This is a genomic window from Brucella tritici (assembly GCF_902825325.1).
In the GTDB taxonomy this organism is placed as follows: domain Bacteria; phylum Pseudomonadota; class Alphaproteobacteria; order Rhizobiales; family Rhizobiaceae; genus Brucella.
The window spans coordinates 1-57671 of sequence record NZ_CADEAR010000001.1; the positions used below are offsets into that span (position 1 = coordinate 1).

A 57671-nucleotide genomic window follows, 5' to 3' on the forward strand; every position below is an offset into this window, starting at 1 on the left:
TGGATGAACTCTTGCTGGCCTTCCTTGGTTGGGAATTTCACAATCGAGAAGTAACGGCCTTTATGATTTACGCAGCCGTGCAAGGGATAAGCGCCGAGCCGGTGTTCGTCCGCAATCACTTCCAAAAGCCTTATGCGCAGTTCATCAGTCAAGAACAGCACGACCTGAAACGGGTATTCTTTATTGATGAGCGTCTTCGGCGGTTCACCGCGTGATCTGCCGCTCATTTCACGAACACCGTCGGCTTCCAGCCACGTGCAAAGCCCATCGACATAGCCAGACTGGCGTACTCGATCTCTTTGACGAGAAAATCCCGATCTTTCAGAAGCGCTTCTATCGCAGCCCGCACATCGCCCTTGTGATAGGCGAGAACCAATTCAATCTCGTCGTCGTATTCATTTCCCTGCGCAACCGCATTCATTGTTCTGCTCCAGCGAAGCAGACACACACGCCACCAAGCATGTCTGTTAGGTTATCGGGCCGCCTTCCGATGTTCCTAAAATGTTCTCACCTGAAGTTAGAGTCAACAGAGAATCTTTGGGGAGTGAAATGATGTGGAAAAAGGGGGAAAATAAGGAACGAACTGCCACACCTACAAAAGTGTGGCGGAACACCGGGTGAACACATTGCCACACCATAAAAATAAGATGTGTCAATTCAATACGTTACCGATGATTATGGGATCAATTGGAGGCCTCGCCCGGAATCGAACCGGGGTGCAAGGATTTGCAGTCCTCTGCGTAACCACTCCGCCACGAGGCCTTCCGTAAAGCTATCGCCAAATCAGTTGGCAACGCCTTGGCCCGTTCCATTATTGATACAGATCGGCCTCGTCAAGCGGTTAGAGCCAAATGTAGAAAATTTCTACAGAGGTTTATTCGCATCCTTGTGATTCACGGCTGCTCGTCTCGATCTGGCGGCATCTGAGGGCGCGCCAGATTGCCTCTAGAGAAAGTGTAGCCTGTTTCGACAGCATTTACGCCAAACTTGTTACGCAGCTGGTCGACGGCATTTTCGGCGACGGCGCGTTTGGTTGCCTGCGTATCCACAAGATCAGGCGGGTCGGCGCGCTCACTTGAGGAAAGTTCGCTAACTCCAATCCCAAGCAGTCGAAACCGTGTTCCATCCAGCTCCCTTTCAAGGAGTTGTAATCCTTGACGGAATATTCTGTCTGCAAGCTGGGTCGGATCGGAAAGCTGCCGATTGCGCGTACGCGATTTGAAATCATGTGTCTTCAGCTTCAGAACTACAGTGCGCCCGGCTATTCCACCTGCTTTCAGCCGCCGCGAGACTTTTTCTGAAAGCGCGCGAAGAATCGGAACAAGATCGTTTGCTTCCGACAGGTCGTTATTAAATGTCGTCTCCGCTGAAACGCTTTTCATGTCGTGATCTGGCTCGACCCTGCGGCTGTCCAAGCCCCTGGATAAACGATAGAGACGCTGGCCCATAGTGCCATAGGCCTTCATAAGGGCTCCTTCTTCCATCGTCTGTAGTTGGCCAATAAATCGAATACCGTCGCTCTCCAGCTTGGCTGCAAAGGCTTTGCCAACGCCCCAGATGGCGTTGACCGGTCGGTCCCGCAGAAAAGTTAGCGCTTCTGCTTCGCCGATGACAGAAAATCCCCGCGGCTTTTCGATATCGGATGCGACCTTCGCCAAAAATTTGCAATAAGAGAGCCCTATGGATGCTGAGATTCCAACTTCGTCTTCTACTCGCTTGGCAAATCGGGCGAGAACGGTGGCAGGTGGCGCCTTATGCAGGCGTTCTGTACCACTCAGGTCAAGAAAAGCTTCGTCAATTGACAGAGGTTCGACGAGGGGCGTCAGGTCGCGCATCATCTGCCGTATTTCGCGGCCAACACGAACGTATTTCTCCATATTGGGCTTGATGACGACTGCGTCAGGACATGCTTCAAGCGCCTTGAACATAGGCATGGCAGATCGGACGCCGTGAATACGAGCGAGGTAGCAGGCGGTTGATACAACACCGCGTTTTCCGCCGCCAATTATGAGTGGTTTGTCCCGCAGCTCCGGATTGTCCCGCTTTTCAACGGACGCGTAAAAAGCGTCGCAATCAATATGTGCGAGAGAGAGCTTATAAAGCTCTTTATGGCGCAGAAGGCGAGGGCTACCACAAGCATGGCATCGCTTGCCTGTGTCCGATTTCTGCGGTGCAAGGCAATCGCGGCATACACCTTTTTCCGGATTGTTAGTTGCAATGGTGTCAACCATGAGGACGAACCGTCTGATGAACATAAAAGGAACATCCTTTTATAACATCGAAAGGTCGGAGTGCCACCGGGATATATGATGCGATTGGTCTTACACTTGACATTGCCGGGAATATCACCAAGTTTAGCATCATGAACAACCGTTTTGCATCCATACTCCATCGGGTCCATCCGATCACGGGATAGCTACCCTCGAGTTCTGCCTAGCGCAGGGGGACTCCGGGGGACGGTACGCCGCTTGTCCAACAGCGGATTTCAAATAAGCGCTTTCACCAAAATCAATCTGAACAGCTTCGTGCCCAAACAGCGCGGAGACTTATTACCTTTCAACAGCAGTGAGCACTCGCCATGAGCGGAAAGAATCGCAAGAAGCCCAATATCGTTGTCAGCGAAATCGACTATGAACGCCTGATGGGGCTGGCCACCAATGTTTCGGAACGTCTCGAGGAGATCGCCGAGGAATTGATGGTTGAACTCGACCGCGCGAAAGTCGTACCCGCGAAGCGCTTGCCGCAGAATGTTATTCAAATGGGTTCTACGGTCGAGTTTCGTTCCAATGACGGGCAAGAACGCCGGGTGACATTGGTGTATCCGGGCGAGGCAGATATTGCACAAGGCAAAATCTCAATTCTGACGCCGATTGGCACAGCCCTGATCGGCCTTGCACCTGGCCAGTCAATCTCCTGGACGGCACGCGACGGCAAGCAACATGAGCTGAACGTGTTGTCTGTTTCGAACGAAGCTAAGGAGGCTGTGGCACATCCTGCCGCTGAATAATCAATAAAAAGCCCGGGAACCCGGGCTTTTAGTATAATTGATCGGGGCGCGGAGCTAGAGATGCTGGTTTAGCCCCCCAGGCAAATACGCCAGAGCTTTTTCAATTGTTGTTGGGTCACGGCCTGCGTCTTCGCAGTAGCGCAGTAGTGTCGGCTCATGTGTCAGAAAAAACTGTAATACACCGGCTAGAAAGCCGGGTTCACGTGCTGCCTGCCTGATTGATGCGGCCTCAATGCCCGTTAGAGCGAGGAAGCGAGGCAGCAGATCCTTGTCTTGCGCCAGCCATGCCAACGCTTCGATAGCGATCGCTTCCGCATCCGCTTGGCTCACCAGCGTTTTCATGTGGTTTCTCCGTTTTTTCTGTTGCTTTGCCAAATGTGTAACTGCCGCTTAGTCGAGGAACAATGGAATTATTTGCCTTTCATCAATGAAATGAGGTTAAACTATCCGCAGTCTAAGAAGTGGGGACTTTCTGGCGGATAAGAAAATCGAGCAAATGCCGGGTTGCTGCAGGGAATAGGACCAAGGAATATTCGATGCCGAAAAGCGTGATGATTGTCGAAGACAACGAACTCAATATGAAGTTGTTTCGCGATCTTATCGAAGCCAGCGGATATGAGACCATTCGGACGCGAAACGGGCTCGAGGCGCTCGACCTTGCGCGCGAACATCGACCTGATTTGATTCTCATGGACATACAACTTCCCGAGGTGTCGGGGCTGGAAGTCACAAAATGGCTGAAGGATGATGACGAGTTACGACACATTCCGGTTATTGCGGTAACGGCATTTGCCATGAAGGGGGACGAGGAACGCATTCGGCAAGGTGGCTGCGAAGCCTATATATCCAAGCCGATATCGGTGCCTCGTTTTATCGAAACTATCAAATCCTATCTGGGCGACGCTTAGCGGAAATTAGGGCGAGGGGCATCATGACTGCACGAATTCTCGTCGTTGACGATGTGGATTCCAATGTAAAGCTCCTCGAGGCAAGGCTGCTCTCCGAATATTATGAGGTTGTGACGGCTTATAGCGGTCCTGAAGCCATCGAGCTTTGCCTGGGTGGGCAGATTGACGTTGTCCTCCTCGACATACTGATGCCGGAGATGGACGGCTTCGACGTATGTCGTCGCCTGAAGGACGATCCCCGGACATCCAATATTCCCGTTGTCATGGTGACGTCGCTCAATAGCGCCGAGGACAAGATTCGGGGCCTAGAAGCGGGTGCTGACGACTTTTTGTCGAAGCCGGTCAGCGATCTTCAGCTATTGTCACGTGTGAAGAGCCTGGCGCGGCTAAAACTGGTCTCTGACGAACTTTTTCAGCGGACGGGTACAGTTGCGGATGCGGAGGTGGAAACGCTGCTGGCAAGCAAGATAGGCGGGAATTATGCGGATAAAGATGAGGTGGCCCGCATTCTCGTTGTTGATGAAGATGAGCTCGCGGCGGCACGCCTTCGTCTCATTCTAGGGGAGACCTATCGTGTCGATGTAGCCAGCGATGCCAACACCGCTTTGATCCGGGCGATAGATACGGATTACGACAGTATCGTCGTTTCAGCTAATTTTACTTATTACGATCCGCTTCGTCTGTGTTCACAATTGCGGACCATAGAGCGCACAAGACTGGTGCCGATCATTCTCGTTGTACGGGAAGATGAGGGAGCGCTCGTGGTGCGTGCGCTGGAGCTTGGCGTAAATGACTATCTGATGCGCCCGCTTGAGAAGCTGGAGCTGTTTGCGCGCTTGCGAACCCAGATCAAACGGAAGTGCTACAACGACCTTTTGCGACAAAGCCTCAACCGCACCATCACCATGGCGGTTACGGATAGCCTCACAGGGCTGCATAACCGCCGTTATCTCGATACGCATATGTCTGTTCTGCTAACCCGCGCTATGGGGCGCGAGCGGCCATTGTCCGTCATCATGCTCGACTTCGATCATTTCAAACGGCTCAATGACCAATACGGGCATGATGCCGGTGACGATGTTCTTCGTGAGTTTGCGACGCGTCTGCGCAAGAATATCCGTGGGATGGATCTCATGTGTCGCTATGGCGGAGAGGAATTTGTCGTGGTGCTGCCAGACAGCGATGTAGAGGCCGCGAGGGCTGTTGCCGAGCGGATTCGGATTGCCGTATCGGACACGCCTTTCGCGGTCGCCAACGGCAAGCACAAGGTCAATCTGACCATCAGCATGGGGATCGCAGGGCTGAGACTGGTGGGGGATAGCGCTGACGCGCTTTTCTCCAGGACGGATGCCGCGCTTTATCAGGCGAAGAAAGCTGGCCGTAACCGTATCGTCTCGTCAGCCGCCTGAAGATTGAACCAAGGTTGGAAACAAAAAAGCCGTCTCATGAGAGACGGCTTTTTATTTCAATCGTCTTGTCGATGACGACCGGAAACGAATTACTTGATCTTCGTTTCCTTGAACTCGACGTGCTTGCGCGCAATCGGGTCGTACTTGGTCTTTGTCATCTTTTCCGTCATCGTGCGGCTGTTCTTCTTCGTTACGTAGAAGAAGCCGGTGTCAGCGGTCGACAAAAGCTTGATCTTGATCGTCGTAGCCTTGGCCATATCAAATTACCTGCTCTGTATCTTTGCCGGAGCATGATCTTGCCGAAAACCGGTTCCCAATCTTCGGGATCATGCTCAATGGATGGAAACCTCCAGCGATTCCGGTAATCTCATCCGGCAGCGGAAATTTGGCGCGACACTACGTATTGGCGGCGAAAAGTCAAGCCCGCTTCTTCCGTAAAAGCAGCCTTCCAGCCGCAAAGAGTGCATATGCGGCAAAAAACACGCCGAGAGTCATCGGGAATCCCTTCGGTCCCATCATGTCCATGCCGACGCCCACGGCCTGCGGTCCCGCAAGCATGCCGATGGCATAGCAGAACACAAAGGCAGCATTGGCGGATGCCAGTTCACGCCCTGTCAGTTCAGAACCGAGATGAGCAAGGCCGATTGTGTAGAGCCCAGCCACGACGCCACCCCAAAGGAACAGGATTGCCGCCATGAGATACCAGTGCTGCATGAGGTAGGGCAGGGCGATCATACCTATCAGGCCCGTTGTCGCGCAGAAGAGCAGAAGTTTGCGGCGATCCGAAATGCGATCGCTGACAAGGCCTAATGGAATCTGCATCAGCACGTTGCCAAGGCCTATCATTGTAAGCAGAAGAGCCGCATCAGCTTCCGGATAACCAATACGCGCACCGAAGACTGGAAAGAGGGCAAAGCCACCGGTTTCCACAGCACCAAAGACAAAGACGGCCATGGTCGCGGTTGGAACGGCAAAAATGAAGGGCAGGAAGGGGACGTGTTCGCCCTCCTCAAAATCGGGGCTATCCCGCCACGCAAATGCAACCGGTATGAGGGCGATCATGATAATGACGAAGCCGACATAGAATGGCAGTCCACCCGTGCTGCCGATCTTCGAGAACAGCCAAGGTCCGAGTGCGAAGCCCAGCGAAAGCGAAGTGGAATAGATTCCGAGCACCAGTCCACGCTTTTCAGGTGGCGCGGACGCGTTGATCCAGTATTCGGACAGAACGAAAAGCACGGTCAATGCGAAATGCAAAACGATGCGTAGCGCGAACCAAGCCCACAGCGGTTGAAAGAAGTGGAAACCGAGAAAGGCTCCGCTTCCGATAATCAACATAAGGAATATCGCCTTGACCACGCCCAACCGCGCGGCGATAGGAGCGGCCAGCGGAGCGGCAACGATGGATGCTAGGCCTGCGACGGCCGTATTGGCGCCGATCAGGCTTGCGGAGTGACCACGACTTTCCAGGAGAACGCTTAGAAGCGGGATACCCAAGCCGATTGCGGCGCCAACCGCGCTGATCGTGGCTATGGCTGCAGCAAGCGAGCGCCAGTGCATCTGGCCCTCTGCCGGCCCACCGCCTGGTTCTTGCGGGACAAGATCGGCGGGTTGGATTTCTTTATTCATAGGTTTCAGATCACTTCGCGAACAAAGCGGCCGTGCCGCTTGCAATATTGCACCACTGGCAAGGTGGAAGGCAGTTCATGTTTGGTATCCGACAGAAGCACGCGGGCTTCTTTCAGGATAGCCTGAGTTATATGAGCGACATCGAGTTTATCGATTTGATCGATGGAAACCCAGTCCAGATCCTCCAATTCGCCACTGGGAACGAGTGATTGCCCGTCCAGCTCCGGTATATGATCGCGAAATGCGATAAAAAAGCGGGTATCGAAACGGCGAACATTGTCCGGCGGCGTGACCGCACGGGCAAAATAGCGCAGGCTGTTCAAGGCTGGCATCACGCCGTTATCAAGGAAGGCTGACCAGTCGCGATGTGTGGGTAATGCAATCGGAGCCGAAGTAGCTTGCCCGATGCGAAGGCCAGTCTCTTCAAAGGTTTCGCGGATGGCGCATAGGCCGAGTGCACGGGCGCGGCGCAGCGATGCACGGGCCCCCATGCCTGCGAGCAGCTTGGCAACATCACTGTTATTGAGTTCAGCCGCAGCAGCGATAGCGCCATCGACAGGATCGGCGCGTCCGCCAGGAAAAACAAACTTGCCGGGCATGAACGCAAGGCTGGCGTGGCGTCTGCCCATGAGAACACGCGGCTTGCCGCCCGACCTGTCTACAAGCAATAGGGATGCTGCGTCACGCGGACGCAATGCTTTTGCGGCTTTGACTGAAGAGTGGGGGAGCTGAACCATGGCGTTTATGGTGACCTTCAGGTCACATCGCCATATTCACCTTCGCCTTTACCCCCGAAGCCATGCATGTAGAGCGCCCATTGCAGGCCGATGGTCGCGCCCTTCATAGGTTGAAGAAGCAGCAGCGACATAATCACGGTCAACGGTCCCCATATCGCCATATGAGCCCAGAGTGGCAGATTGGTGGTTGCTTCCACGCCCATGAAAGCGCCTACAACCACGTGCCCCACGATCAAAATGGTGAGGTACGCAGGAAGATCATCGGCACGTTGTTCTGTGTAGTCTTCGCCACATACGGAACATTGCGCTACTGGCTTCACAAACGAACGAAAAAGCTTTCCTTCACCGCAATGCGGGCAACGTCCGCGAAAACCGCGCCACATCGCTTCACCCAAAGGGCGTTTCGGGTGAGTGGCCTTGGGGTTTTCGCCACCGAAAACCTGCACATTTTGCGCGGAATTGGCCTCTAGCGTGCTCATCAGCGACCTCTTCTCTTCTGACGCGGAATACCCGCGGGTTTACCCCTTCGCCCACGCATCGTCCGGCTTGCCTTATGATGCGAGCGGGTCGCCATTGGCAGAGGATGCGGTTCCGAAACCATCTCAAAACGAAGCGCGCCCGCAACGGGGAGCGCTTCTACAAGCCGAACCGTCACTGTATCACCAAGCCGGAAGCCTTTACCGCTCCGTTCACCGGCAATCGCATGGTTCGCTTCGTCATATAAATAGTATTCATGACCTAAAGTTGAAATGGGTACCAGCCCATCCGCGCCATATGTCGCAAGGTTCACGAAAAGACCGGCCCGCGTTACGCCCGTAACGCGCCCCTCATATTCATCTCCAAGATGTGCGGCGAGAAAATGTGCAATGAGACGGTCGACGGTTTCACGCTCGGCCAGCATGGCGCGACGTTCGGTCGAGGAGATGAGCGCGGAGATTTCTTCGAGATGCGCTTCCTCCTCTGTCGTTAGTCCATCACTTCCAAGGTTCAGCGCTTTGATCAGAGCGCGGTGTACGATGAGGTCGGCATAACGGCGGATCGGCGAGGTGAAATGCGCATAGCGGCTCAGATGCAGACCAAAATGTCCGATGTTATCGGGGCTATATTCCGCCTGGCTTTGTGTGCGCAGCACGACCTGATTGACCAGTTCTTGATGATCCGAGCCTTCAACGGCTTCAAGAATCCGGTTGAACTGAGCGGGCTGCAGTTCCGCACCCTTGGCAAGGTTCAGATCAAGCGTGCGCAGGAACTCGCGTAGGGTTTCCTGCTTGGCAAGCGCCGGTGCATCATGAATGCGGAAAATCAACGGCTGGCGGCGCGCTTCCAATGTTTCTGCGGCAGCGACATTCGCCTGAATCATGAACTCTTCGATGAGCTTATGCGCATCGAGCCGTTCCGGAACGATGACCTTGTCCACCTTCCCATCAGGCGTGAGCAAAATTTTCTTTTCCGGCAGGTCGAGTTCCAGCGGTTCGCGGGAATCGCGCCCGCGCTTCAGCGCGGCATAGGCGTTCCATAACGGTTTCAATATCCCGTCGAGAATAGGCTGGGCCTTGTCATCCGGCGCGCCGTCAATGGCAGCCTGCGCTTGCGAATAGCTGAGTTTCGCCGCCGATTTCATCATGATGCGATGGAATTTGTGCGATTTCTTGCGACCGTCAGAAGCAAAAATCATACGAACGGCAAGAGCGGGGCGATCTTCAAGTTCACGAAGCGAACAGAGATTGTTTGAAATCCGTTCGGGCAACATCGGCACGACCCTGTCCGGGAAATAGACCGAGTTACCGCGCTTCTGTGCTTCGCGATCAAGCGCGGAATCTGGGTGAACATAGGCGGCGACGTCCGCTATAGCCACGATGACAATCTGACCGCCTGGATTCTCTGGGTCCTTGTCCGGCTCGGCGTAAACCGCATCATCATGATCCTTGGCATCAGCCGGATCGATGGTCAGGAGCGGAATGTCGCGCCAGTCTTCCCTGCCGTCCATCGTCGCAGGCTGGGCGGCTTCCGCCTCGTTCAGCGCTTCCGCCGGAAAAACATGCGGAATTTCATGCTCGTGAATGGCAATCATCGACAGGGCTTTTTCGCTGTCGATAGACCCGACCACTTGTCGAACCTTGCCGCGCGGCAATCCCTGACGACGCGAGGAGATCAGGTCGACTTCAACAAGATCGCCTGCTTCGGCATTTTCAAGCTGTGCCGGATCAAGCTGCACTTCCGGCTGCTTTCGGTTTACTGGGTCAAGGCGCCATTCACCATTGCCAAGCTTGCGCACAATGCCCAGCACCGCATTTGTGCGGTGTTCGAGGCGCTTCATCACGCGAGCGGTATAATCCGGTCCGTCACGATCTTCATTGCGGAATATTTTTGCCAGAACGCGGTCACCCACGCCAACAGCCGGACCGCCTTCGGAGGCCTTGTTCAGCCGGGTGCGGCGGATCAGGACGACGGGAGGCTTGCCATAACCGGCTTCATCCCACTCCGATGGACGTGCCAGTAAACCGCCATCCTCGTCGCGCCCAGTGATATCAAGCACGGTAACTGCAGGCAGCGCACCAGGACGAGACAATTTGCGGGCGCGTTTTTCGACCAGGCCCTCGTCGGAGAGCTCGCGCAGGAGGTCTTTCAGATAGACCCGAGCATCCCCCTTGATGTTGAATGCTTTCGCCAATTCGCGCTTGCCTGCGTGGTCGGGGTTCTCCTCAATATATTTGAGAACTTCCTCGCGGCTTGGCAGGAACGCATTGGGATCGCTCCTTCCATCGGCAGATTTTGCTTTGGCTGCACGCCGTTCGGTCCGTGCGGATCGACCGGTATCGGATTTGGAAAAACGGCGTGCCAATTGCTACTCCTCTACCGCCTCGGCCTTGGACTTGGCTTTCGGCTTGGCTGTCGACTTGGCCTTTGCTGGTGCCTTTTTGGCCGCGGGCTTCTTTGCAGAGGCTTTCTTTTCAGCGCTGGCCGAAGCTTTGCGGGCAGGGGCTTTCTTGCTCTTGGAAGAACCAGCCTTTTCCGTAATCAGCTGCAGTGCTTCTTCCAGCGTGACACTCGCCGGGTCCTTGCCCTTCGGCAAAGTGGCGTTGACCTTGCCCCAGTTGACATAAGGCCCGTAGCGACCGTCGCGAACGGTGATCGTACCGCCTTCCGGATGGTCGCCAAGCGTCGCCAATGCAGCCGGTGTGGAGCGGCCACGACCGCCGCCCTTCGACTGTTTGTCGGCCAGAACGGACACAGCGCGATTGAGGCCGACGGAAAAGACTTCTTCGGCATTCTCCAGATTGGCAAATGTCCCGTCATGGCTGACATAGGGCCCATAGCGACCGATGCCGGCGGAGATCATCTTGCCGGTTTCTGGATGCTGACCGATGTCACGCGGCAGAGACAGTAGCGCAACGGCTTTCTCGTGGTCGAGTGAATCGACGGTCCAGCCTTTCGGAAGGCTGGCGCGCTTTGCTTCTTTGCCCTCGCCGCGCTGGACATAGGGACCGAAACGACCAGTCCGTGCGGTGATTTCCTCCCCGGTGAAGGGGTCCTTACCGAGTGATTTTGGTTCGTCAGCAGCTGCAGATTCGCCATTGGCGTCACCGCCGAGCTGGCGCGTATATTTGCATTCCGGATAGTTGGAGCAGCCGACGAATGCGCCGTATTTGCCAAGCTTCAACGACAGCATTCCTGTGCCGCAGGTCGGGCACGAACGCGGATCACTGCCGTCTTCACGTGCAGGGAAGACCAGTGGCGCCAGTTCTTCGTTCAGCGCATCGAGAACATTGGTGACGCGCAATTCCTTGATGTCATCGACATTGCCGGAGAAGTCGCGCCAGAAGTCGCGCAGAACATCTTTCCAGGAAAGCTTGCCATCTGAAATAAGATCGAGCTTTTCCTCAAGGTCTGCCGTGAAATCATACTCGACATAACGCTCGAAGAAGCTTTCGAGGAAGGCGGTGACCAGACGCCCCTTTGGTTCTGGAATAAGCTTGCGCTTGTCTATCGTGATGTATTCGCGATCACGCAGCGTGGCCAGCGTCGCAGCATAGGTCGAAGGACGACCGATGCCGAGTTCTTCCATCTTCTTGATGAGCGAAGCTTCCGAATAGCGCGGTGGCGGTTCGGTCGAATGCTGGGTCGCATCGATCTTCTCGCGTGCCAGAGCTTCACCAGAACGAATTTCCGGCAGCTTTGCGCTATCCTCGTCGTCGTCCTCTTCCTCGCGATGATCCATATAGGCGGCGAGGAAGCCATCGAACTTCGTGACCGAGCCGTTGGCGCGCAGCATGGCTGAACGCGAGCCGTTGACAGCCTCGATATCGACGGTAGTGCGTTCGATATCGGCAGCCTGCATCTGGCTGGCAATGGCGCGTTTCCAGATCAACTCATAGAGCCGCGCCTGATCCTCATCGAGGTACCGACGCACATCCTTCGGGTGACGAGAAAAATCCGTCGGGCGGATGGCTTCGTGCGCTTCCTGTGCGTTCTTGGCCTTGCTGGAATAATAGCGCGGCTTTTCCGGCACATATTTTGCACCGAAGCTTTTGCCGATGGCGTCACGGGCTGCATTGATTGCTTCTGGAGCAATCTGCACACCGTCGGTACGCATATAGGTGATCAAACCGGCAGTTTCGCCGCCAATATCGACACCTTCATAAAGCCGCTGCGCCACCTGCATGGTGCGCGAGGCAGAAAAACCGAGTTGGCCAGACGCTGCCTGCTGTAGAGTCGAGGTGGTGAATGGCGGTCCCGGATTGCGTTTGGTCGGCTTTGCCTCGACGGAAAGAGCCTTGAAGCTTGCGCCTTCCAGCATGGTGCGAATGGCCGTTGCCTGTTCGCCATTCTTGATATCGAGTTTGCCGAGCTTCTTGCCGTCAATGGCAGTGAGGCGGGCAGTGAAACTGTCATCGCGTGGTGTCTTCAACAGCGCCGCGATGTTCCAGTATTCCTCACGGATGAAGCGTTCGATCTCGGATTCGCGATCGGCGACGAGACGCAGGGCCACTGACTGCACACGACCAGCCGAGCGCGCGCCCGGCAGTTTCCGCCACAGAACAGGTGAGAGTGTAAAACCGACAAGGTAGTCGAGCGCACGGCGCGCAAGATAAGCGTCGACCAGAGGTTCGTCGATGTCGCGTGGATTGGCGATAGCATCGAGAACAGCCTTTTTGGTGATGGCATTGAAAGCCACACGCTTGACCGTCTTGCCCTTGAGCGCCTTTTTCTGATTGAGCACTTCAAGCACATGCCACGAGATGGCTTCACCTTCGCGATCCGGGTCGGTTGCGAGAATGATGCCGTCGCTGTCTTTCAGCGCTTTGACAATATCGGCAAGACGTTTGGAGGAATTGCTATCCACCTCCCACGACATTGCAAAGTCTTCATCAGGGCGAACCGAGCCATCTTTAGCTGGCAGGTCTCGCACATGACCGAACGAGGCCAGAACCTTATAGTTCGAGCCCAGATACTTATTGATGGTTTTGGCCTTGGCAGGCGATTCGACAACGACGACGTTCATTTAAAGCAGCCCAGATTCGCGCCCCATGGAGACAAAATATCTCCTCTCCGCGAGAAATTCGTTGCCTTCACATGAACAGCAGGCAGCGTTTGGTCAAGAGCAGGACGACAAAAATAACGAAATACAACTTAAAATTGCTGTTAAGTTGAGTGAAACCAGTAGTAGCATAGAGTGCGGGGAAATCAGTTATCTCGCGAGGAGATAGGTATGAACGATACGGCGAGTTTTCCAGATACGGAAGACGGTGAGGGTGTGGAAACCGCGACTCGCTTCGAGACGGTAACATATATCGAGCAGATGCTCGAACAGCTTAGTATGATGGCGAAAAATACGAATTATGTGTTGCTGGCCTATATGATTGAGATGGCTCATGTAGAGGCTCGAGAAGCTCTTCAGAATGAGTCCGAGACCTAACCTCGTTATTCCTGAGGAACCAAAGCGACCTGATTGCCAGCATATCGATGTAGCCGTCCGGCCAGATCCAGTTCCAGCAAAATCAGATGAACGGCCCCGGTATCCATACCTGTATGACGAACGAGCGTGTCGACGTCTGTCGGCACAGGGCCGAGCGCATCGATGACGATGTCTCGTTGCTCTTCCGTTGCAATCGGTTGAAATGATTCCGGTTCTTCCATTGCTGGAGACAAAAGATCGGGCTGTGCCAGTGTATCTGTCTGACAGGTGATTGAGCCGGCCAGCGGCCTGAGTGCCTCGATGATGTCGTTCACTTCTGTAACCAGTGTCGCACCTTGTTTCAGAAGCAGGTTTGTACCGCGTGCACGGGGATCAAGCGGAGAGCCTGGAACGGCAAACACGGTGCGTCCCATGTCTCCTGCCATACGCGCGCTGATAAGCGAGCCAGAACGCTCGGCTGCTTCAACGACGATCAGTCCGAGCGACAAGCCAGCAATAATCCGATTGCGGCGCGGAAAATCACGTGAGCGCGGCTCCGCGCCCATCGGCATTTCACTTATAAGCGCGCCGCCCTGTTCCGGTATGGCCCGACAGAGGGGAAGGTTCTCCGGTGGATAGGGACGGTCAAGTCCGCCTGCAAGTACTGCTACTGTGCCTGTTTTCAGGCTTGCGCGGTGCGCAGCGGCATCAATACCGCGGGCAAGCCCGGAAATCACAGCAAATCCTGCCTCGCCAAGATCATGTGCCAGGCGCTCGGTAAAACGCGCGCCAATCACCGAAGCATTGCGCGAACCGACAATTGCAATGGGGGGCTTGCGGAAAACGGCTGCATTTCCCTTGATTGTTACCAAGGGCGGTGGGGCTTCACAGTTTCTGAGCTGTTGCGGATAATCAGGCTCGCCCATGCCGACAAGACGGGCACCGGCGCGTTCAATAGCTTCAAGCTCGCGTTCAGCGTCGTCCATGGACGCAACGCGGATCGGACGGGCACTGCCGCCTCTGATATTGAGATCAGGCAGCATTTCTATTGCGCTTGAAGCTGAGCCACAAAACAGAATCAGATCGCGAAACGTGACAGGACCGATATTGGCGGTTCGGATGAGGCGTAGCCAGTTGAGTCGCTGGCGATCAGAGAGGCGAATTCCAGTTTTCGAATTCGCGCTTTCCTTCATCCCTTGGCTCCGATCTTGCTCTCGGTACCGTTCAAGAGGCGCGTAATATTGGCCTTATGCTTGAAGATAACGATGACCGTCATGATCGCAAAGAGCACTGCGATTGCTGGATATCCCCGCGAATAGAGCGCAATGGGAACAACGATGCTGGCGATAAGTGCTGCAAGGGAAGAATAACGCGTCAGGAGTGCCGTCACGATCCAGACGGCAGCGAAGACGAGCGCACCGGGCCATGCAAGACCGATAAGAACGCCCAGATAGGTGGCGACGCCCTTGCCGCCCTTGAAGCCGATCCATACCGGAAAGAGATGGCCAATGAAGGCACCGAAGCCAGCGCCAATGGCGGCATCCGGCCCGTAGCGTGAAGCGACGAGAACGGCGACGGTGCCTTTGAGCATGTCAAAAATCAGCGTCGCAGCGGCAAGCTTCTTGTTACCGGTGCGCAGCACATTCGTTGCGCCGATATTGCCCGAGCCGATGGACCGGACATCACCCAACCCGGCGAACCGGGTCAGGATCAAACCAAACGGAATGGAGCCAAGAAAATAACCGAAGACGAGCGCTCCCATGAGCGTCAAGCTAAGGAATCCCGCTTCGGCCATGAACGTCCCCTTGTTTTTTGATTCCGCCTACCCGGAATTTTCGGATGATTGTTCCGGGTTATGCGGTGTTTTTCAAGCCGAGTAAACGGTTTTGCCAGCCACTAAGGTGTGGACGACGCGACCTTGAAAGCGAGCACTTTCAAAGCAACTGTTCTTGGACAGCGAGTGCAGCTCTTCTTCACGCACGATCCAGGGCTCATCCAGATCGACAATGGCGATATCTGCTCTGGCGCCCGGTTTGAGAGTACCTGCATCAAGGCCGAAAATACGAGCTGGAGCTGTTGATAGCACTTCAACCAGACGCAGCAGCGGAATGCTGTCATTGTGATAGAGGCGCAGTGCGGCCCCCAGCAATGTTTCCAGGCCGATGGCGCCAGCTTCAGCATCCGAGAAAGGCAGGCGCTTGGTATCGACATCCTGCGGATCGTGAGCAGAAACAACGATATCAATAGTGCCGTTTTTCACGGCCTCTACCATCGCAAGGCGATCCTGTTCGCTGCGCAAAGGCGGCGAAAGCCGGAAAAACGTGCGGAACTCTCCAATGTCGTTTTCATTGAGCGACAAATGGTTGATCGACACGCCTGCCGTTACCTTGGCACCAAGGTCCTTCGAACGACGCACGGCTTCTGCCGACATTTCGCAGGAAAGCTGTGCGGCATGATAGTTGCTGTTGGTTAGCGCTGCTAGACGCAGATCGCGTTCCAGCGGAATCACTTCCGCTTCACGCGGACTGCCGGAAAGACCAAGCCAGCTCGCAAACAGGCCTTCGTTCATCACGCCGGTGGCACCGAGATAAGGATCACGGGTTTCGCAGGCAATCACGGCATCGAAGTCGCGAGCATAGGTCAGAGCGCGCCGCATGAGCTGCGTGTTGGCGATTGTCTGTCTGCCTTCCGTGAAGGCGACCGCCCCGGCATCGCGTAGCAGACCGATTTCGGTCATTTCCTCGCCATGCAGACCTTTGGTGATCGCCGCAGCCGGGTGCACGTTGACGACAGCTGTGTCACGCGCCGTGCGTTTGACAAATTCCACCAGAGCCACGTCATCGATCACAGGATCGGTGTCGGGCATCATGATGATGGAAGTTACGCCGCCAGCGGCTGCCGCGCGGCTTGCCGAGGCAATGGTTTCGCGATGTTCGGCGCCGGGCTCGCCGACGAAGACGCGCGCATCCACGAGGCCTGGCAATACTGCCTTGCCATTCAGGTCGATGATTTGCGCCCCTTCCGGCGCGCCTTGATTTCTGACGTCCGGACCGGCGGCAACAATCTTGCCATCTTGGATCAGCAAACTACCGGTTTCATCGAGACCGCGCGACGGATCGACGATGCGCGCGTTTTCAAACAGGATCGCGCTCATGCTGCTTCTCCGTTGCTGGGATTGCGGCGCGGATCGAGCAGTGCTTCCATCACGGCCATGCGTACGGCAACGCCCATTTCCACCTGTTGCTGGATCACACTCTGCGGCCCGTCGGCAACGTCGGACGCGATTTCAACGCCGCGGTTCATCGGGCCGGGATGCATGACGAGCGCGTCTGGCTTGGCGGCTTTGAGCTTTTCTTTATCGAGGCCGTAGAACCGGAAATATTCGCGTACCGAAGGCACGAATGAACCGGCCATACGCTCGCGCTGAAGGCGCAGCATCATGACCACATCGGCGTCTTTCAAGCCTTCTTCCATCGAATTGAAGACTTCGACGCTCATATCGGCCATGCCAGAAGGCAGAAGCGTGGACGGCGCGACGACGCGTACCCGTGCGCCAAGCGCGTTGAGAAGAAGAATGTTGGAGCGTGCCACACGGGAATGCAGCACATCGCCGCAAATGGCGACTATCAGGCTTTCAATCTGGCCTTTGGCGCGGCGGATGGTTAGTGCATCGAGAAGTGCCTGTGTGGGGTGTTCGTGTGCGCCGTCACCGGCGTTTACGACCGAGCAGCCGACTTTCTGCGCGAGAAGGGCAGCGGCACCTGCCGAAGCGTGACGGATAACCAATATATCCGGCTGCATGGCGTTCAGCGTCATCGCCGTATCGATGAGCGTTTCGCCTTTCTTGACCGACGAATTGCCGACCGACATATTCATGACGTCGGCGCCGAGCCGTTTTCCGGCCAGTTCGAACGACGATTGCGTTCGTGTCGATGCTTCGAAGAAGAGATTGATTTGCGTGCGACCGCGTAGCACGGACTTTTTCTTCTCGGGCTGTCTGGAAACAGCGATTTCCTGATCGGCAAGATCAAGAAGGCAGAGAATGTCCAGAGGCGAAAGCCTCTTGATGCCCAGCAGGTGGCGGTGAGGGAAAAGCGGAGGGACCGTTTGATTTGTCATGGCAAGTCACCCGTATAGGACCATGAGGCAGGTCCCGCAACCGTCCTTATAATGGCTTCGGGCGATTCACCAAGAAAAACCTGTGCTGTCCTGACGACAAATTGCGTTCGGGATGGCAAAATTTTAGCAAATGCAATGCAAGAAACCTAGGTTAAGTTGAATCGCACAATACGGAACGAGCTTTTGAAAACGCACGACGTTACCAACCAGACGCCGCCCATGACGGGCAACAATGCCTATCTGGGCGATCCGCTTCTGATGCAGATTGCGGCGCGTTTCCCGAAGGAACTGCATGCCGATCTGGAACAGACGGGCCGTTTTGTTTTGTCGGCTGAAGCACAGGACCTTGCACGTCTCGCCAATACCGAACTACCGAAATTGCGCACGCACGATCGGCAGGGCAAGCGTATCGACCTTGTCGAATATCATCCGGCCTATCATGCGCTGATGCGCCGTTCCATCGCAGCGGGCCTGCATTGCTCAATCTGGGAAGGCAATCCGCTCGAAACTGGCCGCCGTCATCAGGCGCGTGCATCGCGCTTTTTCCTGACCGCACAGCTTGAGGCGGGGCATCTTTGCCCGCTTACCATGACAAGCGCGTCGCTCGCAGCACTTATGGCATCGCCGGAAATCTACAAGGAATGGTCGCCGGTCATCCTATCGCGCAAATACGATTTTTCACAGAAACCCGCTTTCGCCAAGCAGGGCATTACGCTTGGCATGGGCATGACCGAGAAGCAGGGCGGAACCGATGTGCGCGCCAATACGACGCGCGCGACACGTAATGACGATGGTACCTATGCCGTCACCGGCCATAAATGGTTCATGTCAGCGCCGATGTCGGATGCTTTTCTGACACTCGCGCAGGCGGAAGAAGGCCTTTCCTGTTTTCTGCTCCCGCGCCTCACTTCAGAGGGAAGCGGGAACGGGTTCTTTTTCCAGCGCCTGAAAGACAAGCTCGGCAACAAGTCCAATGCCTCATCGGAAGTTGAATTCGATGGTGCGGTCGGTCATCTGATCGGCAATCCAGGCGAGGGCGTCAAGACCATCATGGATATGGTGACGCTGACGCGCCTCGATTGCGCTGTCGCATCGGCCGGACTGATGCGTTCAGGCCTCGCCGAAGCCGTTCACCATAGCCGTCATCGTCAGGTATTCGGCAAGGCTCTTGTCGAGCAGCCATTGATGCAGCGCGTTCTTGCCGACATGGCGCTTGATGTTGCGGGTGCGACTGCGCTTTCCATGCGGCTGGCACGTGCTTTCGACATGGCTGCGAGTGATCGTGCCGAGGCTGCTTTTGCCCGCTGCATGACGCCGGTGGTGAAATATTGGGTGTGCAAGATCGCGCCCGCGTTACTCTATGAAGCTATGGAGTGCCTTGGTGGCAATGGCTACATTGAGGAAGGCAATCTTGCACGTGCCTATCGCGAAGCCCCGGTCAATGCGATATGGGAAGGTTCCGGCAATGTCATGGCGTTGGACGTGGCACGCGTGCTGTCCCGTGCGCCGGGTCTTTTCGATGAAGTGCTGGAATGGATTGGCGGACAGCTTGGTCCGCGCGGGCTAGGGACGCTCGATGTGCTGCGCGCCGCATTGCAGTTAACCGAAACCGATCCGGGTGTTGCGCGCCTTCTGACCGAGCAACTGGCCTATGCTGCAGCAGCAGCGGAATTGCGCCAGCTTGGGGCTGACGATGTGGCCGATGCGTTTATCGAGACCCGTCTTGGCGGCCAGTGGCGTTCGACCTATGGCATGCTGGATGCGCGCCATAATGCCGAACGGATTCTCGATCAGCTTTATCCGGCGTCATAATTATCTGATGCCGACCGCCTGATGCTGTGCAGGCGGTCGAGCGCACCTTGAAGAATGAAGGATGCTGCAGCCGAATCGATGCGTTCGGCCCGCTTGCTGCGTGAGACATCCATGCCGATCAGCGCTCGTTCCGCAGCGACGGTCGACAGGCGTTCATCCCAGAAAACGAAGGGCAGGTCGGTCAGTGGCTGCATGGTGCGCACAAATGCCCGTGTAGCCTGAACGCGGGGACCGGACGTTCCGTCCATATTCACAGGCAAACCGATGACGATAACGCCGACCTTGTCGGCGTCGAGCGCTTTCAGAAGCACCTGTGCGTCGATGGAAAATTTCACCCGTTTGATAACGGGGCGCGGATGCGCGAAGGAAAGACCGAGATCAGACACTGCAAGGCCGATGGTCTTTGTTCCCAGATCCAGTCCGGCGATCGTCTGCCCGGACTGAAGCACCGCCGGAATTTCCTCGATTTCAACGACAGCCATTGGACCTCATAGGATTTTGAAGTGGTTTCATATTGCCTTCAACTTTATCGGCGTCATATCTGTTCGCAAACCGGAAATCGAGCCGGAAACAAAGATTGAGGAGAGACTTGATGAAACTTACTTGGCTTGGCCACGCCGCTTTCCGCGTTGAAACGGCAAAGGCTGTTATCCTCATCGATCCGTTTCTGAACGGAAACCCGGGTGCAAAGGGCATCGATTTCAAGGATGCGACCATGGGTGTCACCCACATTGCGCTGACCCACGGCCATGGCGACCATGTGGGCGATACGGTAGCTATTGCCAAGGAACACGACGCGACAGTGATAGCCAATGCCGATCTTGCAAGCTGGCTTGGCAGTCAGGGCGTGGAAAAGCTCGATCCTGGCAATACGGGTGGCACGGTGGCGCATGACGGGTTCACCGTTACCTTCGTCAATGCGCTCCACTCCTCGGCAATGCTGACGGAAAACGGTGTCTCGCAGGCGCTGGGCAATCCGAATGGTCTGGTATTCCATTTCGAAGATGCGTTAACGCTCTATCACATGGGTGACACGGATATCTTCTCGGACATGGGGCTTATCAACGAGCTTCATCAGCCTGAGATAGGAATTGTTCCCATTGGTGATCGCTTCACGATGGGTGGCGCAGTCGCGGCTCTCGCCTGCCAGCGCTATTTCAACTTCAAAACCGTGCTGCCATGCCACTACGCCTCGTTTCCGATCATCGACCAGACGGCGGACAAGTTCGTGGCCGGAATGGCAGATCATCGGGAAACGAAGGTTCTCACTGATCCCGCTGGCACTGTTCATTCGTTCTGACTTTGGGTTTGAAGCGCAAGAAATGTTGCGCTTCAACAATCGCGCCGTTATAGCCGGTAGGAAAACTTTTCAGGGTGGCGGTTCGCCGCCCGATCTAGCATTTGCGGAGAACAGGATGTCCGTCGATATTTCTACCGTCAAGCGCGTCGCGCATCTGGCACGCATTGCCGTCAGTGATGACGATGCGGAACGCATGACTGGCGAACTTAATGCTATTCTGGGCTTCGTTGAGCAACTGAATGAAGTCAATGTCGATGGTATCGAGCCTATGACTTCCGTTACGCCGATGGACATGCGCATGCGCCAGGACAAGGTAACGGATGGTGGCATTGCTGCTGCGGTGGTGGCAAATGCACCGGTTACGGAAGACAATTTCTTCGTCGTACCAAAGGTCGTGGAGTAGGTTATGGCCATTCGGGTTTCGATCGAGACCCCCTTGCAGGACGATGTGCGCGCGTTGGTCGAAGGCCTGAATGCGCATCTTCTACCGCTGTCACCGCTGGAATTCCAGTTCAAGATGACGGTTGAGCAGATGGCAGGGCCGGATACGACGGTCTTCGTGGCGCGCGATGAAGGCGGCAAGGCTGTCGGCTGCGGTGCCTTGAAGATGCACGAAGATGGTGTCGGCGAGGTGAAGCGCATGTTCACCCTTCCGGAAGTGCGCGGAAAGCGCGTTGGTTCGGTTCTGGTGGGTGCGATTGTCGATCAGGCAAGGGCGAATGGCATTTCCCGCCTTGTACTCGAAACGGGCACGGGACCCGGTTTTGCCAGTGCATGGCAGTTTTATGAGAATTCAGGTTTTACGCGCTGCGGTGTGGTTCTGGACTATCCGGATTCCGAATACAGCGCCTTTTTTGAAAAGCGTCTCGTTGAGGCGCACTGACAGGATTTGACGATGAGCGAACTGACCGCATTGACCATTGCCGAGGCGCGCGACAAGCTGAAGGCCAAAGCCATCACCGCGACCGAACTCACCGACGCCTATCTTTCCGCTATCGATTCCGCGAATGACGCGATCAATGCTTACGTGAAAGTGACTCACGATCAGGCGCGCTCGATGGCCAAGGCTTCGGATGAGCGTATTGTCAAGGGTGAAGCGGGTGCACTGGAAGGCATTCCGCTCGGCGTGAAGGACTTGTTTGCCACCAAGGGCGTACATACGCAGGCCTGCTCCCACATTCTCGATGGCTTCAAGCCGGAATATGAGTCAACCGTCACAGCCAATCTGTGGGCTGATGGTGCAGTTATGCTCGGCAAGCTCAACATGGATGAGTTCGCCATGGGCTCGTCCAACGAAACCTCCTATTACGGTTCGGTCAAAAACCCCTGGCGCGCCAATGGTTCCAACGCGGATCTGGTGCCGGGTGGTTCGTCGGGCGGTTCGGCTGCCGCTGTTGCCGCACAGCTTTGCGCCGGCGCCACCGCAACTGATACCGGCGGTTCGATCCGCCAGCCCGCAGCCTTCACCGGCACGGTTGGTATCAAGCCGACCTATGGCCGCGTTTCGCGCTGGGGCACGGTTGCCTTCGCTTCGTCGCTCGATCAGGCAGGACCGATTGCCCGCGACGTGCGTGATGCGGCTATCCTGTTGAAATCCATGGCTTCACTTGATCTGAAGGATACTACATCGGTCGATCTGCCTATTCCGGATTATGAAGCTGCAATCGGTAAGTCGCTCAAGGGCATGAAGATTGGCATTCCGAAGGAATATCGCGTTGATGGCATGCCGGATGAGATTGAGGAGCTTTGGCAGAAGGGTATCCAGTATCTGAAGGATGCCGGTGCTGAGATTGTCGATATTTCGCTGCCACACACGAAGTATGCGCTGCCCGCTTATTACATCGTGGCACCGGCGGAAGCCTCTTCAAATCTCGCCCGTTATGATGGCGTGCGTTACGGTCTGCGTGTACCCGGCAAGGACATTGCCGATATGTACGAACAGACCCGCGCAGCTGGCTTCGGCAAGGAAGTAAAGCGTCGTATCATGATCGGCACCTATGTTCTGTCGGCAGGCTACTACGATGCCTATTATCTGCGTGCGCAGAAAGTACGTACGCTGATCAAGAAGGACTTTGAAGACGTATTCGCCAAAGGCGTACATGCGATCCTGACGCCAGCAACGCCTTCAGCTGCCTTTGGTCTTGCCGATGAGGATCTCGCCAACGATCCGGTCAAGATGTATCTCAACGACATCTTCACGGTAACGGTCAACATGGCCGGTCTGCCGGGCATTGCCGTGCCGGCCGGTATCAATGACAAAGGCTTGCCGCTTGGCCTTCAGCTGATCGGACGTCCGTTCGAGGAAGAGACTTTGTTCCAGGCAGCGCATGCCATTGAGCAGGCTGCCGGACGGTTTACTCCGGCAAAGTGGTGGTAAAAACCGAACTTCTTATTCGCCGGGGTTTCCCCGGCGAATTTGTTTCTATGGCTGCATTAGCGGTCAGGGCCTGGCGTATTGCGGCTCGCGATATTGAACTGAGCGCGGAAAGCCAAAAAGCGTTGGAAGCCAAGTTCCAGCGCGATCTCCAAGAAAATGCGGACGGTGTTTGGGCTGCCGAAAGGGCCGGAGCACTTGCAGGCTGGAGCGCCAGGGTGCCCCAAAGCAATTACATTTCCGATTTATGGGTCGATCCACGGTATCATGGGCAGGGAATTGGCAGGCAGCTTCTTGATGCCCTGATGGCGCAAATTCTGCTTGATGGTTTTGATGTAGCACTGATTGGCACACATGCGGATAATCTGCCTGCGATCAATCTTTATAAAAAGGCTGGTTTCCAAATAAACTGGCAAGGGGGCGAGTGGTCGGAGAGTTTCGGAAGGACTGTCGAGAAAGTCAGAATGCGCGCCGATCTTTGAAGGCCAGCTCCGCGCAACCGTTGCCGAATGGTCTATCGCGCCTATCCTTCCTTGGAGTGGACAACATCAGGAGGAGGGCAAGCGATGTGGATCATGCTGACGGAAGTGAATGGTGAAAAGCTCGCCGTGAATTTCAATCACGTTCTTTCTTATAACGCTTATGGAACCGGCACGCGCATTGTGACACTGAGTACGGATCAGACCTTCTTTGTCAAAGAGTCGATTGAGGAGATTGAAGCCAAGTTGGGCATCGACGTGAAAGCCTGAAGCTTTCTTTTATTAGTGGCTTAATTAGCTTTATTGAAAAAGAAAATGAACGGCGTCACGCTTGCGAACTGCCGTTCATCCGGTCTGTATTTTCAGACACATTTCGTGGCTTGCCGAAAATGCTCTATCTTCTTGTTTTTAAGCGCATCTCGTTCCGAAAACCGCCCCCCCCCTTTTCAGGGCGCGCTCTAACTATTTGTTTTGTCGCATTATCCTATGCAAAACCGCTTCGCACTTTTGCTGGAAATGCTTTAGATATCCAATTCTTCGACAAAAGCTGCACGGTCCTGAATGAAACGAAAACGGGCCTCCGGTTTGGTGCCCATCAGTTCATCGACGGTGTTGCGGGTTTCATCGACATATTCTTCGTCCACCTGAACACGCAGAAGCGTGCGCTTCCTTGGGTCCATGGTCGTCTCTTTGAGCTGTTCGGCGCGCATTTCGCCAAGGCCTTTGAAACGACCGATTTCCACTTTGCCACGCCCGTTGAACACGGTCCGCAGAAGCTCGTCCTTATGCGCTTCATCACGCGCATAAGCGACTTTTCCGCCTTGGCTCAAGCGGAAAAGCGGAGGAACTGCCAGATAAAGATGACCGTTGCGGATCAAATCGGGCATTTCCTGATAGAAGAATGTGATGAGCAGTGATGCGATATGTGCACCATCGACGTCGGCATCAGTCATAACGATGACGCGGTCATAGCGCAGGTCGTCTTCTCGATAGTTCTTACGTGTACCGGAGCCGAGAGCCTGAACCAGATCGGCAATCTGCTGGTTTGCCGTCAGTTTTTCGCGTCCGGCGCTAGCAACGTTCAAAATCTTGCCGCGCAATGGCAGAATGGCCTGATTGGCACGGTTACGCGCCTGTTTGGCCGAACCACCTGCCGAGTCACCTTCGACGATGAACAGTTCTGCACCGGCCGCTGCGTTCTGCGTGCAGTCAGCCAGTTTGCCGGGCAGGCGCAGTTTGCGTGTAGCGCTTTTGCGAACGGTTTCCTTTTCCTGACGGCGGCGCAAGCGCTCGTCGGCGCGGTCGATCACCCAGTCCAGAAGGCGAGATGCTTCCTGCGGAGAGGCGGCAAGCCAGTGATCGAATGGATCACGGATCGCATTCTCTACGATGCGTTGTGCTTCGACGGTGGCAAGCTTGTCTTTGGTTTGACCGACAAACTCAGGCTCGCGAATGAAAACCGACAGCATCCCTGCTGCCGATACCATCACGTCATCGGTGGTGATGATCGAAGCGCGCTTGTTGTTGGTTAGTTCCGCATAGGCTTTCAGCCCTCGCGTCAGGGCAATACGCAAACCCGCTTCATGCGTGCCGCCATCGCCGGTCGGGATGGTGTTGCAATAGGAGTGGACGAAACCGTCCCCACCAAACCACGAAACTGCCCATTCGACAGCGCCGTGGCCACCCTGTTTTTCGGTTTTGCCTGCGAAAACCTCACGCGTGACCTGATGTTCCTTGCCGAGCGATGCCTCAAGATAATCCTTCAAGCCGCCGGGAAAGTGGAACACGGCCTTTTCAGGCGTTTCCTTCTTCGGGTCGAGCAGGGCAGGATCGCAGTTCCAGCGGATTTCAACCCCGCCGAACAGATAAGCCTTTGATCGTGCCATGCGATAAAGACGGTGCGGATCGAACTGCGCCGTCTTGCCGAAAATATCAGGATCGGGATGGAAGCGGACGCGGGTACCGCGACGATTGTGCACTTCACCGAGCTCTTCCAGCCCGCCTTGTGGGATACCGCGTGAGAAGCGCTGGCGATAAAGACGGCGATTGCGTGCGACTTCCACTTCCAGCACGTCAGAAAGGGCATTCACCACCGAAACACCGACGCCGTGCAAGCCGCCTGATGTTTCATAGGCCTTGCCGTCGAACTTGCCGCCCGCATGCAGTTTGGTCATGATGACTTCGAGCGTGGACTTTCCGGGAACCTGGGGATGTTCATCAACAGGAATGCCGCGTCCATTGTCCGAAACCGTTACAAACCCGTCGGCATCGAAGCTCACTTCGATGAAATTGGCATGCCCTGCGACAGCTTCGTCCATCGAGTTGTCGATGACTTCGGCGAAGAGATGATGCAGTGCCTTTTCGTCTGTGCCGCCGATATACATGCCGGGACGCAGGCGAACCGGCTCCAGTCCTTCCAGAACACGGATAGATGATGCATTATAGTCGTCGCCTGCCGATGAAGCAGGTGGCGCCTTGGTCGTCACCTGCTTTGGAACAGAGAGCGACGGCGCTGCCACTGGCTGCGCAACAGGCTGTGGTGCCACAGGTTTTTCCCCCTGGCGTCCCTGTTCTTGTTCCCGTTCTCGGGCCCGGGCATTGTTGACCACTCTCGAGAAGAGATCGTTGCTATCGTCCATTTGTTCCGAAAAGCTCTCTATCTGAATTTCAGGAGGTCTGTGTCGAGCTTGCTCGCCATCGACCGGAAAATACTGTTCGCGAATCACCTGAATGATGCCATGTGCGCTCGCGAAAGGCGAACAAAGTTCGCCTTACGTTCCATTTTCACACTGCTTTTTCAAAGGGTTTTGTTCAGAACCGAAATGATTTGCACCAGAAAGAAGGCGAAAGTCAAACAAGTGGGACATTTCGGATCAAATTGGATGGAAACGCTATCACAGTTCGCATAGAGCGATAGCGGGGAATATTCAGAATACCGAGAGTTTGAAATGCAAAACAGCGCGACAAGTGGCATGGAAGCGCACGTAAAGGGCATGGCGATCATGGTGCTCTCGGTGCTTTTGCTGCCACTGATGGACGCCATCGGCAAATGGCTCGCCATGGTGGACAACATGCCTCCGGCCACTGTCACGTTCATGCGCTTTTTCATTCAGTGCTGGCTGATGTTCTTTATCCTGCTAATTGTCGGTGGTTTCGCTGCACTGCGAACACAATATCTGGCGGGAAATCTCATCCGCGGCGCATTGATGGGGTTCGGTGGGCTCTGCTTCTTCACGGCGGTCAAATATATGCCGCTGGCCGATGCGATGGCCGTCTTCTTCGCCGAACCGCTTATTCTGACGCTCTTTTCGGCAATTTTCCTCAAGGAGAAGGTAGGCTGGAGAAGGTTTAGCGCAGTCGGCATCGGTCTTATCGGCACGATGATCGTGATCCAGCCGAGTTTCGAGATTTTCGGTGCTGTTTCGCTTCTGCCGTTGGCGACAGCTGTAACCTTCGCAATCTACCTGATCCTGAATCGCAAATACGGTGCGAAGGAAAGTCCGCTTGTCATGCAGTTCTATGCGGGTGTCGGCGGTTGGGTGTTCGCCGGCGTTGCCATGATTTTCGGAACAGCCGCGGGGCTCGGTGACTTGAGTTTCGGCCTGCCGGACGGCATTCACCCCTGGCTTCTTCTGCTGCTTCTGGGAACGATCGGGACTGTCAGCCATTTGATGGTCGTGCAGGCGTTCAAGCTGGCACCGGCATCAATGTTGGCTCCGTTCCAATATCTGGAAATCGTCAATGCTGTTCTGGTCGGTTTGATCGTGTTCGGTGATTTCCCGACACCATCGAAATGGTGCGGCATCGCGATTATCGTCGGATCCGGGTTCTATGTTTTCATGCGCGAGCGCCGCGTGAAAGCCGACGCTGTGGCTTGAGACAGAGCTAGAGCGGTTCTAGTTAAAACGGAAGCGTGGGACCGCTCTATCTCTTTATTTTACGCATTATCCTACGCAAAACCGCTTCTCACTTTTGCTGGAAATGCTCTATTTCAACTGACGGGGTCCGAAGACCGTCTCGAACGCTTTTCCCAAAGCGACATCCATGTCGCCCATTGTTACCGGCAATCCAAGGTCTACAAGGCTGGTAACGCCATGTTCCGAAATTCCGCAAGGAACGATGCCGGAATAATGGTTGAGATCGGGTTCGACATTGATGGCGATGCCATGAAAGCTTACCCAACGACGGAGGCGGATGCCGATAGCCGCGATCTTGTCTTCGCACATGCCTCCATTGGCAAGGCGAGGTTTTTCAGGCCGTGTAACCCATACACCGACACGATCTTCACGACGTTCGCCCTTGACGTTAAACTCAGCAAGGCTCTCGATAATCCATTGCTCAAGAGCTGTTACAAAAGCACGCACATCCTCACGGCGGTGTTTCAGGTCGAGCATTACATAAGCAACGCGCTGGCCTGGCCCGTGATAGGTATATTCCCCGCCGCGTCCCGTGTTGAAGACAGGAAGACTATTTGGGGTCAGGAGATCGTCTGCATTGGCACTCGTCCCCGCTGTGTAAAGCGAGGGATGCTCGACCAGCCACACGAGTTCATTGGCGGTGCCTTCCCGGATGGCCTGGACGCGCGCCTCCATGAAAGCGAGAGCCTCTTCATAATCCGTCAACTCTTCGGCAACGACCCAATCGACGGGAGCTGCATCTGCAACGACAGGCAGGAAATATGCTTCCAGCGCATCGCGCTCACGCGGCTTTTGAGAAGCTGTCTCGAAAATGGGGGAAGCGGAGTTATTTGTCATGATGGCAGCATATGGCGGTTTTGCAGTGTAACCGCCAGATGTCAAAATGCCTCTCCGATCAATGAATCGCGAGCGGCACTTCCTTTTCACAGCGATTGCGTCCTGCCTGTTTGGCCCGATAAAGAGCACGGTCTGCGGCGTTGATGAGATGACTATAATCCGGATGACCGTTGAATGCAGCCACGCCGATGGACAGCGTGACCGTCTGACGTGCGCCATCCGGGAGGTTCAGTGGCTGATGCGCAATCTGTTTGCGCAGTTCTTCGCCAATTGCAAAAGCCTTGTGCTCGTCGGCCTCTACAAGAGCGACCAGAAATTCTTCGCCACCATAACGGAACACGAAGTCGCTCGGGCGGCAAAGCGACAGGATCGCTTCAGCCACCTGCTGGAGAACGGCATCGCCACTACTATGCCCGTATGTATCGTTGATGTTCTTGAAGTGATCGATGTCGATCATCAGAACACTCAGGTTCATAGCCTTCTGCGAGGCCATGCGCACCTCGCGGGTCAGGATCGAAGGCATGAAGCGGCGATTGAGTGCACGCGTCAGTGGATCGCGTCCCGTTTCCATGGCCGCCGCCGTCTGAAACAGTTCGGACAGCAGGAATTTCACCTCACCGATCTTGGTTTGAAACTGTGCGAGCAAAGCGGGGAGTTCAGCCGGGTTATCCTTGCGAGCCTTGCTGATGGCAGCCAGCAGCACTTCATCGATATGCTCTACGTTCCGGCGGATGTTCTCCAACGTGCCAGAGTTGGAAAACATCAGATCAGCCTTATGCTGTAACCACAGCCCGAAATCTGAGCTTGCGAGCGCGTGAAGCGGATTGTCGGAATTGCCATAAAGGTTGAAGAGAAGCGACTGGCTCCATTCCATAAGCGCTGCACGCTGCGATTCTCGCTCCAACGGAAAATCATGGCTTAGCGTGAAAGCCCGATAGGCTTCGTCGGTCTGGGCGCTTTCACGTGCATCTTTCACAAAAGCCTGGCTCATGATTTCAATCGCGATGTCGATGGCATTGCTGACATGCACGATCAGGCGCGCCAGAGCCTCGCGTGATGCAACCTCCAGCTCCAGCTGACGAACGATTTCGTTTTTGAGCAGGCGTGCCCCCTGCATGACGACGTGGATCGGCACGTCGATACGGGCGTGAACTTCGCCAACCTTGCGCTGTTCATGAAGGAATGCATCAACATCGTCAGCGGTTCTTTGAAACATTTTCAGAAGCCAGTCGCTCAACGAATTATGCAGTCGCTCCTGCACTATCTTTTGGGACAGAAATGTTGCCGCATCGCGATTACTCATCAGGCGGTCATAGAAAACGCCGACAAATTGCTCACGGTGACGGTTGATTAAGTCACGGAGAAGGACGGCGTGTTCTTCGGAGAGGCCAGCGACCAGTTCGACCCATTCGGCCTGGCTGGCACCCAGCCCGGTTTTCGACCCCCATGTAGTGGTGATTTCAGAGGTCGAATAATTCATGTTCCTACTCCTTGCCATGACCGCAAGGCTCCGCCCGCGACCGGTTTGAAACCAGCGCCTGATCGGCTTTGCGGATTGGAGATTCTGCGGTTTTGCCCTTGCTTTAGATGGGCAGTGTGCGAACTCAACAGGCTCCTGATATCGTGACTTTCTTAAAAATCTTTCCGCAAAATTGTAGCTTAACAATTGGGGTGCTTTCGAAGGCGTTTTTTGTTGGCCGCGCTCGAGATTGATAGAGCATCGTAAGATTAAGTGACTTTACCGGATAACCGATTGGCCTACCTATCTGCGGGCAAGATTCCAATTCTGGCCAACTTTGGAAAGGAACCCAGAATGAGATTGACACTACTTTCTGCGGCGCTCGCGCTTTTCGCGGTGACCGCTTCAGCCGAAGCGGGCGCCCCCGTTGCTCCAGCAGTACCGGCTGTTGCCGTCGATGGCGTTGGCTCCGCCATTCAGGTCGATTATCGCTGCCGTCGCGGGATGGTCCGTACTCCGAGCGGTCGCTGCGTTACTGATCGCCGCTGGCGGGATGATCGTCGCGGGTGGGACCGCCATTCACCACGCTACTATCGCGAACGCGACCGTGATCGTCGCTGGCGCCATGAGCGCGACCGTCATCGTGATCGTGTTTATATCGAACCGCGTCGCCGCGGCCCACATAACTAAAAAGAAAAAGAGCAGCGGTTTCGCTGCTCTTTTTTATACTGGCTCGGCTTGTGTGTCTGAAAGACTGTCGAGTTGCGGAAATACATCCGGTGTCATAGGGGCCAATACATCAATTATCAGTCCGTCTGGTGCAAAGTTGATATCGCATTTGGCCCTGAGTTCACCCGTCAGAACGGAATAGAGCAGCCGCTGGCCGAAACCGCGGCGGGTAGGGCGTTCGACCTGGGGCCCTCCGCCTTCAACCCAGCGCATATGAAATTTCCGTTCGCCCTGGTTTTCGACGACATCCCAGTTGAACTGGACCGTGCCGTTATCGTTGGAGAGAGCGCCGTATTTTACGGCATTTGTTGCCAGTTCATACAAGCCAAGCGAGAGCGAGACCGTTACGCGGTCGCTTACTATGAGCTCTGGACCACGGGTTCGGATTCGATGGCCGAATGTGCTGTTGAAAGGAGCGAGTGCGGTTTCACAGATCTGGCCGATCGTTGTGCCCGTCCAGTCCTCCCTGAGCAGCATATCATGGGCCTGACTGAGAGCACGCAACCGCTCGCTGAACAGTTCGTTTGCGGTTTGTGGATCGGTGGCATTCCGCAAGGTCTGGTTGGCGATCGATTGCACCATCGCCATCGAGTTCTTGAAGCGATGAGAAATTTCGCGTGTTACGAGTGCCTTGTCCGCCTCGGCTTTTTTTCGTTCGGTGACGTCGATGACGATGCCCAGAAGCGTAGGCGATTTGCCCGGCAGGGCTTTTGCGCGGGTTTCCACCCAGCGCACCTGACCCAGCCGGTTGGTGATGCGATATTCCACCCGGAAAGACTTGCCGGTCGTGAAAGACTCCTGTGACCGCTGGATTAGTGTTATCCGGTCTTCAAGCACCACCATGTCGATGATCTTGTCGTAGTTGACTGGCTCGTCCGGCGTCAGTCCAAAAATACGCCTGTATTCCGCCGAACAATTGATTTCACCAGTATGATAATCTCGCGTCCAGAAGCCGACATTCGCCACTTCGACGATATATTGCAGCTGGTCATAGCTGCGCTGCTTTTCGATTGAAAGCGTTTCGCGTTCTTTTTCGAGTTCAACGAGTTTTCCGAGTTCCAGCGTCACGTCGAGCTGCGATGAAACGAAGTGATGAAGCTCACCTGACTCTGTTTTGACCGGGGAGATATGAAGTCTATTCCAGAATGGTTCGCCTGACTTCTTATAGTTCAAAATATCGACATCGATTGACTGTTCCGCTTCCAACGCCGTGCGGATGGTCTCGATATGCTTCGGATCTGTGCCAGGTCCCTGAAGGAAGCGGCAATTCTTTCCGATGATTTCATCGGACTTATAGCCGGTCAGGTCCTGGAAAGCCTTGTTTGCAAAGACGATAGGATTGTCCGGCAGACGGGGATTTGTGATGAGCATTGGCATAGGCGTCAGTTCAACTGCCGCCGTGAAAGGATTCGCTTCCTGGGAAAAGGATGCTCCCAACACTGTTACGGACGGCTGTACTCTTGTTGCCAATGCAAACCCCACTCGCTGAAAACGCTTACAAGCTGCCCTACTTCACGCAAGTTATCCGATTGTCGCTTAATTTGCTAACAAAAATAATGGAATAGCCAGAACGAATTATTGCATCTTCCGTTAAGCAGCAGAGGAACCAGCTGTGTGTTGCAAGGTGAAAATAAGGTACGCGCGTAATTTTCCGACAATATTCAGCGGGCATTCATAAACGAACAGCAATGATGACATCATTGAAATGGAGAAGCACAGGATGAACACCTTCAAAAAGATGATGGTTGGCCTTGTCGGTGCAAGCTTTCTGATCGGCGCAATGGTTCCGGTCTCGGCTGCACCTGTCATGCCAACTGCGCCTGCGGCAAGCAATGAAAATGTTCAGCAGGTTCGTGACGATCGCTGGCGTCGTGGGCCGGGACACGGACATTGGGGTGGACACCGACCTGGTTATCGTCCGGGCTGGCAGGGTCGCCCTCACTACCGTCCGGGGCCGGGTTACTGGAATGGCTATCGCGGCGACCGCTATTATCGCCACGGCTATCGCCGCCATAATGACGGATGGTGGTATCCGCTCGCAGCATTCGGTGCTGGCGCAATCATCGGTGGTGCGATTGCCGCACCGCCACCGCCGCCTCCAGTTTACCGCGCACCGGCTTACGGTTACAGCAACTCGCATGTTCAGTGGTGCTATAATCGTTATCGGTCCTATCGGGCGTCCGACAACACTTTCCAGCCGTATAACGGTCCACGTCAGCAGTGTTATTCACCATACTGATAGTGGAAATTCGTTAAATTCAATGGAGCCGCCCTTTTATGGGCGGCTTTGTTTTTGTGGACTAAGTCTATCAACTGCATCGATCAGTAATTGTCATCCATATCAGTGCATTCTAAAAGGCGGTCGGGGTAAGATTCCGGGGTGCATTTGTTGAATCGCTTTCGGTCTCCCCATTTCATAACGAAGCGCTAGAGGAGACGGGATGCGCCAGATTTTACCCAAAGCATTGGCCGGTATAGTTATACTCGGCATACTGAGCGTAGTACTTGGTTCCTGGTACACGATTGACGAAGGTGAGCGCGGCGTTGTTTTGCGCTATGGTGCTGTTTCCGGCGTTGCACAGCCGGGGCTCGGCTTCAAAATTCCTATGATCGATTCGATTGTGCGTATATCGGTGCAATCCAAGGCTGCGATCTACAACAGCATGGAAGCCTACAGCCGCGATCAGCAGCCTGCCACGATGAACCTGTCGGTCAACTATCGTATTCCACCAGACCGAGTGGAAGAAGTCTATGCGACTTACGGTGGTGAGGAGGGCCTGTTGTCCCGCCTTGTCGAGCGGCGCGTTTTCGAGGAAAGCAAGACCGTTTTCGGCAAGTTCAATGCTGTTGAGGCTATTCAGGAACGCAGCCGTCTCAATCAGGAAATCGCGGAGGCTATACAGAACAGCGTACGTGGTCCGGTTATCATCGATACGGTGCAGATCGAGAATATCGATTTTTCGGACTCCTATGAACAATCCATCGAACAGCGCATGCTGGCCGAAGTTGAGGTGCAGCGTCTCCGTCAGAATGCAGAGCGCGAAAAAGTGCAGGCTGAAATCACCGTGACGCAGGCAAAAGCGCAGGCCGATGCACGCCGTGCCGAAGCCCAGGCTCAAGCCGATGCCGTTCGCCTCCAGGCTGAGGCCGATGCGGAGGCGATACGGGTAAAGGGTGAAGCGGAAGCAACCGCAATCAAGGCGCGGGGCGATGCACTTCGTGACAATCCGGGTCTTGTGGCACTGACACAGGCCGAACGATGGGACGGCCAGCTGCCCAGCACGATGCTGCCGAACGGGGCTATCCCCATGTTGAACCTGAACAGTTCCCAGACACAGCAGAAATCACCCGATTACTGATCGGTGAAGCAAAGAACAGCGGGGCGGTAATTGTTTGATTTGAAACGCATCTTATCCGCCGCGCTGTTCATAGCCTTCGACTTTTTCCCCATCCATCTTCTGACGCAAGTGCTGCTTGAGCTTATCAAGCTTGTCTGTGTCCCACCCAGTCACGCCGGTGACCTCCAGCCACGCATCGACATAATGTTCTGGAGCATAGACATGCCCGTGTCCTATCGGTGTGGTGGTGCCAAACGCCATGTCGAGCGCCAGTTGCAGCATGGTGACAACCGGATACCATCGTAATTCCGGCGAAACGTCGGGCCCACGCGGCGTCTGCATCCAGTCAGGCTGACGGTAGAATGACAGGCTGTCGAAGAAAGTCACCGGATCGCTGGCATATTGCAGATAAACCACGCGCATCGGTCCCCAGCGCGTTCCGTTTCCTGGCGCTTCGCCATTCTGATTCATGAAACGCGCAAAGGAGCCGTCACGGAATACGGGCAGCCATTCAGGCGTTCCCGGATTCCTTCGCCTCGTCATGGCTTTCCAATCGCGGCTTGGGAAAGGGGGGCCGCTCCACAAAGCGCCGTTGATTGGATCGTCGAGCATTTCGAAAAGCTCGGAGGAGACTTCCGAGTTCATTGCGCCGAGGCTCAATCCATAAAGATACAGGCGAGGACGCTGATTGTGCGGCAGCTCTTTCCAGTAATTATAGACGGTGATGAACAGGGCTCGGGAAGCTTCTGCTCCGTATTCCGGTTGAAACAACAACGACAAAGGACTGGAAAGATAGGAATATTGCATGGCAACGCTGGCTACATCGCCATTGTGCAGAAACTCCAGTCCGTCCATGGCTGCGGGATCGACCCAGCCCGTACCGGTTGGAGTGATGACGACCAGCACAGAACGTTCAAAGCCACGCTGACGTTTTAATTCCTCAAGGGCCAGTTCGGCCCGTTGTTCAGGTGTATCGGCTACTTGCAGACCTGCATAGACCCGTATCGGATCGATGGCCTTTTCACCGGTCAACGCAGCAATATCGGCAGCCTTGGGGCCTGAGGAAACGAACTCGCGTCCGGCCCGCCCCAGCTCGTTCCAATGCAAAAGCGAAGCGGCGCTGCCAGTCTCGTTCGATGCTGTCGGTTGTGGGCGATCCGGTTCGATCAAAGCGTCAAATTCGCGAAACGAACGATCCAGAACCTTGAAAGTGGACTGGATGAGCAGGCCGTTGGCGATGGTCCAGATGAGCACGACTGTGATCGTGACGCCCAGGACATTGGCTAACCGCCGAGGCATGACGAGTTGCACTTTGGCGGAAACGAACTTCCCCAGTCGAATGAGAAGGCGAACCAGAATCAGCAGAAGCAGAAATGTAAGCACAGCCAAAGCAGAGACGCTCATAGGATAGGCGCTCGGCACCGGCTCCATATCCATGACTGCACGAACTGAGTTCTGCCAGCCCGCGGCAAAATAAAGTGCTGCGATGGCGACCGCGAGACAGATGACACCAACAATAAGATTGACCCGGCTGCGTAGCCGGTTTCGGGGTTCTGGCAATTCGAGATAGTGCCAGAGCCAGCGCCACAATACACCGATGCCATAACCGGCTCCGAAGGCAACACCTCCCAAAATTCCCTGCATGACATAGGTTCGCGGGATGAGGCTTGGGGTGAGGGCTGCGGCAAAAAACAGCGTTCCGAGCGCGATGCCCACGCCGGACAAGGAACGTCGGAAATGAGAAAATGCCTTGGTGGCCAGAGACATGAAACACCGCGCTGTTCGATTATCCTGATGAAACTAGCTTTAGCACGACCGCGCGGCAAGGTCCTGCCCCAGGGGAAAGCGAAAGCTGGATAGTCTTGTTTGTGCACATCGGGATTCGGAATCGCTTTCCTATCAAGGCGTATTCAGTAGTCCAACCAGCATTAAAAACACCAGTTCTGTAACGCAACGCGATGAGACGTGTCCCTGACCTGTGATTTTTTGAATTTATGTTGGAGAAACCTCATTTTATGGTGTTGACCAATCCGTAAGTCGCCCTTATGTTCCGCCGCACTTCCGGGGGCGATTTGCTCCTTCAGGGAGCGCGTAGCTCAGCCGGTAGAGCAACTGACTTTTAATCAGTAGGTCCAGGGTTCGAATCCCTGCGCGCTCACCACTTCTTCCTCCAGTTTGTTCGTTTCACCTTTGTCGCAGTGACTTTGTTCAGCAAGAATGTCATGAGTTATCATGACCTTGCGTAGACGAATTATTGGCGATCGGTCGGATACAGCCCTTTGGGTCGTATCGATGGCGCTTGTTATTCTTCTACAGGGGCTGGTAACGGCTTATGCGCAAGCTTCCATGGCTGCGTGGAGTGCTGACCCTTCATCTGTGATCTGTTCGGTTCACTCGACGCCGGTCGATGCAGAGGCTCCCCTGAAGGACCTCGCCAGGCATTGCTGCTCGACCCTGTGTCAGGCTGCATGTGCTATCGGAACCGGGCTGATGGAGCAACCAGTCGCGGTATCTTTCGATTCGATTGTTACGAAAGACACTGTCGCTTTTTCTTTGGCCGTTCGTGCCCCTCCTGGCCAGTTTGTTACGGCTACGCGGGCCAGAGGCCCGCCCAGTTTGCACGATCTTTGAAAAACGAAGCCGCCGCTCCGCGACGGCAATTTCATATCGTTTGGAGATATCGATGCAAAACCATCGTCCTATCGTGGTGGCCGAGGCTGGCTGCACACGCAATTGCACAAATCATGCGCTGCGCTTCCCTCTATGTTCAAGGAGGGTTCCATGACGGATATGCTTCTTGAAGGAAAAGGTGAGGCACACGTACAGCATAATGCCACGAGTTCTACGAGCTCCGGCTTCCACGCCTTTGTCACACGACTTCATTTCTATGTCGGCCTGTTTGTAGGTCCTTTTATTCTGATCGCAACTGTGACAGGCACACTTTATGTCCTCACGCCGCAGCTCGAAAATTATATCTATCGTGACCAGTTGCGTACCGCGTCGCTTGGAACAGTGCAGCCGCTGACAGAACAGGTGAAGGTGGCCGAGGCCTATATAGGCGATGGCCCAAGACTTTTCGCCGTGAGGCCCTCAGCCGGTCCGGGCTGGAACACACGGGTTATGTTCAACCAGCCTGGATTGGGAGAATCTGAAAGTCGGGCAGTTTTCGTTGATCCCGTCACACTGGCAGTGAAAGGTGATCTCGTCGCCTATGGCACAAGTGGAACATTGCCGTTTCGAGCGGCAATTGACTATTTGCACCGCAATCTCATGCTCGGGAACTTCGGGCGTTATTACAGCGAACTTGCGGCATCCTGGCTTTGGATAGCAGCTCTCGGTGGTGTGTTGCTTTGGTGGTGGAAGCGGGATATCCGGCGAAAACAACAACAAACGAAAAACCAGCACCTGAAGACCCGCCGTTTTCACGGTCAGGTCGGTATCTGGATCGCTGTCGGGCTTTTGTTCCTTTCGGCAACCGGCATGACGTGGTCGCAACTGGCCGGTGGAAGAATTGACCAGTTCAGAGCAGCGGTTGGTTGGATTACGCCGTCGGTCTCAACCGCCCTGAATAAGGCAACAGATTCCAAGCAAGAACATAGCGCACATCAAGGCCATGGCGATACGTCGGTGCCGTCCAGCACGAGTGATGTGAAGGACTATGTTGGACAGCTGGATAACGTTTATCTGGCTTCGCGACAGGCGGGGCTGGACTCACCCATGGTCGAAATTCGGGTGCCCCGTTCATCGGATCAAGGCTGGCTGGTGCGTGAATATGATCGGTCCTGGCCGACGCAAGTAGATACGATTGTTCTGGATCCAAGCGATATGGGTGTTATCAGCCGTGCAGATTTTGAAACCTTTCCCATCATCGCAAAATTGATCCGCTGGGGCATCGATCTTCATATGGGCATCCTGTTCGGGATCGCCAATCAAATTGTGATGGCTGGACTTGGCTTGGCGCTCATTGTGATGATCGTTTACGGCTATCGCATCTGGTGGCAGCGGCGCCCACCGGCGGGATCGAAGCCGAGAACATTGATCGCAAGCTGGAAGCGCCTCTCTGTCGCGCAGCAAGTCGGGGTTGTAATCGCTTCTCTTGCTATCGGCTGGGCTTTGCCGCTGATCGGAATCAGTCTGATTGCATTCCTGTTGGTTGATTATGCGCGTTGGCAACTTGAGGGTTGAAAATCCGCTGTCGGCTGAACCATCAAACTGGCGTCCGTCATGCGGATGCCAGTTTCGACAGAGCTGTCAACTGGCTGGCCGTGGTGGCAATCCAGCGCGGGCACGCATCTTTTCAAGCAAGCTGGCGGCAATAGGCTCATAGTTTTCATCAAAGTGATGACCGCCTGCCAGTTTCATGACTTCCATGCCTTTCAGCTCTGTAGCAGTACAGGCGGTATCGTCTTCTTCTTCGCCGTAAACACAAACCACCCGGTCAAGCGGAATGGTCGAAATGGCCGGAACAACATCCTTGTCGCCATCCATTCCAAGCCAGCCCTCGATGGATACCTGAAAGGTCGTCGTTGTTTCGACACCGAGAAGCCCGATCATTTTCGTCCGGTCCTGTATGGTGGGGTCGAGATATTTCCACGCAAAGGGGAATGTATCGGCACCGAACGAATAACCCAGGACTGCAACCGGCAATTTGTTCGTTGGGTCTGCCTTCTTGATCATGGCCGTCGTGTCATTGGCTATTTCTTCCGGCGTTCGCTCTGACCAGAAATAGCGCAGCGAATCGACGCCAATGACGTGAACGCCATGAGCCTGCAGCCATTCACCAATGGATTTGTCGAGGTCGCGCCAGCCGCCATCGCCCGAATAGAAAACCGCAACCATTTCGGCTTTCCCACCCTTTGCGGGAAGGTCTACGATAGGCAGGGCTTCATTCTTGGCATCCTGATCCGCCATGGCAACGACATTGTCGACGGCCATTTTCAGACGTGCCGGAAACTCGGGCGCGGATTGGAGCACGGCGAAATTTTCCTGCCGGGCCGTAACCGGATTGTTTGTCGGCGATCCGGCGGGGCTGATCACAAGGGCAGGGGCCGGAATGGCGGCATTGAAGCCGTAGGTGAAGCCACCATCGGGAGCCTTGGTTGCATCAGCTTTCTCCGTGCACGAAGGCAAACGGGTCTTGGCCGGAACAGGATCAAGCGACACAGCACCAGCAATGGTCGCATCCGGTGAATCCGAGGCAGCCGCGTAAGCGATAGTGCCCCCCTGTCCAATACCTGCCAGGACAGGGTGAAAATAGACGCCTAGATCAAGCCCGCGTAAGGCTTCCTTGGCGATGGCTTCGAAATCGGAGTCCAGATAGTTGCACTCGCCGTCCTCCTTATCGAGCGCGGCGCGCCATGGGCCAAGCTCGACGGGCAGAACGATCATGTTCCGGGCAAGCATGGCATCCATGAACTTTTTTTCGCGATCACCGATGCCGCCGTCGTCGCTCAGCAGAATCGCAAGGCCGACGGGGTCGTTCTTCGGCATATAAACCGGAATATTGGATAGTCTTTCAGCGCTTGCATGGATAACCGGTTCGTCGGAATCGGTTATTTTCGTCCAGAGCCTTGCAATTTTACCGGTGTGCATCGCGCCGTAAACGCCCGCAGCAGCCACCAGAACCAATCCGAGCACAGTAAAGAGAACACGTCTTTTCGTCATTTGCGGATGAACTCCAATGGGCTGCCATTGATAAGGGTTGTGGCATCAAGAAGTGCGCGCGGGGTCTCAAGCCCGCCGGGGCAAACCATGTAATGAGGAGTCCAGACTGGATCGAATTTCTCCTTGAAAGCTTTTAGGCCGTCAAAGTGATAAAGATCAGCGCCGCGCTTGTAGATGAAGGAACCGAAACGGTTCCATCGGGATGCCAGCCTGCTGCCGCTCAGACCGGAAAGCGGGGCGGCGCCAAGATTGAACCACTTGTAACCTTCTTCCTTGCTGGCCATCAGCAGTTTTGCAAACAGCGCGTCCATCAGGAGCTTGTGCACGTTCGGCATATAGCGCATGAGGTCGACAGTAATTTCATGTTTATCCGCACCACGCCACATATTGGCGAACGCCACGATTTCTCCGTTACTTTTCAAGACGGCGACATCGAAACGTTTCATATATTCGTCATCGAAGTAACCCAGCGAGAACCCCTTTTCGCTGCCCGATTTGAAATCGAGCCAAGCGTTGGAAATCTCTCGCAGGCGAGGAATGAGCGGAGGCACGTCGGCTGCCGGGATGATTTCAAACGTCAGGCCGTCCTTGTCGATCTTGCGGTCGGCGTAGCGGAATGGCTGGCGACGGGGCCCGTCGAGCGAGAAATTGGTGAGGTCGACGCGAGCCACTTCACCGAGCTTCAGTGCAACCAGTCCCATATCCAGAAACAGCGGCAGGCTTTGCGGGCCAACGCCATAAAATACGGTTCGCAAGGCAAGCTTGTCAGCCAGCGCGTGAAATGACCATGCAAGCTCCCTGGCCGTCTGTTCGCTGCCGATAGGGTCGCCAAGCGCAATCAGGCTGCCGCCGGATTGCGCATACATGATGAAGGCGCTGTTGTCAGGAGCGAGAAGGAACTGCTTGTCTCCAAGCAGTGCCAGTGCCGCATCTGTGTGCGGCCATCGAGCGACCAGTTCGGGCACGGCATCGGGTATAGAATAATCCACCTTCCGTTTGCGGTGACCGTTTCGGTTGATAAGCGAATAGAGGCCGGCGGCGGCGACCACGGCAAAGACAAGCACAGTCGCCCGCAGAAACCGGGGTGCGTTGCCGTTCCAAGCGAAATCCCACCAGAGGTCATTGGAATATTCCACATGCCGATAGACGAAAAAGCCAAGCCATGTGGAAACGAGGACGGTTGTACCGACGGTCGCAATCCAGTTCCAGCTCAAGTCGAACGGCCCGGAAATGGGTCGTCGATAGAACGAATCCCTGAACCCCCAGAGCGTGAAGGCGAAAATGCAGAGAATGGTCGCTTCCTCCCAGTCGAGGCCCTTAGCCAGGGAAAAGGCAGCGCCACTGAGGAGAAGGATCAGTGCGGCCACCCACGCTCGCGCAAGCCGCTTCGACAGGCCACGCGCCACGATGAGCAGCGCAACGCCGACGAGGCTGGCAGCAAGATGCGACATCTCCATGAGAGATTCAGGAACGATGTCGGAGAGGACTTCCACGCGGTAGCGAAGGTCCGGCGTTGCACCGGAAATGAGAAGGATGATGCCGCCAAGAAAGATGATACTGGCAGAAAGACTCGGGATAAGCGGTTCCACCAGACGTTTGGCGAAGCGCGCCTGTTTGCCGAGCATATGGCGACGGCGCATGATCTCCCATATGAGAATGCCTGCCGTCGCCACAACAAGCGGCAAAACGGTGTAGATAAGCCGGTACGCGAGAAGTCCTGCAATGGCATCCGGTTTTCCGCCCAGGCCAAGGCCCGCAATGATCGTCGCCTCAAAAGCTCCAAGACCACCTGGAGCATGACTGGCAATGCCGAGCACAATGGCGATCACATAAACCAGTGCAAATACTGCAAAGCTTGGCACTGCATCGGCAGGCATGAGGACATAGAGAGTAGCAGCTGCAGCACCCACATCCACCAGTCCGGCAAAAATCTGGGTCAGCGCGCCTTTGGAATTCGGCAGGCGCAAGCTGAACGAGCCTATCGTGAAGCTGCGCTGTTCATGCGACAGCCAGTAGATCAGCCAGCCGATACCGCCCAGAATGGCGATGCCAGCGACAATATCTATGCGGGAATCGATGGCGGAGAGCCATGGAACATCTTGCGGGTCAATGAGAAGTGCCGCACCGACCATAATAATCAGCGCGAACCAGATGGCGAACCACGATGTTCCAACGATCTTGCCTATATCGGCGAGACTGACGCCTTCGGCCGCGTAGATGCGATAACGCAGAGCGCCTCCGGTCAGCAGGGAAAAGCCGAGCGCGTTGGAGATGGCGTAACCGGCTGCACCGGCCACGGCGGCAATACGGCGCGGTATCTGGTTGGGCGCAATCGTATCCACTGCCACAACGTCATAGAGAGCAACGGCTGCATAGCTCACCGCCGTGAAGAGCACAGCCAGACCAAGCGTCATCCATGATATGTTGTGAAAGGCTGCGAGCGTTTCCGTGCGAGACGTGTGCTGAAGCAGATTCTCCAGCACATAGATCGCCAGCAACGCAATCGCGATGCCGGCTATCGGAAACAGGAAATGTTGGTAGCGTTTGAACCAGCCCGAATGTCTTGTCGACGCCGCAGATGGTGTTGAAGGCACTTCATCATCAATAAGGCTCATAGGAACGTCGTCCGGTTGGAGCAATATATTATAAATCGCGCAATGATCTCGATTTAGGGCGAACTTGTGTTCGAGCGAGATGCCGCATTGAAAATATTCTAAGTAGAGCAGAAGTTGGTCTATATAAGCCTGCGGTCGGGCCAGACCGCAAGTGATTTGATAGATTGAAAGAGGTATTGGTGCTCGATATTTCATATATGACCGCAGCCGGAGCCGGTGCGTTGTCGTTTCTCTCTCCCTGCGTCCTTCCGCTGGTGCCACCCTATCTGTGTTATATGGCGGGTGTGAGTGTTGAAGATTTTCGTGCAGAGAAGGCGACAACCGTCGCGGCAGCACCTTCTGCGCGCCGTTCCTTGGCATTTGCGGCAATTTGCTTCGTTCTCGGTTTCACAACGGTTTTCGTGGCGCTTGGTGCCGGAGCGTCTTCCATCGGCGCCTTCCTGCGCGCATGGCAGCAGGAGATCGCAATCGTTGCAGGTGTCGTCATCATTTTGATGGGACTGAATTTCCTTGGCATTCTGCGTCTTTCATTCCTGTCCCGCGAAGCGCGGTTTCAGGCACGCAATGCCCCTGCATCGCCGCTTGGAGCCTATGTCATGGGGCTGGCATTCGCCTTCGGCTGGACGCCGTGCATCGGGCCTGTTCTTGGGCCGATCCTGACGCTTGCAGGTGGCAGCAGCACAGTCGGCGAAGGCGCGTTACTGCTTGCGACCTATTCGCTCGGCCTTGGCATTCCGTTTTTGATTGCTGCCCTTTTTTCCGGCGCATTCATGCGGTTTCTTTCGCGTTTCCGGGTGCATCTCGGCAAGGTGGAAAAAGCGATGGGCGCGCTTCTGGTCGTAGCGGGTATTCTGTTCTTGACGGGTGGCATGCAATCCTTCTCGTACTGGATGCTTGAAACCTTTCCGGCACTAGGACAAATCGAAGGTCTTTTCCTGAAGACCGGCGCGTAAGTTTTCATAGACGCTTTGGTGCTATGAGCGAAGATCATCTCAATTTTCTGGACGATATCATGACAGACCGTTCCTGCCTTTCCATCGTACTTGCCGCTGGTGAAGGCACACGCATGAAATCCAGCCTGCCGAAAGTGTTGCATCAGGTGGCAGGCCTGCCGCTGGTTTCTCACGTGGTCAAGGCAGTTCAGGGCACCGGCAAAAGTGACGTTGCGCTGGTCGTAGGGCGTGGTGCAGAGGATGTGCGTGCTGCGGTGGAAAAAAATGCAGGCCCGGTGTCGGCTTTCGAGCAGAAGGAACGTCTCGGTACAGCACACGCTGTCCTGGCAGCGCGCGTAGCAATTGAGCGCGGCTATGACGATCTGCTGATCGTTTTCGGTGACACGCCGCTGATCGAGGCGCAATCTTTGCAAAAGGCCCGTGAACGACTGTCCGATGGTGCCGATGTCGTTGTTATCGGTTTTCGCACGGATAATCCGTACGGCTATGGTCGTCTGATCGAGGAGGGCGACCAACTTGTCGCCATCGTCGAGGAGAAGGAAGCAACAGAAGCGCAAAAACTGATCGGTTTCTGCAATGGTGGGCTGATGGCCGTTCGCGGTCAACACGCTCTGGCGCTTCTGGATGCGGTGGGCAATGACAACGCCAAGGGTGAATATTACCTCACCGATATCGTCGCCATCGCCCATGGCAAGGGTATGAACGTGACTGCCATCGAAGTGCCGGTCGATAACGTCATCGGCATCAACAATCGTGTTGAACTGGCCGAAGCAGAAACCATCTGGCAACAGCGCAAGCGCCGCGAGATGATGCTTGCAGGCGTGACGCTTATCGCTCCGGAAACTGTATTCTTTTCGCACGACACGCTTATCGAGGCGGATGTCGTCATTGAACCGAACGTCTTCTTCGGTCCTCATGTGCGTGTGTCGACAGGCGCCTTGATCCATTCGTTCTCGCATATGGAAGGTGCCGATGTTGGTCCGAAGGCGGAGATAGGACCATTTGCGCGCCTGCGTCCCGGCGCAAATCTTGGTGAGAAAACCAAGGTTGGCAATTTCTGCGAGGTGAAGAATGCCACGGTGCATAAAGGTGCGAAGATCAATCACCTGACCTATATCGGCGATGCGACAGTCGGCGCATCCAGCAATATCGGTGCAGGTACGATCACCTGCAATTACGACGGTTATAACAAATACAAAACGGTGATTGGCGAGAACGCATTCATCGGGTCGAACAGTTCGCTGGTTGCTCCGGTAGAAATTGGCGACAATGCGTATATCGCGTCGGGCAGCACGATTACCGACGATGTTCCAGCCGATGCATTGGCCTTTGGTCGCGCTCGGCAGGAAACGAAAGAGGGGCGTGCGAAGCTCCTGCGAGAGAAGTACGCCGCCATCAAAGCGGCTAAAACCTCCACCAAATGAATCATCCAATTGTTTAAGCGAACGGCGATCCTCTGGGTTGCCGTTCTGCGTTAGAATCTTTAAACCGCGAAGCAACGCGCCTGAACGCTGGATTTGGAGCAGCCTATGTGTGGCATTATTGGCATTATCGGAAATAACGAAGTCGCTCCGCTTCTTGTGGATGCATTGAAGCGGCTTGAATATCGCGGCTACGATTCTGCCGGTATAGCTACACTGCAGAACGGCAAGCTCGATCGCCGCCGCGCAGAAGGCAAGCTGGTCAATCTGGAAAAGCGTCTGGCCGGAGAGCCGCTTCCGGGCGTCATCGGTATAGGGCATACCCGCTGGGCTACGCACGGCAAGCCCGTGGAACGCAATGCGCATCCGCATGTTACCGAGCGTCTCGCGGTCGTTCATAACGGCATCATCGAGAATTTCGCCGAGCTTCGCACGATGCTTGAGGCAGAAGGCTACAATTTCCAGACGGAAACCGATACCGAAGCTGTTGCCCATCTGGTGACCCGCGAACTGACAAAGGGCAAGTCCCCGGTTGAAGCCGTGCGCGATAGCCTGCCGATGCTGCATGGTGCCTTCGCACTCGCCTTCCTGTTCGAAGGGGACGAAGAGCTCTTGATCGGTGCACGTCAGGGGCCGCCGCTCGCCGTCGGTTATGGCGAAGGAGAAATGTTCCTCGGTTCCGACGCCATCGCACTTTCGCCTTTCACGGATACCATTGCCTATCTCGAAGATGGCGATTGGGCTGTTCTGACGCGCAAGGGCGTGACTGTCTACGACGAAAACAACAGTGAAGTTGAGCGTCCGATCCAAAAGACGCAGACGGCAAACATGCTCGTCTCCAAGGGCAATCATCGTCACTTCATGCAGAAGGAGATGTTTGAGCAGCCGGAAGTGATTTCTCATACGCTTGCCAACTATCTCGACTTCACGACGGGTAAGGTGCGCCAGGAAGCGATTGGTATTGATTTCAGCAAGATCGACCGCCTGACGATTTCCGCCTGCGGTACGGCTTACTATGCGGCATCCGTCGGCAAGTACTGGTTCGAGCAGATTGCGCGCCTGCCGGTCGACAGTGATATCGCTTCCGAATTCCGCTATCGCGAAATGCCGCTCTCGAAGGATTCGCTGGCGATGTTCGTGTCGCAGTCAGGCGAAACGGCTGATACGCTGGCATCGTTGCGCTACTGCAAGTCGCAAGGATTGAAGATCGCCGCCGTCGTCAACGTCACCGGCTCGACCATTGCGCGTGAATCCGATGCCGTTTTCCCAACGCTTGCGGGCCCTGAAATCGGCGTTGCTTCCACCAAGGCCTTTACCTGCCAGCTGTCGGCCATGGCCTCGCTGGTAATTGCGGCTGCGAAATCGCGCGGCGCTATCGATGACAAGCGGGAACAGGAACTGGTACGCCAGCTTTCCGAAGCGCCACGGTTCATCAATCAGGTTCTGAAGCTTGAAGACCAGATCGCAGCGGTTTGCACAGAACTCGCCAAGGTCAATCATGTGCTTTATCTCGGCCGCGGCACGTCCTTCCCGCTGGCGATGGAAGGTGCGCTTAAGCTGAAGGAAATTTCCTATATTCACGCCGAAGGCTATGCCGCCGGTGAATTGAAGCACGGCCCGATTGCGTTGATCGATGAAAGCATGCCGGTAATCGTCATTGCGCCGTCTGATCGTCTCTATGAGAAGACCGTTTCCAACATGCAGGAAGTCGCAGCGCGCGGCGGTCGCATCATTCTTATCACCGACAAGAAGGGCGCTGAAGCTGCAAGCATCGACACGATGGCGACCATTGTTCTGCCGGATGTGCCGGAATTCATTACGCCGCTCGTCTATGCTTTGCCGGTCCAGATGCTGGCTTATCATACAGCCGTACTGATGGGCACCGATGTCGATCAGCCGCGCAATCTGGCAAAGTCGGTAACTGTCGAGTAAATTCAGCTTGTTATAGAAAAAACTTTATAAGTTAATAGAAATGGCGGCGGATTGCCGCCATTTTGCTATCCAGCTCTTAAAAGTCTGATCGCTTCATCGCGCCCGAAAAGATAAAGCAGGACGCGCAACGCCTGTCCGCGCTCGGATTCCAGATCGGGATCGTTTGTCAAAATATAGCGCGCATCCTTGCGGGCGATTTCCAGAAGATCGCCATGCGCTTCAATGGATGCCAGACGGAAACCCGGCGTTCCGGATTGCCGCGTGCCGAGCAACTCGCCTTCGCCGCGCAGTTTCAAGTCTTCTTCAGCGATACGGAAACCGTCTTCCGTTTCTCGCATGACCTTCAGTCGGGCTTGTGCAATTTCACCCAGCGGCCCTTTGTACAGCAGCAGGCAGGTTGAAGGTTTGTCGCCGCGACCCACGCGACCGCGTAGCTGGTGCAATTGCGACAGACCGAACCGTTCTGCATGCTCGATGACGATGATCGTGGCGTCGGGCACATCCACGCCGACTTCGATCACGGTAGTCGCGACGAGAACCCGCGTTTCGCCTTGTTTGAATGCCCGCATGGCCTCGTCTTTTTCAGCCCCGTTCATGCGGCCATGGATAAGGCCGATGCGCTCGCCGAAGACGGGCTTGAGGCTTTCGAAACGTTCTTCCGCCGAAGTCAGTTCAACGACTTCGGATTCCTCCACGAGCGGGCAAATCCAGTAGATTTTTTGTCCTTCTGCCACGGCCTTTCGGATGCGCTCGACAAGTTCGCCCATGCGTTCCATTGGCACAATGGCAGTCGTGATGGGCTGGCGTCCGGCAGGCTTCTCAGTCAGTTTCGACACGTCCATATCGCCGAAGGCTGTAAGCACGAGGGTTCGCGGGATGGGTGTAGCCGTCATCACCAGCATATCCGGTGCGGAACCCTTTGCAGTCAGCATCAGGCGCTGATGCACGCCGAAGCGGTGTTGTTCATCGATGATGACGAGAACGAGGTCGTGATACTCGACCTTTTCCTGAAAAAGAGCGTGCGTGCCGATGACGATATCGATTTCGCCGCTTTTCAATCCTTCGAGAACGGCATTCCGGTCACGGCCCTTTTCGCGACCGGTCAGCAGCGCTGCTTTCAATCCTGCCTTCTCCGCAAGCGGAGCGATGGTTGCAAAATGCTGGCGGGCAAGAACTTCCGTTGGGGCCATGAGTGCTGACTGGCCGCCGGATTCAGCGGCGTGCGCCATGGACAGCAATCCAACGACCGTCTTACCAGAGCCGACATCGCCCTGCAAAAGCCGTAACATGCGCTCAGGCGATTTGAGGTCTGTGATGATTTCGCGGACCGCCTGATCCTGCCCCTTGGTCAAACGATAGGGCAGGTGCCGCATGATCTCGGCAACGATGCGTCCTGTGCCCTCCAATGGGCGACCGGAAAGCCTGCGCGTCTTGGCACGTACGAGGGCGAGCGCCAGTTGCCCGGCCAGAAATTCGTCATAGGCGAGCCTGCGTCGCGAAATGCTTTCAAGCGCGATGTCCGACGGATCTTCGGGCAGGTGAAGCGTGTTGAGCGATTGCTGAAAACTGGTGAAGCGCTCGCGCGCCTGCAAGGATGGGTCGATCCATTCCGGCAGCGGGGGCACGCGACTCAAGGCTTCCTTGACGGCGCGTGCCAGTGTCTTGGGCGATAGGCCCGCAGTCAACGGATAGACCGGCTCGACCAATGGCAGATTGGCCGCATCCTCAAGGCTTGCAATATAGTCCGGGTGGACCATGGAGGCCCGACCGTTGAACCATTCCACCTTGCCTGACACGATAACTGTTTCGCCTTCGGGTAGCATTTTGTGCAGCCATGGCAATTGCGCATGGAAGAAGGTCAGCGCGATTTCGCCCGTATCGTCATGGGCGAAGACGCGATGCGGAACATTGCCACGCCCGGGTGATGCAGGCTGATGCTGGTCGACGGTGACTTCGAGTGTGACGATTGCACCTTCCTGCGCAAGCGCGATGCCGGGCCGATTGCGCCGATCGATCACACTGTGCGGTGCCAGAAATAGCAGTTGCCCGACCCTAGGCTCTGCGCCCGGTATATCTGTACCAAGCAATTTTCCAAGCAAAGCGGCAACTTTCGGACCAATGCCGGAAAGCGAACGAACGGAAGCAAAAAATGGATCGAGCATGGATGGACGCATAGGGCAGAGCATTAACTGCTTCGTCTCAGGGTGCAAGGGCAGCGCATAATCTTTCTGTGCTCTTTTTGTTCTTGTTGGATAAACGGGTTCCCGTTTGCCGCGCAGATGCTATATACCAGCAGCAATTTGAATGATTGGAGCTTACCGAGGATGACTGGCAGCACATTGGCGACGGAAAATCTGGATGTACGGCGCCGCAAGCTTCTATTTCGCGCGTGGCATCGTGGTATGCGCGAGATGGATCTGATCCTCGGGCAATATGCGGATGAATATATTGTGGGTTTCACCGACCCGCAGCTCGATGAGTTCGAGCATATTCTTGAAGTGCTTGACCGCGATCTTCTCAAATGGGTGACGGGTGAAAGCCCGATCCCGGCAGATTACGACACGCCTCTGTTCCGCGATATTGTCGCTTTCCGCGACCGCATAGAATTCTGAGTTCAAGGTTCCCATGCCCGTTTTCAGCAAACTAGGTCTCAAGTCCTCCAGCGCGCTCGGGGCAAATCGTCATATCGTGATCGACGGCGTTGCCGACGGTTACGAGGCGTTCTGCCTTATCCGTCTGGCAGAAGAGATCGGCGAACGCGGGCCGATCATGTATATCGTGCGCGACGGGCAGCGCATTGCCGATCTGGAGCAGGTCTTGAGTTTCGTGGCGCCGGATATGCCGGTTCTGCATCTGCCTGCATGGGACTGCTTGCCTTATGATCGCGTATCGCCCGGTGCCGATGCATCCGCGCGCCGGCTAGCTGCTCTTAGTGCACTGCCCCAGCTTAAAAAGACGCCGCATCCGGCGATCATCCTCACGACTGCAAATGCCGTTCTGCAAAAACTGCCGCCGCAGGAGGCTATTGCCGAACAGGTGATTTCGGCGCGCCCCGGCAACCAGCTGGATATGAACGATCTGGCATCCCGACTGGAACGCAACGGTTTCGAGCGCGTTTCTACCGTCCGTGACATTGGTGAATTTGCGGTGCGCGGCGGCATTCTCGATCTTTATGCGCCGGGTGCGGAAGAGCCGCTGCGGCTTGATTTCTTTGGCGATACGCTGGAATCTATCCGTGCTTTTGATCCGGCCTCGCAGCGTACCACGGGCACACGCAAGGAATTCGTGCTCCAGCCGATGAGCGAAATCACGCTCTCGCCGGACATAATTAGCCGTTTCCGCAAGAATTACGTTGCGATGTTCGGTGCGCCGCAGCGCGACGATGCGCTATATCAGGCAATTAGCGAAGGTCGCCGTTTTGCAGGCATGGAACACTGGCTGCCTTTGTTCTATGACAAGCTCGATACTGTCTTCGACCATGTGGGCAATATGCCGGTGGTGTTCGACCATCTGGTGCATGAGGCGCTGACCGAGCGCCACACCATGGTTGTCGATCATTACGAGGCGCGGCTGAGACAGGCGGAAGGCAAGGAGCCGGGCAGTGATGCCGTGCCTTACAAGCCGGTCAAGCCGGAAACGCTTTATCTCACACCGTCCGAGGTCGAGAAGCATGCCGAAGCCGGAGGCATGCGCATCGACCTGACGCCATTCGTAGCGCCGGAAGTTACGGGGCGGACGATTGTTCATGCGGATGTGCATAAGGGCCGCAGCTTTGCCGAGGAGCGTGCCGCTACCGACGTGAACCTGTTCGAAGCGGTGGTGAAGCATATTGCCGAACTGCGTGCAGCGGGCAAGAAAGTGCTGGTTGCTGCCTGGACTGAAGGTTCTCTCGACCGTCTTTTGCAGGTCCTTGATGAACATGGGCTGGAAAAGATCGAGTCGGTTGACCGGCTTTCTACGGTCAAGGCGCTGTCGCGCGACAAGGTAACGGCGGCTGTGCTGGCCGTCGAAAGCGGCTTCGATGCTGGCGATCTCGTCATTGTGGCCGAGCAGGATATCCTGGGTGATCGTCTTATCCGCCGTTCCAAGCGTCGCAAGCGCGATCAGGATTTCATCTCGGAAGTCGCCTCGCTAAACGCTGGCGATATTGTCGTCCATGTCGATCATGGTATCGGCCGCTTCATTGGTCTCAAGACCATTACCGCCGCTGGCGCTCCGCATGATTGTCTTGAGATCCATTATGCGGGTGATGACCGGCTGTTTCTACCGGTCGAAAATATCGAGCTGCTCTCGCGTTATGGTTCGGAAGGCTCCGATGCAGTTCTCGACAAGCTTGGCGGCGGCGCATGGCAGATGCGCAAGGCCAAGCTCAAGAAACGCCTGCTTGAGATCGCCGGTCATCTGATCCAGATCGCCGCCGAACGCCAGATGCGCGGTGCGCCGGTGATGACGCCGCCGGACGGACTTTATGCCGAATTCTCCGCTCGTTTTCCCTATGATGAAACCGACGACCAGCTAACTGCTATCGAGTCCGTGGCGGATGATCTGGCTGCAGGCAAGCCGATGGATCGTCTGATCTGTGGTGATGTCGGCTTTGGCAAAACGGAAGTAGCGCTGCGCGCAGCCTTTATTGCTGCGATGAGCGGTGTTCAGGTGGCGGTCGTCGTGCCGACGACGCTTCTGTCGCGCCAGCATTTCAAGACCTTCTCGAAGCGCTTCCATGGCTTGCCGATCAATCTTGTTCATGCCTCGCGTCTTGTCGGCACGAAGGAGCTTGCGGCGGCCAAGAAGGGGCTGGAAGAAGGAACCGTCGATATTGTCGTCGGCACGCATGCGCTGCTCGGCAATTCGATCAAGTTCAAGAATCTCGGTCTGCTCATCATCGATGAAGAGCAGCATTTCGGCGTTAAGCACAAGGAGCGGCTGAAAGAGCTGAAGTCGGACGTGCATGTGCTGACATTGTCCGCTACGCCAATCCCACGCACCTTGCAGCTTGCGCTGACCGGTGTGCGAGAACTCTCGCTCATCACCACGCCTCCCGTCGACCGTATGGCGGTGCGCACCTTCGTCTCGCCGTTCGATCCGCTTGTTATTCGTGAAACGCTTTTGCGTGAACGCTATCGCGGCGGCCAGAGCTTCTACGTCTGTCCGCGCATTTCCGATCTTGGCGAGATCGAAGAGTTCCTGAAAACGCATGTGCCCGAACTGAAAGTGGCCGTGGCCCATGGGCAGATGGCGCCGGGCGTGCTGGATGACATCATGAACGCCTTCTATGATGGTCAATATGATGTGCTTCTGTCTACGACCATCGTGGAATCCGGCCTCGATATTCCGACGGCTAACACGATGATCGTGCACCGCGCCGATATGTTCGGCCTGGCTCAATTGTACCAGCTACGCGGTCGAGTCGGTCGTTCCAAGCAACGCGCCTTTGCGCTGTTCACCCTTCCGGCAGGTAAGATGCTGACGCAGACGGCGGAACGTCGCCTAAAGGTTCTGCAGTCGCTCGACACGTTGGGAGCAGGCTTCCAGCTTGCCAGCCACGATATGGATATTCGCGGGGCGGGCAATCTGCTCGGCGAGGAGCAATCGGGCCATATCAAGGAAGTTGGATTCGAGCTTTATCAGCAGATGCTCGAAGAGGCGGTGGCCACGCTCAAGGGGACCGGCGAAGTGGAAGACAGCCAGTGGTCGCCGCAGATCGCGATCGGCACCGCCGTGATGATCCCCGAAGCCTATGTGCCCGACCTGCAGCTGCGTCTTGGTCTTTATCGCCGTTTGGCTGATCTGGAAGAGCCGCAGGATATCGATGCTTTCGGTGCCGAACTCATCGACCGTTTTGGTCCGATGCCCGACGAAGTGCAGCATTTGCTCAAGATTGTTTATATCAAGGCGCTTTGCCGCCGTGCGAATGTCGAGAAGCTTGATGCCGGTCCGAAGGGCGTGGTCATCCAGTTCCGCAATGCGACGTTCGCAAATCCGGTTGGGCTGGTGAAGATGATCGGCGAGCAGGGCTCCATGGCCAAGATCAGGCCGGATCAGAGCATTGTCTTCATCCGCGACTGGCCGACACCGGAAAAACGCCTCAACGGTTCTGCCGTCATCATGACGCAACTGGCGAAGATTGCGGCGGGTTAACCCGCCGCTTCGCGCCTTTTAGCGATCTTCAGAAATCCCCGGCTCAAAGCCTTCTGCCGTCTGACGGATGGCGTCAGCAAGGACACCTGCCGTCTGCGCACCCATGACGGCATATTTCTGATCGATGATGAAGCAAGGCACGCCGCGCACGCCAATGCGACTGGCAGTGTCGATTTCCTCGCGAATCGTCGCCTTGTCGGCCTCGCTTTGCAGGAGCCGGGCCACCACTTCGGCATCCATGCCGACACTTGCCGCCGCATCGATCAGCACTTCATGATCACTGATATCCTGTCCCTGCTCGAAATAGAGCGAGAACAACATGCCGACCATCCGGTCCTGCGTATCAGGAGCAGCCTGCGCAGCCCAATGGATGACACGATGGGCGTCCAGAGTGTTTGGCGCGCGGGCGATGGCGTCGAAATCGAAGACGATGCCGTTTTCCTCGCCAAGCTGCGTCAGTTGCTTGTGGATGTCATCGATCTTCCCGCCTGTGCCGAATTTCTCGCGCATATAGGTCTGGCGATCCTTTCCCTGCGGAGGCAGGGTGGGGTCCAGCTGGAAGGGGCGCCAGCGTACTTCCGCCTCCACATCCGGCACCATGGCGAGAGCCGCCTCGAGGCGCTTGCGCCCCAGAAAGCACCAAGGGCAGACGACATCGGACACGACATCGATAGTTATCTTTCTGGCGGCCATGGCAGTGTCTCCATACGGGAACCAGAGGCATGGCCTCCGGTTGAATGCTCATCATATATATTGGTGCATGTAGAGCGAATTACATCAACGTTAAAGCCCGATCATGGCTTTGCGCGCCACCAAGTTGGCAGTTGATAGCCATAGAGCGAAGTCCTTTTCGGGTGATCGATGCGATCCCAGCGCGCTACCCACTGATAGGGCAGGTGGTAAAGCGGAATGTAGTAATCCCCGGAGATAAGCACACGATCAAGGGCGCGGACCGCACTCACGAAATCGGCGCGGCTTCTGGCTGCCAGCAGCGCTTCGATCATCGCATCTACCGCCGGGTCGGCAACACCCGGATAGTTGAAACTTCCCTGAACGTCACGCGAAGCTGCGCCCCATCGCATCCATTGTTCATTGCCGGGTGAAAGTGATCCGGTCAGCGCGCCGAGAATCATGTCGTAGTCGAATGTCTGGAGCCGCTGCTGATATTGAGCGTCGTCCACAGTGCGTATTTCGATTGTGATGCCCAGTCGCGCGAGATTACGCTTATAGGCCAGCGCTACTTTTTCCTCGTCGGGCGAGCGCGTCATGATCTCGAATTTAAGCGGTTTGCCAGAAGGATCAACGGCGAGGCCGTGTTCAAACTGAAAACCCGCTTCAGTCAGGAGATCATAGGCTTTTTTCGCTGGCGTGCGGTCATGACCGCTACCGTCCGTTACCGGTGGGTGCCATGTACCATTCATGACATCGTCGCGAACTGCTTCGGGGAATGGTTTCAGTAACTGCTTCTCGCGGTCATCGGCAGCTTTGCCGACGGAGGAAAGCTCCGAACCTTCCCAAAAGCTCTGCGTGCGGCGGTATTGATCAGCGAAAAGGTTGCGGTTAGCCCATTCGAAATCGAACAGCAGCCCCAGAGCCTGCCGTACGCGACGGTCGGCGAAAATTGGGCGGCGTGTGTTGAACACGAAGCCAAACATGTTGGCAGGCGTACCTTTTTCAAAGCTGTCCTTGATAACGCGGCCCTGTTTTACAGCCGGGAAGTCATAAAGCTTTTCCCATCGAGTAGGGTTTGCCTCAATGAAGACATCGAGCAGCCCCTTCTTGAAAGACTCAAACAGGGACGTCTCGTTTCGATAATATTCAATCGTCAACATATCGAAGTTGTTGAGACCGCGCTGCGAAGGCAAGTCCTTGCCCCAATAGTCTGGGTTGCGCTTGTAGATGATACGCTGGCCGGGCTGCACGCCGGAGACGAGATAAGGGCCGCTGCCGACAGGTGGTTTCAGGGATGAATTGCCGAAGGTTTCGCGATCAATGCTGTGCTTTGGCAGCACGGGCATCGATGAGGCGATTAGCATCGGAAATTCGCGATCCGACTTGTCGTTGAAGGTGAAGCGAACGGAACGCTCCCCCGTCTTTTCGATCTTATCAACTCGACTCATCCGGTTGTTGTAGGGAGGGCGTCCCTTTTCCGTCAGAATGTCGTAGGTAAAGAGGACGTCGTCCACCGTTACCGGCTGGCCGTCGGACCATTTTGCCTTCGGGTTCAGGGTGAATTCGACCCATTTGCGATCTGGATCGACCGCAACCTTTTCAGCCAGCAGACCGTAAAGGGTAAAGGGTTCATCCCGCGACCGCTGCATGAGCGTTTCATAAACCAGATTGCCGAGGTCAACATCCCCGAACAGACCGCGCGCCGTCGTCCGCATGCTTTTCAGCACAAATGGGTTGAGACTGTCGAAAGTACCGACAACGCCCATTGTGATGGCGCCGCCCTTTGGAGCGTCAGCGTTTGCGTAAGGAAAATGGGTGAAGTCAGCCGGCAACGCCACATCTCCATGCATGGAGAGCGCATAGTCTGGCTGTACTTCGGCTATCGCCTGTACCGGCGTCGCGCCGACGACTGCTCCGATAAGGCTCGCAAGAACCGATTTGCGGAGAAAGGCAATCAATCCGTTCAACTTCAATCGTCCATTGTAAATAAGTTTGATGGTCGCCGCCGGAAGCGTCGATTCGGAACCGGAAACTAGCATGATCGTACATTAAGTGCGGAATTAGGGCGTGTCCGTCACGCGACAGTAGGGGCTAAAATAAAGATTTTGGCGGATTCCGGGCATGGAATGTCGAAACTCATCTGGATTCATACCCCTAGTCGTTGTAACACGGCTGCGGATTGGGGCCCGGAAGGGTCCGGATGGGGGCTAAAATCCCCAAGGTCACGCTGTTGCCGCATTTTCAAACCAGTGACGGTCTATCGCTGACTTATAATACAGAACGGGAACTATAGATCAGAGCGTTGAAAGGAACCTGTTGATCATGTCCAGCACTAAGACAATCGCTGCCGCATCTGCCATTGCTGGCGCGTTCGCCCTGCTTGCCTCCGCGACGATGCCTGCATCGGCGCAGCAGCCGCCACAGGGCTGGTTCAAGGTCTGCTCGAAGCAGGAAGACAATGATATCTGCAACACGCAGAACATCGTCACTGCAGATTCCGGCCAGCTCCTGACCGCCGTTAATCTCATCGAGATCAAAGGTAAGATCAACCGCAAGATATTCCAGGTGACTGTTCCTATCGGTCGTCTGATTCCTGCCGGTGTCGGCCTCCAGATCGACAACAACAAGCCGGTCAAGCTTGAATACGGCATCTGCTTCCCGGATCGTTGCATCGCAGAAGCTCCGCTGACCGACGATCTCATCAATGCGCTCAAGAAGGGCGGCAAGCTGACCCTGACGTCGGTCAACTATCAGAACAAGCCGAATCCGATTCCGGTTGCACTCACCGGCTTCTCTGGCGCCCTGACCGGTCCGGCTCTCAAGCAGTCGGAACTGGAAGAACGCCAGAAGGAACTTCAGGACGCCGTCCAGAAGCGCCAGAAGGATTTCGAAGCCAAGATGAAGGCTGAACAGGACAAGGCAAAAGGCGCAGCTAACTAAGCTGCTCTCCAGTCTGTTATAAAAAGGGGCGCTTCGAGCGCCCCTTTTATTTTGAAAATTCACTTTAAAAGAAAGCTCTATCTCAGTTCGAATGCTGTGATTTTACGCGATAAGCGCCATTGTCGAGCCGGTCGAACATTTCTGCGATCTGAGGGTGACGGAGAGGCTCGCCACTTAAATCTGGAACAAGGTTCTGCTCCGATACATAGGCGACATATTCGGAATCCGCATTTTCAGCCAGCAGATGATAGAAAGGCTGGTCGCGATGCGGGCGTGCTTCTTCTGGAATGGACTCGTACCATTCTTCGGTATTCGCAAATTCAGGGTCCACGTCGAAAATAACGCCACGGAATGGGAATAACCGATGCTTGACGACCTGACCGATCTGAAATTTCGCGTGCTTTATCTGTGTCATACCCATGCAACACTATGTAGTTCACCGCGTGACAAATTAAAGTCGGCGGCAACCGGCAATTCTGTCTGTTCGATGTCTCGGATGATCTGAAAACGATCTTAGCTAGAACGTTTCCCGTCGCTTCGTTGCGGAAGGCTCGGCAGTTTCGGAAGAAAATGTGAGAAACCGCTGCCGGGACGAAGCCCCTCACGCATGAAGAATGCGCGCAGTGGCGCAAATGAACGAAGCATTTCCAACCCGATTCCACGCACGATCTGGGCTGGAAGCATACCGGAGAGAAGCGAACGATTGAGCGCATCGACCGAACCGGTTCTGGCCAGAATGTCTGGACGACGTGCGCGGTCATAGGCGCGAATGACTCGATCTGAACCCGGATCGACTGGATCGCTTTCGATAGCCTTGACCAGCGTTTCGACATCGCGTGAACCAAGATTGAGGCCTTGTGCGCCAATCGGTGGAAACACATGCGCGGCTTCACCGATCAGGATCGTGCGCTTGGCCGCAAAGACATGGGGCACGAGGCCGGAAAGGGGCCAGGCTTGCGGCTTGATTTCGAGCTTAATCTTGCCCAGCATGGACTGCATCATGTCTTCGATACGCTGAGCGAGTGTCGATTCATCAAGCGCGAGAAGTCCTTCGGCGCGACCGGGATTCACTACCCAGACAAGGCTTGAGCGCTTGCCTTTCAACGGCACTTGAGTGAATGGGCCTTCTTCGGTGTGGAATTCGGTCGAAATATTCTCGTGGTCGACACTATGCGAGAAGGAAAGCACAACGGCCGTCTGCGGATAGCTCCAGCGGCGTGTGCGGATGCCTGCTGCTTCGCGAGCCATAGAATTGCGCCCGTCTGCAGCCACGACCAGCCGCGTATGCAATGTGTCGCCGCCTGAGAGCGTGATGGTCATATGGTCGCCATTGTAACGATACTCTATGACGGAGGCATTGATGCGTTGAATATTCGGATTGCGTGC

General features: G+C 55.4%; 50 protein-coding genes and 2 tRNA genes (1 of these 52 running past the window's edge). 25 read left to right on the forward strand and 27 right to left on the reverse strand.

Features of this window, described 5'->3' with window-relative positions:
- Positions 1 to 215: hypothetical protein (locus HWX93_RS00005; RefSeq protein ID WP_176036029.1), on the forward strand; the 215-nt coding region annotated here is incomplete at its 5' end.
- Between the two features lie 8 nt (positions 216 to 223).
- Here HWX93_RS00005 and HWX93_RS00010 read toward each other — a convergent pair.
- The 3 genes from HWX93_RS00010 to HWX93_RS00020 form a co-directional block, all read right to left on the reverse strand.
- Complete coding sequence (locus HWX93_RS00010) at positions 224 to 421, reverse strand: CUE domain-containing protein (RefSeq protein WP_176036030.1); 198 nt, start codon at positions 419 to 421, stop codon at positions 224 to 226.
- 267 nt (positions 422 to 688) lie between these two features.
- Positions 689 to 762 (reverse strand) — tRNA-Cys (locus HWX93_RS00015).
- A 131-nt stretch (positions 763 to 893) separates the two neighbouring features.
- Positions 894 to 2231 (reverse strand): DNA polymerase IV, encoded by a 1338-nt coding sequence (locus tag HWX93_RS00020; protein ID WP_176036342.1) that lies wholly within the window; start codon positions 2229 to 2231, stop codon positions 894 to 896.
- A gap of 347 nt (positions 2232 to 2578) precedes the next feature.
- Here HWX93_RS00020 and rnk point away from each other — a divergent pair, with 347 nt between their 5' ends.
- Positions 2579 to 3007, forward strand: coding sequence for a nucleoside diphosphate kinase regulator (gene rnk / locus HWX93_RS00025; RefSeq protein ID WP_176036031.1), 429 nt, complete (start codon positions 2579 to 2581; stop codon positions 3005 to 3007).
- A gap of 54 nt (positions 3008 to 3061) precedes the next feature.
- Here rnk and HWX93_RS00030 read toward each other — a convergent pair whose 3' ends face one another.
- Positions 3062 to 3349 carry a DUF3572 domain-containing protein gene (locus HWX93_RS00030; RefSeq protein ID WP_176036032.1) on the reverse strand — a complete coding sequence of 96 codons (288 nt, stop codon included), beginning with the start codon at positions 3347 to 3349 and terminating at the stop codon, positions 3062 to 3064.
- A gap of 194 nt (positions 3350 to 3543) precedes the next feature.
- Here HWX93_RS00030 and HWX93_RS00035 point away from each other — a divergent pair, with 194 nt between their 5' ends.
- Positions 3544 to 3915, forward strand: a complete 372-nt coding sequence (locus HWX93_RS00035) for a response regulator (RefSeq protein WP_010658876.1) — start codon at positions 3544 to 3546, stop codon at positions 3913 to 3915.
- Between the two features lie 23 nt (positions 3916 to 3938).
- Positions 3939 to 5324: a PleD family two-component system response regulator gene (locus HWX93_RS00040; protein WP_176036033.1), complete on the forward strand. Its 1386-nt coding sequence runs from the start codon at positions 3939 to 3941 to the stop codon at positions 5322 to 5324.
- Positions 5325 to 5413: 89 nt separating this feature from the next.
- Here HWX93_RS00040 and rpmG read toward each other — a convergent pair whose 3' ends face one another.
- The 6 genes from rpmG to topA form a co-directional block, all read right to left on the reverse strand.
- Complete coding sequence (gene rpmG, locus HWX93_RS00045) at positions 5414 to 5581, reverse strand: 50S ribosomal protein L33 (protein WP_002966024.1); 168 nt, start codon at positions 5579 to 5581, stop codon at positions 5414 to 5416.
- A 160-nt stretch (positions 5582 to 5741) separates the two neighbouring features.
- Positions 5742 to 6884, reverse strand: a complete 1143-nt coding sequence (locus HWX93_RS00050; RefSeq protein ID WP_176036343.1) for an MFS transporter — start codon at positions 6882 to 6884, stop codon at positions 5742 to 5744.
- A 74-nt stretch (positions 6885 to 6958) separates the two neighbouring features.
- Positions 6959 to 7690 carry an NUDIX hydrolase gene (locus HWX93_RS00055; protein ID WP_176036034.1) on the reverse strand — a complete coding sequence of 244 codons (732 nt, stop codon included), beginning with the start codon at positions 7688 to 7690 and terminating at the stop codon, positions 6959 to 6961.
- Positions 7691 to 7707: 17 nt separating this feature from the next.
- Positions 7708 to 8169, reverse strand: coding sequence for a DUF983 domain-containing protein (locus tag HWX93_RS00060; protein WP_176036035.1), 462 nt, complete (start codon positions 8167 to 8169; stop codon positions 7708 to 7710).
- A complete protein-coding gene (gene rnr, locus HWX93_RS00065) occupies positions 8169 to 10532 on the reverse strand; it encodes a ribonuclease R (RefSeq protein ID WP_176036036.1) in 2364 nt (787 codons plus the stop codon). Before rnr ends, HWX93_RS00060 begins: the two co-directional genes overlap by 1 nt.
- A gap of 3 nt (positions 10533 to 10535) precedes the next feature.
- The gene (gene topA / locus HWX93_RS00070) at positions 10536 to 13193 is read right to left on the reverse strand and encodes a type I DNA topoisomerase (protein WP_176036037.1); all 2658 of its coding nucleotides are present in this window, start codon (positions 13191 to 13193) and stop codon (positions 10536 to 10538) included.
- 207 nt (positions 13194 to 13400) lie between these two features.
- Here topA and HWX93_RS00075 point away from each other — a divergent pair, with 207 nt between their 5' ends.
- The gene (locus tag HWX93_RS00075; protein WP_109986571.1) at positions 13401 to 13607 is read left to right on the forward strand and encodes a hypothetical protein; all 207 of its coding nucleotides are present in this window, start codon (positions 13401 to 13403) and stop codon (positions 13605 to 13607) included.
- Between the two features lie 5 nt (positions 13608 to 13612).
- Here HWX93_RS00075 and dprA read toward each other — a convergent pair whose 3' ends face one another.
- The 4 genes from dprA to HWX93_RS00095 all read right to left on the reverse strand — a co-directional run bounded on the left by dprA (position 13613) and on the right by HWX93_RS00095 (position 17705).
- Entirely contained in the window at positions 13613 to 14779 is a 1167-nt protein-coding gene (gene dprA / locus HWX93_RS00080; RefSeq protein ID WP_176036038.1) for a DNA-processing protein DprA, read from the reverse strand.
- Positions 14776 to 15381, reverse strand: a complete 606-nt coding sequence (plsY, locus tag HWX93_RS00085; RefSeq protein WP_109986573.1) for a glycerol-3-phosphate 1-O-acyltransferase PlsY — start codon at positions 15379 to 15381, stop codon at positions 14776 to 14778. Before plsY ends, dprA begins: the two co-directional genes overlap by 4 nt.
- 72 nt (positions 15382 to 15453) lie before the next feature.
- On the reverse strand, positions 15454 to 16740 hold the full coding sequence (locus HWX93_RS00090; protein ID WP_176036039.1) for a dihydroorotase: 1287 nt from the start codon (positions 16738 to 16740) through the stop codon (positions 15454 to 15456).
- Entirely contained in the window at positions 16737 to 17705 is a 969-nt protein-coding gene (locus tag HWX93_RS00095) for an aspartate carbamoyltransferase catalytic subunit (RefSeq protein WP_176036040.1), read from the reverse strand. The genes HWX93_RS00090 and HWX93_RS00095 overlap by 4 nt, the downstream gene beginning before the upstream one ends.
- Positions 17706 to 17888: 183 nt before the next feature.
- On the opposite strand from HWX93_RS00095, the gene HWX93_RS00100 reads away from it, so the two are divergent.
- Positions 17889 to 19517 carry an acyl-CoA dehydrogenase family protein gene (locus HWX93_RS00100; protein ID WP_176036041.1) on the forward strand — a complete coding sequence of 543 codons (1629 nt, stop codon included), beginning with the start codon at positions 17889 to 17891 and terminating at the stop codon, positions 19515 to 19517.
- On the opposite strand, the gene ruvX is transcribed toward HWX93_RS00100, so the two are convergent.
- A complete protein-coding gene (gene ruvX / locus HWX93_RS00105) occupies positions 19502 to 19999 on the reverse strand; it encodes a Holliday junction resolvase RuvX (protein ID WP_176036042.1) in 498 nt (165 codons plus the stop codon). The two genes, HWX93_RS00100 and ruvX, sit on opposite strands and share 16 nt — an antisense overlap.
- A 110-nt stretch (positions 20000 to 20109) precedes the next feature.
- On the opposite strand from ruvX, the gene HWX93_RS00110 reads away from it, so the two are divergent.
- The 6 genes from HWX93_RS00110 (at position 20110) to HWX93_RS00135 (ending at position 23940) form a co-directional block, all read left to right on the forward strand.
- A complete protein-coding gene (locus HWX93_RS00110) occupies positions 20110 to 20817 on the forward strand; it encodes a metal-dependent hydrolase (protein WP_176036043.1) in 708 nt (235 codons plus the stop codon).
- Between the two features lie 115 nt (positions 20818 to 20932).
- On the forward strand, positions 20933 to 21220 hold the full coding sequence (gene gatC, locus HWX93_RS00115) for an Asp-tRNA(Asn)/Glu-tRNA(Gln) amidotransferase subunit GatC (RefSeq protein ID WP_061345755.1): 288 nt from the start codon (positions 20933 to 20935) through the stop codon (positions 21218 to 21220).
- 3 nt (positions 21221 to 21223) lie between these two features.
- Positions 21224 to 21700 carry a GNAT family N-acetyltransferase gene (locus HWX93_RS00120; protein ID WP_176036044.1) on the forward strand — a complete coding sequence of 159 codons (477 nt, stop codon included), beginning with the start codon at positions 21224 to 21226 and terminating at the stop codon, positions 21698 to 21700.
- A 12-nt stretch (positions 21701 to 21712) separates the two neighbouring features.
- A complete protein-coding gene (gene gatA / locus HWX93_RS00125) occupies positions 21713 to 23194 on the forward strand; it encodes an Asp-tRNA(Asn)/Glu-tRNA(Gln) amidotransferase subunit GatA (protein ID WP_176036045.1) in 1482 nt (493 codons plus the stop codon).
- Positions 23188 to 23673, forward strand: a complete 486-nt coding sequence (locus HWX93_RS00130) for a GNAT family N-acetyltransferase (protein ID WP_235969031.1) — start codon at positions 23188 to 23190, stop codon at positions 23671 to 23673. Before gatA ends, HWX93_RS00130 begins: the two co-directional genes overlap by 7 nt.
- 84 nt (positions 23674 to 23757) lie before the next feature.
- Positions 23758 to 23940, forward strand: a complete 183-nt coding sequence (locus tag HWX93_RS00135) for a flagellar FlbD family protein (protein ID WP_010658857.1) — start codon at positions 23758 to 23760, stop codon at positions 23938 to 23940.
- Between the two features lie 251 nt (positions 23941 to 24191).
- Here HWX93_RS00135 and parE read toward each other — a convergent pair whose 3' ends face one another.
- Positions 24192 to 26309: a DNA topoisomerase IV subunit B gene (gene parE, locus HWX93_RS00140; RefSeq protein ID WP_176036046.1), complete on the reverse strand. Its 2118-nt coding sequence runs from the start codon at positions 26307 to 26309 to the stop codon at positions 24192 to 24194.
- A gap of 309 nt (positions 26310 to 26618) precedes the next feature.
- On the opposite strand from parE, the gene HWX93_RS00145 reads away from it, so the two are divergent.
- Positions 26619 to 27548 carry a DMT family transporter gene (locus HWX93_RS00145; RefSeq protein WP_176036047.1) on the forward strand — a complete coding sequence of 310 codons (930 nt, stop codon included), beginning with the start codon at positions 26619 to 26621 and terminating at the stop codon, positions 27546 to 27548.
- A 108-nt stretch (positions 27549 to 27656) separates the two neighbouring features.
- On the opposite strand, the gene lipB is transcribed toward HWX93_RS00145, so the two are convergent.
- Both lipB and HWX93_RS00155 read right to left on the reverse strand, forming a co-directional pair.
- A complete protein-coding gene (gene lipB, locus HWX93_RS00150) occupies positions 27657 to 28424 on the reverse strand; it encodes a lipoyl(octanoyl) transferase LipB (RefSeq protein ID WP_176036048.1) in 768 nt (255 codons plus the stop codon).
- A 58-nt stretch (positions 28425 to 28482) separates the two neighbouring features.
- On the reverse strand, positions 28483 to 29904 hold the full coding sequence (locus HWX93_RS00155; protein WP_176036049.1) for a GGDEF domain-containing protein: 1422 nt from the start codon (positions 29902 to 29904) through the stop codon (positions 28483 to 28485).
- 333 nt (positions 29905 to 30237) lie between these two features.
- Here HWX93_RS00155 and HWX93_RS00160 point away from each other — a divergent pair, with 333 nt between their 5' ends.
- Entirely contained in the window at positions 30238 to 30573 is a 336-nt protein-coding gene (locus tag HWX93_RS00160) for a hypothetical protein (protein ID WP_109986586.1), read from the forward strand.
- Between the two features lie 33 nt (positions 30574 to 30606).
- Here the strand turns inward: HWX93_RS00160 and HWX93_RS00165 are convergent, their stop codons facing one another.
- Complete coding sequence (locus tag HWX93_RS00165) at positions 30607 to 32049, reverse strand: HWE histidine kinase domain-containing protein (RefSeq protein ID WP_268904569.1); 1443 nt, start codon at positions 32047 to 32049, stop codon at positions 30607 to 30609.
- A gap of 283 nt (positions 32050 to 32332) precedes the next feature.
- On the opposite strand from HWX93_RS00165, the gene HWX93_RS00170 reads away from it, so the two are divergent.
- Both HWX93_RS00170 and HWX93_RS00175 read left to right on the forward strand, forming a co-directional pair.
- Positions 32333 to 32851, forward strand: a complete 519-nt coding sequence (locus HWX93_RS00170; RefSeq protein ID WP_176036051.1) for a BA14K family protein — start codon at positions 32333 to 32335, stop codon at positions 32849 to 32851.
- A 202-nt stretch (positions 32852 to 33053) separates the two neighbouring features.
- Positions 33054 to 33971 carry a prohibitin family protein gene (locus tag HWX93_RS00175; RefSeq protein ID WP_109986589.1) on the forward strand — a complete coding sequence of 306 codons (918 nt, stop codon included), beginning with the start codon at positions 33054 to 33056 and terminating at the stop codon, positions 33969 to 33971.
- Between the two features lie 51 nt (positions 33972 to 34022).
- Here HWX93_RS00175 and HWX93_RS00180 read toward each other — a convergent pair whose 3' ends face one another.
- Positions 34023 to 35717, reverse strand: a complete 1695-nt coding sequence (locus HWX93_RS00180) for an alpha/beta hydrolase (RefSeq protein WP_176036052.1) — start codon at positions 35715 to 35717, stop codon at positions 34023 to 34025.
- Between the two features lie 318 nt (positions 35718 to 36035).
- Between HWX93_RS00180 and HWX93_RS00185 the strand changes: the two genes are divergently transcribed.
- The 3 genes from HWX93_RS00185 (at position 36036) to HWX93_RS00195 (ending at position 38135) form a co-directional block, all read left to right on the forward strand.
- Positions 36036 to 36111 (forward strand) — tRNA-Lys (locus HWX93_RS00185).
- Positions 36112 to 36182: 71 nt separating this feature from the next.
- Entirely contained in the window at positions 36183 to 36581 is a 399-nt protein-coding gene (locus HWX93_RS00190) for a hypothetical protein (protein ID WP_176036053.1), read from the forward strand.
- Between the two features lie 150 nt (positions 36582 to 36731).
- A complete protein-coding gene (locus tag HWX93_RS00195; RefSeq protein WP_176036054.1) occupies positions 36732 to 38135 on the forward strand; it encodes a PepSY-associated TM helix domain-containing protein in 1404 nt (467 codons plus the stop codon).
- A 66-nt stretch (positions 38136 to 38201) separates the two neighbouring features.
- On the opposite strand, the gene HWX93_RS00200 is transcribed toward HWX93_RS00195, so the two are convergent.
- Complete coding sequence (locus HWX93_RS00200; protein WP_176036055.1) at positions 38202 to 39614, reverse strand: AcvB/VirJ family lysyl-phosphatidylglycerol hydrolase; 1413 nt, start codon at positions 39612 to 39614, stop codon at positions 38202 to 38204.
- Entirely contained in the window at positions 39611 to 42229 is a 2619-nt protein-coding gene (mprF, locus tag HWX93_RS00205; RefSeq protein ID WP_176036056.1) for a bifunctional lysylphosphatidylglycerol flippase/synthetase MprF, read from the reverse strand. Before mprF ends, HWX93_RS00200 begins: the two co-directional genes overlap by 4 nt.
- Before the next feature lie 179 nt (positions 42230 to 42408).
- Here mprF and HWX93_RS00210 point away from each other — a divergent pair, with 179 nt between their 5' ends.
- The 3 genes from HWX93_RS00210 (at position 42409) to glmS (ending at position 46535) form a co-directional block, all read left to right on the forward strand.
- Entirely contained in the window at positions 42409 to 43182 is a 774-nt protein-coding gene (locus HWX93_RS00210) for a cytochrome c biogenesis CcdA family protein (protein WP_176036057.1), read from the forward strand.
- A gap of 59 nt (positions 43183 to 43241) precedes the next feature.
- Positions 43242 to 44606, forward strand: coding sequence for a bifunctional UDP-N-acetylglucosamine diphosphorylase/glucosamine-1-phosphate N-acetyltransferase GlmU (glmU, locus tag HWX93_RS00215; RefSeq protein WP_176036058.1), 1365 nt, complete (start codon positions 43242 to 43244; stop codon positions 44604 to 44606).
- Positions 44607 to 44711: 105 nt separating this feature from the next.
- Positions 44712 to 46535, forward strand: coding sequence for a glutamine--fructose-6-phosphate transaminase (isomerizing) (gene glmS, locus HWX93_RS00220; RefSeq protein ID WP_176036059.1), 1824 nt, complete (start codon positions 44712 to 44714; stop codon positions 46533 to 46535).
- 65 nt (positions 46536 to 46600) lie between these two features.
- Here the strand turns inward: glmS and recG are convergent, their stop codons facing one another.
- Positions 46601 to 48721, reverse strand: a complete 2121-nt coding sequence (recG, locus tag HWX93_RS00225; protein ID WP_176036060.1) for an ATP-dependent DNA helicase RecG — start codon at positions 48719 to 48721, stop codon at positions 46601 to 46603.
- Between the two features lie 138 nt (positions 48722 to 48859).
- Here recG and HWX93_RS00230 point away from each other — a divergent pair, with 138 nt between their 5' ends.
- Complete coding sequence (locus HWX93_RS00230) at positions 48860 to 49147, forward strand: succinate dehydrogenase assembly factor 2 (RefSeq protein ID WP_061345376.1); 288 nt, start codon at positions 48860 to 48862, stop codon at positions 49145 to 49147.
- A 13-nt stretch (positions 49148 to 49160) separates the two neighbouring features.
- Positions 49161 to 52673: a transcription-repair coupling factor gene (gene mfd / locus HWX93_RS00235; RefSeq protein ID WP_176036061.1), complete on the forward strand. Its 3513-nt coding sequence runs from the start codon at positions 49161 to 49163 to the stop codon at positions 52671 to 52673.
- Positions 52674 to 52691: 18 nt separating this feature from the next.
- On the opposite strand, the gene HWX93_RS00240 is transcribed toward mfd, so the two are convergent.
- Positions 52692 to 53366: a DsbA family oxidoreductase gene (locus HWX93_RS00240; protein ID WP_176036062.1), complete on the reverse strand. Its 675-nt coding sequence runs from the start codon at positions 53364 to 53366 to the stop codon at positions 52692 to 52694.
- Between the two features lie 101 nt (positions 53367 to 53467).
- Positions 53468 to 55318, reverse strand: coding sequence for an extracellular solute-binding protein (locus HWX93_RS00245; RefSeq protein WP_176036063.1), 1851 nt, complete (start codon positions 55316 to 55318; stop codon positions 53468 to 53470).
- Between the two features lie 349 nt (positions 55319 to 55667).
- Here HWX93_RS00245 and HWX93_RS00250 point away from each other — a divergent pair, with 349 nt between their 5' ends.
- Positions 55668 to 56285: an invasion associated locus B family protein gene (locus tag HWX93_RS00250; RefSeq protein WP_010658835.1), complete on the forward strand. Its 618-nt coding sequence runs from the start codon at positions 55668 to 55670 to the stop codon at positions 56283 to 56285.
- A gap of 82 nt (positions 56286 to 56367) precedes the next feature.
- Here HWX93_RS00250 and hspQ read toward each other — a convergent pair whose 3' ends face one another.
- A complete protein-coding gene (gene hspQ, locus HWX93_RS00255) occupies positions 56368 to 56706 on the reverse strand; it encodes a heat shock protein HspQ (protein WP_109986596.1) in 339 nt (112 codons plus the stop codon).
- Between the two features lie 92 nt (positions 56707 to 56798).
- A protein-coding gene (locus HWX93_RS00260; protein ID WP_176036064.1) for a UbiH/UbiF family hydroxylase crosses the window boundary here: on the reverse strand, positions 56799 to 57671 show its 3' portion. The gene runs 372 nt beyond the window's last position; only the last 873 of its 1245 coding nucleotides appear in the window; its start codon lies beyond the right edge, outside the window; it ends in the stop codon at positions 56799 to 56801.

What these genes read in the sequence shown, in the direction of transcription:
- HWX93_RS00010 (WP_176036030.1), bottom strand. Translation starts at nt 421, where the DNA reads ATGAATGCGGTTGCGCAGGGAAATGAATACGACGACGAGATTGAATTG.
- HWX93_RS00020 (WP_176036342.1), bottom strand. Translation starts at nt 2,231, where the DNA reads ATGGTTGACACCATTGCAACTAACAATCCGGAAAAAGGTGTATGCCGC.
- rnk (WP_176036031.1), top strand. Translation starts at nt 2,579, where the DNA reads ATGAGCGGAAAGAATCGCAAGAAGCCCAATATCGTTGTCAGCGAAATC.
- HWX93_RS00030 (WP_176036032.1), bottom strand. Translation starts at nt 3,349, where the DNA reads ATGAAAACGCTGGTGAGCCAAGCGGATGCGGAAGCGATCGCTATCGAA.
- HWX93_RS00035 (WP_010658876.1), top strand. Translation starts at nt 3,544, where the DNA reads ATGCCGAAAAGCGTGATGATTGTCGAAGACAACGAACTCAATATGAAG.
- HWX93_RS00040 (WP_176036033.1), top strand. Translation starts at nt 3,939, where the DNA reads ATGACTGCACGAATTCTCGTCGTTGACGATGTGGATTCCAATGTAAAG.
- rpmG (WP_002966024.1), bottom strand. Translation starts at nt 5,581, where the DNA reads ATGGCCAAGGCTACGACGATCAAGATCAAGCTTTTGTCGACCGCTGAC.
- HWX93_RS00050 (WP_176036343.1), bottom strand. Translation starts at nt 6,884, where the DNA reads ATGCACTGGCGCTCGCTTGCTGCAGCCATAGCCACGATCAGCGCGGTT.
- HWX93_RS00055 (WP_176036034.1), bottom strand. Translation starts at nt 7,690, where the DNA reads ATGGTTCAGCTCCCCCACTCTTCAGTCAAAGCCGCAAAAGCATTGCGT.
- HWX93_RS00060 (WP_176036035.1), bottom strand. Translation starts at nt 8,169, where the DNA reads ATGAGCACGCTAGAGGCCAATTCCGCGCAAAATGTGCAGGTTTTCGGT.
- topA (WP_176036037.1), bottom strand. Translation starts at nt 13,193, where the DNA reads ATGAACGTCGTCGTTGTCGAATCGCCTGCCAAGGCCAAAACCATCAAT.
- HWX93_RS00075 (WP_109986571.1), top strand. Translation starts at nt 13,401, where the DNA reads ATGAACGATACGGCGAGTTTTCCAGATACGGAAGACGGTGAGGGTGTG.
- dprA (WP_176036038.1), bottom strand. Translation starts at nt 14,779, where the DNA reads ATGAAGGAAAGCGCGAATTCGAAAACTGGAATTCGCCTCTCTGATCGC.
- plsY (WP_109986573.1), bottom strand. Translation starts at nt 15,381, where the DNA reads ATGGCCGAAGCGGGATTCCTTAGCTTGACGCTCATGGGAGCGCTCGTC.
- HWX93_RS00090 (WP_176036039.1), bottom strand. Translation starts at nt 16,740, where the DNA reads ATGAGCGCGATCCTGTTTGAAAACGCGCGCATCGTCGATCCGTCGCGC.
- HWX93_RS00095 (WP_176036040.1), bottom strand. Translation starts at nt 17,705, where the DNA reads ATGACAAATCAAACGGTCCCTCCGCTTTTCCCTCACCGCCACCTGCTG.
- ruvX (WP_176036042.1), bottom strand. Translation starts at nt 19,999, where the DNA reads ATGGCTGTCGTTGAAATCGAGGAAATTCCGGCGGTGCTTCAGTCCGGG.
- HWX93_RS00110 (WP_176036043.1), top strand. Translation starts at nt 20,110, where the DNA reads ATGAAACTTACTTGGCTTGGCCACGCCGCTTTCCGCGTTGAAACGGCA.
- gatC (WP_061345755.1), top strand. Translation starts at nt 20,933, where the DNA reads ATGTCCGTCGATATTTCTACCGTCAAGCGCGTCGCGCATCTGGCACGC.
- HWX93_RS00120 (WP_176036044.1), top strand. Translation starts at nt 21,224, where the DNA reads ATGGCCATTCGGGTTTCGATCGAGACCCCCTTGCAGGACGATGTGCGC.
- gatA (WP_176036045.1), top strand. Translation starts at nt 21,713, where the DNA reads ATGAGCGAACTGACCGCATTGACCATTGCCGAGGCGCGCGACAAGCTG.
- HWX93_RS00135 (WP_010658857.1), top strand. Translation starts at nt 23,758, where the DNA reads ATGTGGATCATGCTGACGGAAGTGAATGGTGAAAAGCTCGCCGTGAAT.
- parE (WP_176036046.1), bottom strand. Translation starts at nt 26,309, where the DNA reads ATGGACGATAGCAACGATCTCTTCTCGAGAGTGGTCAACAATGCCCGG.
- HWX93_RS00145 (WP_176036047.1), top strand. Translation starts at nt 26,619, where the DNA reads ATGCAAAACAGCGCGACAAGTGGCATGGAAGCGCACGTAAAGGGCATG.
- lipB (WP_176036048.1), bottom strand. Translation starts at nt 28,424, where the DNA reads ATGACAAATAACTCCGCTTCCCCCATTTTCGAGACAGCTTCTCAAAAG.
- HWX93_RS00155 (WP_176036049.1), bottom strand. Translation starts at nt 29,904, where the DNA reads ATGAATTATTCGACCTCTGAAATCACCACTACATGGGGGTCGAAAACC.
- HWX93_RS00160 (WP_109986586.1), top strand. Translation starts at nt 30,238, where the DNA reads ATGAGATTGACACTACTTTCTGCGGCGCTCGCGCTTTTCGCGGTGACC.
- HWX93_RS00170 (WP_176036051.1), top strand. Translation starts at nt 32,333, where the DNA reads ATGAACACCTTCAAAAAGATGATGGTTGGCCTTGTCGGTGCAAGCTTT.
- HWX93_RS00175 (WP_109986589.1), top strand. Translation starts at nt 33,054, where the DNA reads ATGCGCCAGATTTTACCCAAAGCATTGGCCGGTATAGTTATACTCGGC.
- HWX93_RS00180 (WP_176036052.1), bottom strand. Translation starts at nt 35,717, where the DNA reads ATGTCTCTGGCCACCAAGGCATTTTCTCATTTCCGACGTTCCTTGTCC.
- HWX93_RS00190 (WP_176036053.1), top strand. Translation starts at nt 36,183, where the DNA reads ATGACCTTGCGTAGACGAATTATTGGCGATCGGTCGGATACAGCCCTT.
- HWX93_RS00195 (WP_176036054.1), top strand. Translation starts at nt 36,732, where the DNA reads ATGACGGATATGCTTCTTGAAGGAAAAGGTGAGGCACACGTACAGCAT.
- HWX93_RS00200 (WP_176036055.1), bottom strand. Translation starts at nt 39,614, where the DNA reads ATGACGAAAAGACGTGTTCTCTTTACTGTGCTCGGATTGGTTCTGGTG.
- mprF (WP_176036056.1), bottom strand. Translation starts at nt 42,229, where the DNA reads ATGAGCCTTATTGATGATGAAGTGCCTTCAACACCATCTGCGGCGTCG.
- glmU (WP_176036058.1), top strand. Translation starts at nt 43,242, where the DNA reads ATGACAGACCGTTCCTGCCTTTCCATCGTACTTGCCGCTGGTGAAGGC.
- glmS (WP_176036059.1), top strand. Translation starts at nt 44,712, where the DNA reads ATGTGTGGCATTATTGGCATTATCGGAAATAACGAAGTCGCTCCGCTT.
- recG (WP_176036060.1), bottom strand. Translation starts at nt 48,721, where the DNA reads ATGCTCTGCCCTATGCGTCCATCCATGCTCGATCCATTTTTTGCTTCC.
- HWX93_RS00230 (WP_061345376.1), top strand. Translation starts at nt 48,860, where the DNA reads ATGACTGGCAGCACATTGGCGACGGAAAATCTGGATGTACGGCGCCGC.
- mfd (WP_176036061.1), top strand. Translation starts at nt 49,161, where the DNA reads ATGCCCGTTTTCAGCAAACTAGGTCTCAAGTCCTCCAGCGCGCTCGGG.
- HWX93_RS00240 (WP_176036062.1), bottom strand. Translation starts at nt 53,366, where the DNA reads ATGGCCGCCAGAAAGATAACTATCGATGTCGTGTCCGATGTCGTCTGC.
- HWX93_RS00250 (WP_010658835.1), top strand. Translation starts at nt 55,668, where the DNA reads ATGTCCAGCACTAAGACAATCGCTGCCGCATCTGCCATTGCTGGCGCG.
- hspQ (WP_109986596.1), bottom strand. Translation starts at nt 56,706, where the DNA reads ATGGGTATGACACAGATAAAGCACGCGAAATTTCAGATCGGTCAGGTC.